56 protein-coding genes (2 of these 56 running past the window's edge) are annotated in these 55,653 nt (G+C 74.6%); 20 read left to right on the top strand and 36 right to left on the bottom strand.

Annotated elements, in window-relative coordinates; translation table 11 throughout:
* The 3 genes from ABZ452_RS23490 to ABZ452_RS23500 all read left to right on the top strand — a co-directional run.
* A protein-coding gene (locus tag ABZ452_RS23490) for a hypothetical protein (protein WP_357946597.1) crosses the window boundary here: on the top strand, positions 1-157 show its final stretch. It extends 428 nt beyond the left edge of the window; 157 of the gene's 585 nt are visible here — the last part of the coding sequence; its start codon lies beyond the left edge, outside the window; it ends in the stop codon at positions 155-157.
* Entirely contained in the window at positions 154-3,381 is a 3,228-nt protein-coding gene (locus ABZ452_RS23495; RefSeq protein WP_357946600.1) for a glycosyltransferase, read from the top strand. The genes ABZ452_RS23490 and ABZ452_RS23495 overlap by 4 nt, the downstream gene beginning before the upstream one ends.
* 255 nt (positions 3,382-3,636) lie before the next feature.
* Positions 3,637-4,116, top strand: a complete 480-nt coding sequence (locus ABZ452_RS23500; protein WP_357946603.1) for a hypothetical protein — start codon at positions 3,637-3,639, stop codon at positions 4,114-4,116.
* A gap of 75 nt (positions 4,117-4,191) precedes the next feature.
* Here ABZ452_RS23500 and ABZ452_RS23505 read toward each other — a convergent pair whose 3' ends face one another.
* On the bottom strand, positions 4,192-4,440 hold the full coding sequence (locus ABZ452_RS23505; RefSeq protein WP_357946605.1) for a hypothetical protein: 249 nt from the start codon (positions 4,438-4,440) through the stop codon (positions 4,192-4,194).
* 729 nt (positions 4,441-5,169) lie between these two features.
* Here ABZ452_RS23505 and rox (ABZ452_RS23510) point away from each other — a divergent pair.
* On the top strand, positions 5,170-6,663 hold the full coding sequence (gene rox / locus ABZ452_RS23510; RefSeq protein ID WP_357946608.1) for a rifampin monooxygenase: 1,494 nt from the start codon (positions 5,170-5,172) through the stop codon (positions 6,661-6,663).
* Positions 6,664-6,671: 8 nt separating this feature from the next.
* Here the strand turns inward: rox (ABZ452_RS23510) and ABZ452_RS23515 are convergent, their stop codons facing one another.
* Complete coding sequence (locus ABZ452_RS23515; protein ID WP_357946611.1) at positions 6,672-7,151, bottom strand: DUF1992 domain-containing protein; 480 nt, start codon at positions 7,149-7,151, stop codon at positions 6,672-6,674.
* Between the two features lie 371 nt (positions 7,152-7,522).
* Here ABZ452_RS23515 and rox (ABZ452_RS23520) point away from each other — a divergent pair, with 371 nt between their 5' ends.
* The 3 genes from rox (ABZ452_RS23520) (at position 7,523) to ABZ452_RS23530 (ending at position 10,161) form a co-directional block, all read left to right on the top strand.
* Positions 7,523-8,950 carry a rifampin monooxygenase gene (gene rox, locus ABZ452_RS23520; protein ID WP_357946614.1) on the top strand — a complete coding sequence of 476 codons (1,428 nt, stop codon included), beginning with the start codon at positions 7,523-7,525 and terminating at the stop codon, positions 8,948-8,950.
* A 72-nt stretch (positions 8,951-9,022) separates the two neighbouring features.
* Complete coding sequence (locus tag ABZ452_RS23525; protein WP_357946617.1) at positions 9,023-9,448, top strand: DUF1232 domain-containing protein; 426 nt, start codon at positions 9,023-9,025, stop codon at positions 9,446-9,448.
* Positions 9,449-9,459: 11 nt separating this feature from the next.
* Positions 9,460-10,161, top strand: coding sequence for a sulfite exporter TauE/SafE family protein (locus ABZ452_RS23530; protein WP_357946619.1), 702 nt, complete (start codon positions 9,460-9,462; stop codon positions 10,159-10,161).
* Between the two features lie 11 nt (positions 10,162-10,172).
* On the opposite strand, the gene ABZ452_RS23535 is transcribed toward ABZ452_RS23530, so the two are convergent.
* The 5 genes from ABZ452_RS23535 to ABZ452_RS23555 all read right to left on the bottom strand — a co-directional run bounded on the left by ABZ452_RS23535 (position 10,173) and on the right by ABZ452_RS23555 (position 14,196).
* Positions 10,173-10,721, bottom strand: a complete 549-nt coding sequence (locus tag ABZ452_RS23535) for a GNAT family N-acetyltransferase (protein ID WP_357946622.1) — start codon at positions 10,719-10,721, stop codon at positions 10,173-10,175.
* Positions 10,722-10,835: 114 nt separating this feature from the next.
* Entirely contained in the window at positions 10,836-11,345 is a 510-nt protein-coding gene (locus tag ABZ452_RS23540; protein WP_357946625.1) for an NUDIX domain-containing protein, read from the bottom strand.
* 9 nt (positions 11,346-11,354) lie between these two features.
* Positions 11,355-12,179 carry an SDR family oxidoreductase gene (locus ABZ452_RS23545; protein WP_357946628.1) on the bottom strand — a complete coding sequence of 275 codons (825 nt, stop codon included), beginning with the start codon at positions 12,177-12,179 and terminating at the stop codon, positions 11,355-11,357.
* Positions 12,176-13,489 carry an NAD(P)-binding domain-containing protein gene (locus tag ABZ452_RS23550; protein WP_357946631.1) on the bottom strand — a complete coding sequence of 438 codons (1,314 nt, stop codon included), beginning with the start codon at positions 13,487-13,489 and terminating at the stop codon, positions 12,176-12,178. The genes ABZ452_RS23545 and ABZ452_RS23550 overlap by 4 nt, the downstream gene beginning before the upstream one ends.
* A 56-nt stretch (positions 13,490-13,545) precedes the next feature.
* Positions 13,546-14,196, bottom strand: coding sequence for a TetR/AcrR family transcriptional regulator (locus ABZ452_RS23555; protein WP_357946634.1), 651 nt, complete (start codon positions 14,194-14,196; stop codon positions 13,546-13,548).
* Between the two features lie 71 nt (positions 14,197-14,267).
* Between ABZ452_RS23555 and ABZ452_RS23560 the strand changes: the two genes are divergently transcribed.
* On the top strand, positions 14,268-15,632 hold the full coding sequence (locus ABZ452_RS23560; RefSeq protein WP_357946637.1) for an MFS transporter: 1,365 nt from the start codon (positions 14,268-14,270) through the stop codon (positions 15,630-15,632).
* Here the strand turns inward: ABZ452_RS23560 and ABZ452_RS23565 are convergent.
* Positions 15,578-17,005, bottom strand: a complete 1,428-nt coding sequence (locus ABZ452_RS23565) for an MFS transporter (protein ID WP_357946640.1) — start codon at positions 17,003-17,005, stop codon at positions 15,578-15,580. The genes ABZ452_RS23560 and ABZ452_RS23565 overlap by 55 nt on opposite strands.
* Positions 17,006-17,101: 96 nt before the next feature.
* On the opposite strand from ABZ452_RS23565, the gene ABZ452_RS23570 reads away from it, so the two are divergent.
* The 3 genes from ABZ452_RS23570 to ABZ452_RS23580 all read left to right on the top strand — a co-directional run bounded on the left by ABZ452_RS23570 (position 17,102) and on the right by ABZ452_RS23580 (position 19,489).
* Entirely contained in the window at positions 17,102-17,680 is a 579-nt protein-coding gene (locus tag ABZ452_RS23570; RefSeq protein ID WP_357946643.1) for an XRE family transcriptional regulator, read from the top strand.
* A gap of 26 nt (positions 17,681-17,706) precedes the next feature.
* Complete coding sequence (locus ABZ452_RS23575) at positions 17,707-18,825, top strand: hypothetical protein (protein WP_357946645.1); 1,119 nt, start codon at positions 17,707-17,709, stop codon at positions 18,823-18,825.
* Between the two features lie 73 nt (positions 18,826-18,898).
* The gene (locus tag ABZ452_RS23580) at positions 18,899-19,489 is read left to right on the top strand and encodes a pyridoxamine 5'-phosphate oxidase family protein (protein ID WP_357946648.1); all 591 of its coding nucleotides are present in this window, start codon (positions 18,899-18,901) and stop codon (positions 19,487-19,489) included.
* 12 nt (positions 19,490-19,501) lie between these two features.
* Here the strand turns inward: ABZ452_RS23580 and ABZ452_RS23585 are convergent, their stop codons facing one another.
* The gene (locus tag ABZ452_RS23585; RefSeq protein WP_357946650.1) at positions 19,502-20,983 is read right to left on the bottom strand and encodes a peptide MFS transporter; all 1,482 of its coding nucleotides are present in this window, start codon (positions 20,981-20,983) and stop codon (positions 19,502-19,504) included.
* Between the two features lie 220 nt (positions 20,984-21,203).
* Between ABZ452_RS23585 and ABZ452_RS23590 the strand changes: the two genes are divergently transcribed.
* Positions 21,204-21,545 (top strand): RNA polymerase-binding protein RbpA, encoded by a 342-nt coding sequence (locus ABZ452_RS23590; protein ID WP_046564157.1) that lies wholly within the window; start codon positions 21,204-21,206, stop codon positions 21,543-21,545.
* 66 nt (positions 21,546-21,611) lie between these two features.
* On the opposite strand, the gene ABZ452_RS23595 is transcribed toward ABZ452_RS23590, so the two are convergent.
* From ABZ452_RS23595 to ABZ452_RS23645, 11 genes are all read right to left on the bottom strand, one after another.
* Complete coding sequence (locus ABZ452_RS23595) at positions 21,612-22,127, bottom strand: FxsA family protein (protein WP_357946653.1); 516 nt, start codon at positions 22,125-22,127, stop codon at positions 21,612-21,614.
* Positions 22,128-22,181: 54 nt separating this feature from the next.
* Entirely contained in the window at positions 22,182-22,946 is a 765-nt protein-coding gene (locus tag ABZ452_RS23600; protein ID WP_357946792.1) for a polyprenol monophosphomannose synthase, read from the bottom strand.
* Between the two features lie 48 nt (positions 22,947-22,994).
* Complete coding sequence (gene lnt / locus ABZ452_RS23605) at positions 22,995-24,599, bottom strand: apolipoprotein N-acyltransferase (protein ID WP_357946795.1); 1,605 nt, start codon at positions 24,597-24,599, stop codon at positions 22,995-22,997.
* 69 nt (positions 24,600-24,668) lie between these two features.
* The gene (locus tag ABZ452_RS23610) at positions 24,669-25,067 is read right to left on the bottom strand and encodes a hypothetical protein (RefSeq protein WP_357946656.1); all 399 of its coding nucleotides are present in this window, start codon (positions 25,065-25,067) and stop codon (positions 24,669-24,671) included.
* A complete protein-coding gene (locus ABZ452_RS23615) occupies positions 25,064-25,372 on the bottom strand; it encodes a hypothetical protein (RefSeq protein ID WP_357946659.1) in 309 nt (102 codons plus the stop codon). Before ABZ452_RS23615 ends, ABZ452_RS23610 begins: the two co-directional genes overlap by 4 nt.
* Positions 25,373-25,891: 519 nt before the next feature.
* A complete protein-coding gene (locus ABZ452_RS23620; protein ID WP_357946662.1) occupies positions 25,892-27,226 on the bottom strand; it encodes a glutamate mutase L in 1,335 nt (444 codons plus the stop codon).
* Between the two features lie 120 nt (positions 27,227-27,346).
* Positions 27,347-27,739 (bottom strand): hotdog domain-containing protein, encoded by a 393-nt coding sequence (locus tag ABZ452_RS23625; RefSeq protein WP_357946665.1) that lies wholly within the window; start codon positions 27,737-27,739, stop codon positions 27,347-27,349.
* Entirely contained in the window at positions 27,736-28,488 is a 753-nt protein-coding gene (locus tag ABZ452_RS23630; protein WP_357946798.1) for an OAM dimerization domain-containing protein, read from the bottom strand. The genes ABZ452_RS23625 and ABZ452_RS23630 overlap by 4 nt, the downstream gene beginning before the upstream one ends.
* Positions 28,489-28,541: 53 nt before the next feature.
* A complete protein-coding gene (locus tag ABZ452_RS23635; RefSeq protein WP_357946667.1) occupies positions 28,542-30,101 on the bottom strand; it encodes a lysine 5,6-aminomutase subunit alpha in 1,560 nt (519 codons plus the stop codon).
* Entirely contained in the window at positions 30,098-31,672 is a 1,575-nt protein-coding gene (locus tag ABZ452_RS23640; RefSeq protein ID WP_357946670.1) for an amidohydrolase family protein, read from the bottom strand. Before ABZ452_RS23640 ends, ABZ452_RS23635 begins: the two co-directional genes overlap by 4 nt.
* 5 nt (positions 31,673-31,677) lie before the next feature.
* Complete coding sequence (locus ABZ452_RS23645) at positions 31,678-32,727, bottom strand: zinc-binding alcohol dehydrogenase (RefSeq protein WP_357946800.1); 1,050 nt, start codon at positions 32,725-32,727, stop codon at positions 31,678-31,680.
* A gap of 155 nt (positions 32,728-32,882) precedes the next feature.
* On the opposite strand from ABZ452_RS23645, the gene ABZ452_RS23650 reads away from it, so the two are divergent.
* The gene (locus tag ABZ452_RS23650; RefSeq protein ID WP_357946672.1) at positions 32,883-34,289 is read left to right on the top strand and encodes a lysine 2,3-aminomutase; all 1,407 of its coding nucleotides are present in this window, start codon (positions 32,883-32,885) and stop codon (positions 34,287-34,289) included.
* A 54-nt stretch (positions 34,290-34,343) separates the two neighbouring features.
* Here the strand turns inward: ABZ452_RS23650 and ABZ452_RS23655 are convergent, their stop codons facing one another.
* Positions 34,344-35,117 (bottom strand): helix-turn-helix domain-containing protein, encoded by a 774-nt coding sequence (locus ABZ452_RS23655; RefSeq protein WP_357946675.1) that lies wholly within the window; start codon positions 35,115-35,117, stop codon positions 34,344-34,346.
* Between the two features lie 229 nt (positions 35,118-35,346).
* Here ABZ452_RS23655 and ABZ452_RS23660 point away from each other — a divergent pair, with 229 nt between their 5' ends.
* From ABZ452_RS23660 to ABZ452_RS23670, 3 genes are read left to right on the top strand one after another with little or no spacing between them, the layout of a single operon-like run.
* Complete coding sequence (locus ABZ452_RS23660; protein WP_357946678.1) at positions 35,347-36,015, top strand: DUF4097 family beta strand repeat-containing protein; 669 nt, start codon at positions 35,347-35,349, stop codon at positions 36,013-36,015.
* A 12-nt stretch (positions 36,016-36,027) separates the two neighbouring features.
* The gene (locus tag ABZ452_RS23665) at positions 36,028-36,990 is read left to right on the top strand and encodes an ATP-binding cassette domain-containing protein (protein ID WP_357946680.1); all 963 of its coding nucleotides are present in this window, start codon (positions 36,028-36,030) and stop codon (positions 36,988-36,990) included.
* The gene (locus ABZ452_RS23670) at positions 36,987-37,778 is read left to right on the top strand and encodes an ABC transporter permease (protein WP_357946683.1); all 792 of its coding nucleotides are present in this window, start codon (positions 36,987-36,989) and stop codon (positions 37,776-37,778) included. Before ABZ452_RS23665 ends, ABZ452_RS23670 begins: the two co-directional genes overlap by 4 nt.
* A 57-nt stretch (positions 37,779-37,835) precedes the next feature.
* Here the strand turns inward: ABZ452_RS23670 and ABZ452_RS23675 are convergent, their stop codons facing one another.
* The gene (locus tag ABZ452_RS23675) at positions 37,836-38,030 is read right to left on the bottom strand and encodes a CsbD family protein (protein ID WP_262284140.1); all 195 of its coding nucleotides are present in this window, start codon (positions 38,028-38,030) and stop codon (positions 37,836-37,838) included.
* Positions 38,031-38,185: 155 nt separating this feature from the next.
* Between ABZ452_RS23675 and ABZ452_RS23680 the strand changes: the two genes are divergently transcribed.
* Entirely contained in the window at positions 38,186-38,797 is a 612-nt protein-coding gene (locus ABZ452_RS23680; protein WP_357946687.1) for a histidine phosphatase family protein, read from the top strand.
* Positions 38,798-38,930: 133 nt separating this feature from the next.
* Here the strand turns inward: ABZ452_RS23680 and ABZ452_RS23685 are convergent, their stop codons facing one another.
* The 7 genes from ABZ452_RS23685 to ABZ452_RS23715 all read right to left on the bottom strand — a co-directional run bounded on the left by ABZ452_RS23685 (position 38,931) and on the right by ABZ452_RS23715 (position 46,867).
* Positions 38,931-40,640: a CDP-glycerol glycerophosphotransferase family protein gene (locus ABZ452_RS23685; protein ID WP_357946689.1), complete on the bottom strand. Its 1,710-nt coding sequence runs from the start codon at positions 40,638-40,640 to the stop codon at positions 38,931-38,933.
* A 272-nt stretch (positions 40,641-40,912) separates the two neighbouring features.
* Entirely contained in the window at positions 40,913-41,422 is a 510-nt protein-coding gene (locus ABZ452_RS23690; protein WP_357946692.1) for an Lrp/AsnC family transcriptional regulator, read from the bottom strand.
* Positions 41,423-41,512: 90 nt separating this feature from the next.
* Positions 41,513-42,655: an acyl-CoA dehydrogenase family protein gene (locus ABZ452_RS23695; RefSeq protein WP_357946695.1), complete on the bottom strand. Its 1,143-nt coding sequence runs from the start codon at positions 42,653-42,655 to the stop codon at positions 41,513-41,515.
* The gene (locus tag ABZ452_RS23700) at positions 42,652-43,767 is read right to left on the bottom strand and encodes a Xaa-Pro peptidase family protein (protein WP_357946802.1); all 1,116 of its coding nucleotides are present in this window, start codon (positions 43,765-43,767) and stop codon (positions 42,652-42,654) included. The genes ABZ452_RS23695 and ABZ452_RS23700 overlap by 4 nt, the downstream gene beginning before the upstream one ends.
* 3 nt (positions 43,768-43,770) lie before the next feature.
* Positions 43,771-44,895, bottom strand: coding sequence for an FUSC family protein (locus tag ABZ452_RS23705; RefSeq protein WP_357946698.1), 1,125 nt, complete (start codon positions 44,893-44,895; stop codon positions 43,771-43,773).
* A gap of 101 nt (positions 44,896-44,996) precedes the next feature.
* Positions 44,997-45,833, bottom strand: a complete 837-nt coding sequence (locus ABZ452_RS23710) for a siderophore-interacting protein (protein ID WP_357946701.1) — start codon at positions 45,831-45,833, stop codon at positions 44,997-44,999.
* Positions 45,830-46,867: an ABC transporter substrate-binding protein gene (locus ABZ452_RS23715; protein WP_357946704.1), complete on the bottom strand. Its 1,038-nt coding sequence runs from the start codon at positions 46,865-46,867 to the stop codon at positions 45,830-45,832. The genes ABZ452_RS23710 and ABZ452_RS23715 overlap by 4 nt, the downstream gene beginning before the upstream one ends.
* Before the next feature lie 114 nt (positions 46,868-46,981).
* Between ABZ452_RS23715 and ABZ452_RS23720 the strand changes: the two genes are divergently transcribed.
* The 3 genes from ABZ452_RS23720 to ABZ452_RS23730 are packed head-to-tail and all read left to right on the top strand — an operon-like array spanning position 46,982 to position 49,916.
* The gene (locus tag ABZ452_RS23720) at positions 46,982-48,013 is read left to right on the top strand and encodes an iron ABC transporter permease (RefSeq protein ID WP_357946805.1); all 1,032 of its coding nucleotides are present in this window, start codon (positions 46,982-46,984) and stop codon (positions 48,011-48,013) included.
* Entirely contained in the window at positions 48,010-49,035 is a 1,026-nt protein-coding gene (locus ABZ452_RS23725; RefSeq protein ID WP_357946706.1) for an iron chelate uptake ABC transporter family permease subunit, read from the top strand. The genes ABZ452_RS23720 and ABZ452_RS23725 overlap by 4 nt, the downstream gene beginning before the upstream one ends.
* Before the next feature lie 26 nt (positions 49,036-49,061).
* Positions 49,062-49,916, top strand: coding sequence for an ABC transporter ATP-binding protein (locus tag ABZ452_RS23730; RefSeq protein WP_357946808.1), 855 nt, complete (start codon positions 49,062-49,064; stop codon positions 49,914-49,916).
* A gap of 60 nt (positions 49,917-49,976) precedes the next feature.
* On the opposite strand, the gene ABZ452_RS23735 is transcribed toward ABZ452_RS23730, so the two are convergent.
* The 7 genes in view from ABZ452_RS23735 to ABZ452_RS23765 are tightly spaced (at most 3 nt apart) and all read right to left on the bottom strand, a layout consistent with a single transcriptional unit that may run on beyond the window.
* Positions 49,977-51,740: a ubiquinol-cytochrome c reductase cytochrome b subunit gene (locus ABZ452_RS23735; RefSeq protein WP_357946709.1), complete on the bottom strand. Its 1,764-nt coding sequence runs from the start codon at positions 51,738-51,740 to the stop codon at positions 49,977-49,979.
* Entirely contained in the window at positions 51,737-52,600 is an 864-nt protein-coding gene (locus ABZ452_RS23740; RefSeq protein ID WP_357946712.1) for a Rieske 2Fe-2S domain-containing protein, read from the bottom strand. Before ABZ452_RS23740 ends, ABZ452_RS23735 begins: the two co-directional genes overlap by 4 nt.
* Positions 52,597-53,382: a c-type cytochrome gene (locus ABZ452_RS23745; RefSeq protein WP_357946715.1), complete on the bottom strand. Its 786-nt coding sequence runs from the start codon at positions 53,380-53,382 to the stop codon at positions 52,597-52,599. The genes ABZ452_RS23740 and ABZ452_RS23745 overlap by 4 nt, the downstream gene beginning before the upstream one ends.
* 3 nt (positions 53,383-53,385) lie before the next feature.
* Entirely contained in the window at positions 53,386-53,772 is a 387-nt protein-coding gene (locus tag ABZ452_RS23750; protein ID WP_357946718.1) for a c-type cytochrome, read from the bottom strand.
* A complete protein-coding gene (locus ABZ452_RS23755) occupies positions 53,769-54,674 on the bottom strand; it encodes a cytochrome c oxidase assembly protein (RefSeq protein ID WP_357946721.1) in 906 nt (301 codons plus the stop codon). Before ABZ452_RS23755 ends, ABZ452_RS23750 begins: the two co-directional genes overlap by 4 nt.
* On the bottom strand, positions 54,662-55,063 hold the full coding sequence (locus ABZ452_RS23760) for a hypothetical protein (RefSeq protein ID WP_357946724.1): 402 nt from the start codon (positions 55,061-55,063) through the stop codon (positions 54,662-54,664). Before ABZ452_RS23760 ends, ABZ452_RS23755 begins: the two co-directional genes overlap by 13 nt.
* Positions 55,063-55,653, bottom strand: the 3' portion of a protein-coding gene (locus ABZ452_RS23765) for a cytochrome c oxidase subunit 3 (protein ID WP_357946726.1). Its footprint extends 36 nt past the window's final position; only the last 591 of its 627 coding nucleotides appear in the window; the start codon falls outside the window, past its right edge — the gene reads right to left on this strand; its stop codon occupies positions 55,063-55,065. The genes ABZ452_RS23760 and ABZ452_RS23765 overlap by 1 nt, the downstream gene beginning before the upstream one ends.

Here is a 55,653-nt window from a genome sequence, read left to right on the forward strand (position 1 = left end):
GGCAGACCGGCCCACCACCCCGGCCACGTCGCCGACCCCACCGCCGGAGGACCCGGCGCCGCCGGTCACCCCGACGCCGCCCGCGACCACCGAGCCCGACACCACCCCGCCGACCGTGCCCGCCCTGCCCGGGACCGGCCCGGAGGTCGTCGGATGACCCTCCCGAACCGTCGCACCGCCGGCCGCTTCGTCGTCGCCTCGCTGGCCCTGGTGGTCGGGTCCGTGCTGCTGGTCGAGGCGTACGCGAACGCCGCCTTCCGCCCCGACCACGTCCGCGACGCCGAGGACCAGGTCACCGTGCCCACGGAGATCCTGCGCGGCGGGCCGCTGCTCGATGCGCGGGGCGACGAACCCCACACCTACCGGCTGCCCGCGCGGACCATCGCCCTCACCTTCGACGACGGGCCGGACCCGACCTGGACCCCCCGGGTCCTCGACGTGCTGCGCCGGCACCACGCCCCGGCCACGTTCTTCCTCATCGGGTCCGAGGTGGCCCGCCACCCGGACCTGGCCCGCCGCGCCGTGGCCGAGGGGCACGAACTGGGCGTGCACACCTTCACCCACCCCGACGTCAGCCTGCTGCCCGCCTGGCGACAGCGGATGGAGTACGCGCAGACCCAGATGGCGATCGTGCACGCCGCCGGGGTCCGCACCAGCCTGCTGCGCTTCCCGTACTCGTCGCTGCCCAGCGCCGTCGACGACGCGAACTGGCCGGTGATCCAGCGGGCCGCCGGGCAGGGCTACCTGACCGTGGTCAACGACCTCGACGGCGAGGACTGGGCCCGGCCGGGCGTGGACGCCATCGTGCGGAACCTGACGCCCGCCGGGGACGCGGGCGCCGTGGTGCTGCTGCACGACGCCGGCGGGGACCGGTCGCAGACTCTCGCGGCCCTGGACCGGTACATCCCGCTGATGCGCGCCCGCGGCTACACCTTCACCACGATCAGCGGGGGTCTGAACCGGGCCCGACCGGAGGCGGCCGCGTACGCCGGCAACGTCCGGGCGTCCACCGGGGACCGCTGGCGGGCCGCCCCGGTCTACTGGGCGATCCGGCTGGCCGACGGGATCCTGCGCGGCCTCGCCCTGCTCTTCGTGGTCGTCGGGCTGCTCATGCTGACCCGTACGCTGCTGCTGCTCCTGCTGGCCCGCCGGTTGGCCCGGAGCCGGCGGGTGCACCGCTGGCCCTGGGGGGTGACCCACGCGCCGGTCTCGGTCATCGTGCCGGCCTACAACGAGCGGGCCGGCATCGTCGCCACCGTCCGGTCCCTGGTCGCCAACGACCACCGCGGGATCGAGGTGATCGTGGTCGACGACGGGTCGACCGACGGCACCGCCGACCTCGTCGACTCCCTCGGCCTGCCCGACGTCCGCGTGATCCGCAAACCCAACGGCGGCAAGGCGACCGCCCTCAACACCGGACTCCTGTACGCCTCGCACGACATCATCGTCACCGTCGACGCGGACACCGTCTTCGAGCCGGACGCGATCCGGCGGCTCGTCGAGCCGTTCACCGACCCGCGCATCGGCGCGGTGGCCGGGAACGTCAAGGTCGCCAACCGGCACCGGCTGCTCGGCCAGTGGCAGCACATCGAGTACGTCATCGGCTTCAGCCTGGACCGCCGGTTCTACGAGAAGCTGGGCTGCATCCCCACCGTGCCCGGGGCGATCGGCGCCTTCCGCCGTCGCGCGCTGACCGAGGTCGGCGGGATGAGCGGCGACACCCTGGCCGAGGACACCGACGTCACCATGGCGGTCCTGCGCGCCGGCTGGCGCGTGGTGTACCAGGACCGGGCCCGGGCCTGGACCGAGGCGCCCGCCTCGGTGGGCGACCTGTGGCGGCAGCGCTACCGCTGGAGCTACGGCACCCTCCAGTCGATGTGGAAGCACCGCGGCGCCGTGCGCGACCAGGGCACGGGTCGCCGGTTCGGCCGCTTCGGGCTGCCCATGCTCGCCCTGTTCGGCGTGCTGCTCCCCCTGCTCGGGCCCGTGCTCGACCTGCTCGCCGTCTACGGACTGTTCTTCCTGGACACCACGAAGACGGCCGTGGCCTGGCTGGTCATGCTGGGCGTGCAGCTGCTCACCGCGGCGGTGGCCTTCAAGCTGGACCGGGAGCCGCTGCGCCCGCTGCTCACCCTGCCCATCCAGCAGTTCGCCTACCGCCAGCTGATGTACCTGGTGCTGGCCCGGTCCATGGTCACCGCGCTGACCGGGGCGCGGCTGGGCTGGCGCCGCGTCAAGCGGGCCGGCGAGGCGGTCGAGCCGGCGCCCGTGCCGTCGGACGCCGGGGCACGGCCGGGCCGGGACCGCTGGTTCGACACCCTGCGGGCCCTCGCGCTGGGCCGGGTCATCGCGTACCACATGTTCGGGGCCGCCTGGCTGAGCTTCGTCTTCCCCGCCATGGGGGTGATGTTCGCCCTCGGTGGCTCCCTGATGGCCCGCTCGCTGGACCGTACGCCGGAGCGGGCGGTCAGCGGCCGGCTGCGTCGCCTGCTGCCGGGGCTGTGGGCCCTGGCCCTGGTGCTCCTGCCACTGATGCTCTGGCACGGCTGGTCCGACCGGCCGGCCTGGCCGGCGCTGCTGAGCTGGGCGGTGCCGCTGGTGCAGCCGCCGGGCAGCGAGTGGGCGGCGGACGTGACCGGGGTGCTCTGGTACCTGGTGACGTACCTGTGGCTGGTGCTGCTCTCCCCCGCGATGCTGGCGCTGCACCGGCGGTGGCCGCTGGTGTCGGTGGCCGTGCCGCTGGCCGGCGTGGTGCTGCTCCAGACCGCGGCGCCGGGGTTCGACGGGCCGGTGGAGTCGGTGCTGACCGACCTGGTCACGTTCGCCGCCTGCTGGCTGGTCGGCTTCGCACACCAGGATCGCCGGCTGCGGCGGCTCCCGCTGCCGGCGCTGCTCGGTTTCGCGGCCCTCTGCCTGGGCGTGGGCGCCGGCTGGCTGGCCACGCATCCGGAGGCGGGACGCGACCTCAACGACATCCCGGTGGCGCAGGCGTTCTGGTCGCTCGGATTCGTGCTGGTGCTGCTGCGCGCCGCGCCGCCGATGGGCTGGCTGTCCCGGCTCCGGCCGCTGGACCGGCTGGTGACCGCGCTGAACAGCCGCGCGCTGACCATCTACCTCTGGCACAACGCCGCCATCGCGGTCTGCTTCGCCGTGGGCGACCTGATCGGCGTCTGGCGGGTCGGCCAGGTGGGCTACCTGGCCGTGGCCCTGGTGCTGATCATCGGCCTGGTGCTGGCCCTCGGCTGGATCGAGGACCTCAGCGCCCGGCGGCCACCCCGGCTGCTGCCGTGGCCCCGCCGCACGACCGGTCGGCGGACGGCGGCACCGCCCGTCTCGCGTCCCACCACGGTGGAACGCGAACCAACCCCGGTGAGGATGTGAAGCCGTGCAACACGCACATTCAAATCGTCATAACCAGTTAAAAATGTCGCATACTTGACTCACGTTGGCGGGCGGCCACCGGGCCCGCCGCCACCGGAGACGGCGTCACCGCGGGCCGGCAGGCCACGGCGGCGCGAAGGCGGTGATTGGGGTGATCACCGCGGCCGGCACGGGTCTCGCCCTCCTACGGGCCCGTGCCGGCCACCCCCGAACTCACGACGCCTGACCCCTCGCAGAATCAGAAGCGGAGCGAAGATGGCGATGCGGCACCCGCCGACCCCGGCGGAACAGGAGCTGTGGAACGCGGTGGTGGCCGGGGTGCGGGCGGCCGACGAGTCGGACCTGGCCGGCGTCGACGCCGCGGTCGACCGGCTGGCGCGACTGCCCCACCCGTGGGCGTACCACGTGCTCGGCGACACCGCCGCGCTGCTCGTCGAGGAGCTCGACCCGGACGGCCAGGACGTCTGGCCACTGCTCGCGGCGCAACTCGACGACGACGCTCCCGCCTCGACGGCCCGGCGCCGGATGTTGCCGTACCCCGGCGGCCGGCGGCCCACCCAGGCCGGGGTCCGCGAGCCGGAGGCGCTGCGCCGGCGACTGCTGCTCATCGCCCGGCTCGCCGACGCCACCGAGGTCGGGGTCGGCGCGTTCCTCGACGTCGCGATCGCCGACAATGCCGCCCGGGCGCGCCGGGCGCCGGCCCACTCACTCCCGCACTGCCGCCTGGGCCAGTGAGGCGACCTGCGCGCGGAATTCCTCGTCCCCGGCTCGCCCGGGGCCCTCGCGTCGGCCAGCGGGATGCACACGACGTCACCGCTGGCGGTACGCCGTCCAGACCGCGAGGCAGAGGCCGGCGGTGCCGGCGAAGGCCACACCGGACCGCAGGACGGCGTCGGCCAGCTGGTCGGTGCTGACCCAGACGATGAATCCCGTCCAGCTGGCCACCAGCAGCGCGGTGACGAACACGAGCGCGAGGAACAGGGCCTTGTGGCTCGGGAGGAGCCGCCCGCCCGGGTCGCCGGGCGGCTGCGGCGCGGGCGCCGAAGCGGGTACGGCCATGGTGACGAGGTCCTTTCGATCGACGGCGGTTCGGGCGGACTCGTTGCTGACGGCGAACCCGGCTGCACCGGGGTGGGCTCGCTCAGTCCCCTCTGGACCCGCCACTGGTGAGTCGCTCCTGCTGCGGACCCTAGGTCCGGCCGACGCGCGGCCCTGGGCGACCGACCACGGGACGGAGAACCTGCGGCTTCTCGTGCGCCTCCGGCGTCCCCGACGACGGCGCCACGGGTCCGCTGGCGCATCTTCGGCCAGTCCTCGACCGTCTCCCGCACGTCGGTCAGCACCCGCTGCGGCTCCCGGCGTGGGCTCCTCCCGCTCGCCGGGGTCCCGGTGCGGGCCGATTTCGATCGGCATCCAGCTCTCGACCAGATCCCCGGCGATCGTCCGGCGGCGCGGGCTGTGGACTGCCGGGCACTCGGCCGCGATCCGGGATACACCAAAAGCGTCATTATGGTGTGCGCAAGTTTTTGCCCGGATTGTCCGGACGCTTTAACGGATTGGTGTTACCGGTAATCCGCTAATTGGCGGGCGGGCTCGTGGCGAGGAAAAGGGGTGGACGGGTTGGTGCGCGGCTTGTAGCTTGCAGTTGCCCGTGACTCGGCCCGAGGAGGTGAGACCCATGAACGCTGTAGCGATGTGGGTGCTCCCCCGTCCCGTCACGGTCGGGCGACTGACGTAGGTGTCGCCGGGAGCGCCTCCCCACCAAGGCACTCCCGGAAGGCAACACCTATGGACTCTGTTCGGTTCACCCCCCAGCCGTCGTCGCCGTCGCCGGCCTCCGGCGCCGATCGTCCGCCCGTCGCGTTCGACGTGATCATTGCCGGATGCGGGCCGACCGGCGCGATGCTGGCCGCCGAACTGCGGCTGCACGACGTGCGGGTACTCGTCCTGGAGAAGGAAACCGAGCCCGTGTCGTTCGCCCGCATAGTCGGTCTGCACATCCGCAGCATCGAGCTGATGGCCATGCGCGGGCTGCTGGAACGCATGCTCGAACGCGGACGGCGGCGTCCGGCCGGCGCCTACTTCGCCGCCATCGACAAGCCCGCACCCGAGGGCCTGGATTCCGCGCACGCCTATCTGCTGGGCATCCCGCAGCCGGTCATCGTGCACCTGCTCGAGGAACACGCGATCGAACGGGGCGCGCAGGTCCGGCGCGGTTGCCCGGTGGCCGGTCTCCAGCAGGACGACGACGGGGTGACCGTCGAGCTGGCCGGCGGGGAACAGCTGCGTTCGCGCTATCTCGTCGGCTGTGACGGCGGGCGCAGTACGGTGCGCAAGCTGCTCGGCGTCGGCTTCCCCGGCGAGCCCTCGCGGACCGCGACGCTGATGGGCGAGATGGAAGTGGGTGTGCCGCAGGAGGAGATCGGCGCCAGGGTGGCCGCGGTCCGCGAGAGCGACAGGCGATTCAGTATCGGGCCCGCGGGCGTCGGGGTCTACCGCGTCATCGTCCCCGGCGCGGCGGTCGGCGATCGTGGACAACCGCCCACCATCGAGGATTTCCAGCAGCAGTTGCGCACCATCGCCGGAACCGATTTCGGCGTGCACTCGCCGCGCTGGTTGTCCCGCTTCGGCGATGCCACACGGCTGGCCGAACGTTACCGGGTCGGGCGGGTGCTGCTGGCCGGCGACGCGGCGCACATCCATCCGCCCATCGGCGGCCAGGGCCTCAACCTGGGCGTCCAGGATGCGGTCAACCTCGGCTGGAAACTGGCCGCACAGGTCCGCGGCTGGGCGCCGGAAACACTGCTGGACACCTACCAGGCCGAACGTCATCCGGTGGCCGAGGACGTGCTGGACAACACCCGCGCCCAGTTGGAACTGCTGTCCACCGAACCTGGCCCGCGGGCCGTGCGCAGGCTGCTCACCGAACTGATGGACTTCGACGAGGTGAACCGCTATCTGCTCGAGAAGATCACCGCGATCGGCATCCGTTACGACTTCGGCGCGGGCCCCGACCTGCTGGGCCGCCGCCTGCCCGACATCGGCGTGAAGCAGGGCCGCCTCTACGGTCTGCTGCACCGTGGTCGCGGCCTGCTGCTGGACCGCACCGAACGCCTGACCGTCGGCGGCTGGGCGGACCGGGTCGACTACCTCGGGGACCCCACCGCGGTGCTGGATGTTCCGTGCCTGCTGCTACGCCCCGACGGCCACGTCGCCTGGATCGGCGACGATCAGCAGGGCCTGGACGAGCACCTCTCCCGCTGGTTCGGCAATCCCAACTGAGTTGAAGCTCAGCGGCGTCGCCAGGGCCACCATGGGCGACGCCTCGGCGCGGGCGGGACGGCCGCCGGGTCGGTGGCCGCGGCCACCCGCTCGGCGGCGGCCCGCTCCCGGGCGGCCCGCCAGTCGCGGACCACGTCGTTGGCGTCGACCGGGCGCACCACGACGCGCGGTCCGGTGGGCGTGCGCAGCCAGGCCACCACCTCGGTGTTGAGGGCGGCCACGTACGCCCGCACCGACTCCTCGGTGGGCAGGTCGCGGACCTCGTCGGGGAGCTGCTCGATGCGGCGGCGCAGTTGCAGCGGGGTGGGCAGGAGGAGATCGCCCGGAAGCTGTTCGCGCTCCAGGAAGCTCCGGATCCACCAGCCCTCGTCGTAGGGCAGGTCGCGGCCCGGGATCGGCTTGCCGGCCCCGGGCAGGTTGTCGAACTCGCCGCGCTCCTGGGCCGAGCGGATCTGCGCCTCGACCGCGGCCTCCCAGCCTGCCGTCACCGCCGTCACCTCCCGTTCCCACCGTATCCGCCGGTCACTGACCTGGTGGTACAGCGCGGACCCGGACTCGGGTGTTCCCGCCCGGTGACACCGGGCGGGAGTGCGGCACAGGGCACGGTCATCCGCGCGGAGGGATCGCGCCGGTGCGGGCGGTGCGGTCGCCGCCGGAAGGGACGGCGGAGACGAGAGACGACAAAGGCAAGGAGGTCACTCACTCCTTGCCACTCTCAACATATAGCGCACCGGGGGTCTTGCGGCAAGACCGGGGTCGTGCCGCAGAATCGTCCGCCGAGGCCAGAACCTGCGGAAATCGGTGATTTCGTGAAGTACGCGGGACTCTGTTGACATTCCACGTCCGGAACAGGGGTTTCATGATCGACGTGATCATTGCCGGCGGTGGCCCGACCGGCCTGATGCTGGCCAGCGAGTTGCGGCTGCACGGCGTGCACGTGGTCGTGCTGGAGAAGGAGGCCGAACCCACCCCGTACGTCCGCGCGCTCGGCCTGCACGTGCGCAGCATCGAGGTGCTGGACCAGCGCGGCCTGCTGGAGCGGTTTCTCGCGCTCGGCCGGCAGCACCCGCTCGGCGGCTTCTTCGCCGGGATCGACAAACCCTCCCCCGACCGGCTGGACACCGCGCACGGCTACGTGCTCGGCATCCCGCAGACCACCACCGACCGCCTGCTGGCCGAGCGCGCCGCCGAGCTGGGCGCCGACCTCCGCCGCGGCTGCGAGCTGGTCGGGCTGAGCCAGGACAACGACGGCGTGACCGTCGAACTGGCCGACGGCACGCGACTGCGTTCCCGGTACCTCGTCGGCTGCGACGGCGGCCGCAGTACGGTGCGCAAGCTGCTCGGCGTCGGCTTCACCGGCGAGCCCAGCAGGGTGGAGACGCTGCTGGGCGAGATGGAGGTGGCGGTGCCTCCGGAGACCGTGGCCACGGTGGTCGCCGAGGTTCGCAAGACCCACAAGCGGTTCGGCGTCGGGCCCTTCGGAGAAGGCGTGTACCGGGTTGTCGTGCCCGCCGAGGGGCTGGCCGAGGACCGCTCCGTCCCACCGACCCTCGATGAGGTCAAGCGGCAGCTGAGGGTCTTCGCGGGCACCGACTTCGGTGTGCACTCACCGCGTTGGCTGTCCCGTTTCGGCGACGCCACCCGGCAGGCCGAGCGCTACCGGGTCGGCCGCGTGCTGCTGGCCGGCGACGCGGCGCACATCCATCCGCCCATCGGCGGCCAGGGCCTCAACCTGGGCGTCCAGGACGCGTTCAACCTGGGCTGGAAGCTGGCCGCCGAGGTCAACGGATGGGCGCCGGAGGGGCTGCTCGACAGCTACCACACCGAGCGCCACCCGGTGGCCGACGACGTGCTGAACAACACCCGCGCGCAGATGGAGCTGTTGTCTCCCGAGCCGGGCATCCGGGCGGTGCGCCGGCTGCTGTCGGAACTCATGGACTTCGAGGACGTCAACCGGTACCTGATCGAGAAGATCACCGCGATCGGGGTCCGCTATGACTTCGGCGAGGGGCATGAGCTGCTCGGCAGGCGGATGCGGGACGTCGGCCTGAAGCGGGGCCGCCTCTACGAGCTGACGCGTGGCGGACGTGGACTGCTGCTCGACCAGACCGGTCGACTCTCGGTCGCCGGGTGGGCCGACCGGATCGACCACGTCGTCGACGTCAGCGAGGATCTGGGCGTGCCCGCCGTGCTGCTGCGACCGGACGGTCACGTGGCCTGGGCCGGCGAGGACCAGGCTGGTCTGCTCGCCCAGATCCCGAGGTGGTTCGGCGCGGCCACCGGCTGAGCGGCAGGCGCGGCGTACAGTCCTGGTGGGCCGGCGGGCGGCCCGTACTCCCGGGCGGGAGGGACCACCGGCGTGCGCGACTGGCTCATCGGCCTCGGGGTCGCCGTGGCCTGCCTGCTGGCCAGTTGGGCCCTGCTGGTGCTGCTGGCCCGGCGGCTGCCGCCGGGCATCCTGCGCGACCTGGCCGCCTTCATCCCGGACTGCCTGACCACCGTGCGCCGGTTGCGCCGCGACCCCCGGGTGCCGCGCCGGGCGCGGGTCGCGATCGTGTTCGCCGGGCTCTGGCTGGCCAGCCCCATCGACCTGATTCCGGAGTTCCTGCCGGTCATCGGCCCGCTGGACGACATCGTGGTGGTGGCGCTCGCGCTGCGCTACGCGGGCCGGCAGGTGCCCCGGCAGGTGTTGCTCGACGCCTGGCCGGGCGAGCCCCGGCTGCTGCTTCGCCTGCTGGGCCCGGCGCCGGCGGCCGAAGCGGGCACCGAGGGGCACGAGCGCTGACCGGCCTGCTGGTGGCCTCGGCGGCGGCGTTCCTGCTGGCCGTGCTCTCTGCGGTGACCGGGTTCGGCGGCGCGGTGTTGTTGCTGCCGGTCTTCACCGCGCTGTTCGGGCTGCGCGTGGCGGTGCCCGTGCTCACCCTCACCCAGCTGGCCAGCAACGGCGCGCGGGTCTGGCTCAACCGGCGCGAGCTGCATCCCGAGCTCGCCGGCCGGTTCGCGCTCGGCGCGGTGCCGTTCGCCCTGGCCGGGGCGCTGCTGTTGGCGCACGCGCCGCTGGCCGCGCTGAAGCGGCTGCTCGGGGTGTTTCTGCTGGGCGTGGTGGCGTGGCGTCGTCTCGGCCGGCCACCCGAACGGCCCGGCGTGCGGACCTTCGTGGCGGTCGGCGCGGCCTCCGGGCTCGGATCGGCGCTGCTCGGGTCGGTCGGTCCGCTGACCGCGCCGTTCTTCCTGGCGTACGGGCTGACCCGGGCCACGTACGTGGGCACCGAGGCGGCCGCCGCGCTCACCCTGCACCTGGCCAAGACCGTCGGGTACGCCGGGGCGGGGCTGCTCGGCCAGGAGGTGCTGCTGCTCGGCGCGGCGCTGACCCCGGCCACCCTGGCCGGGGCGTGGGTGGGGCGGCGGATCGTCGGCCGGATCAACGACCGCACGTTCGTCGCCCTGGTGGAGGCGGGGCTGGTCACGGCCGCCCTGCTCTTCCTGGCCGGCCGCTGACAGCGCCCGGCTCAGGGTCGCAGGCGGACGTGGCGGTGACCGTCGCGCGGGAACGGCGGCCGGGCCGGCAGCACCTCCGCGAAGACGTAGCCGCTCTTCTCGGCCACCCGGCAGGAGGCCGGGTTGTCCACCTGGTGCAGCAGTTCCAGCCGGGTCAGGCCGCCCGCGGCGAACCGGGAGAATGCCCACCCGGTGACCGCCTCCACGGCCCGTGGCGCGACCCCACGGCCCCGGGCCGGCGCCGCCGTCCAGTAGCCCACCTCGGCGGCCGGTTGTCCGGGCGCGACCTCCTTGAGCACCACGTTGGCCACCAGCCGCTCCCCCTCGGCCGTGGTTTCCAGCACCGCGAAGCTGAACCGCCGGTCGGCCGCCCAGCCCTGCCGGCTGCGGCGCAGGAAGGCCCGGGCCTCGGCGGGGGTCGTCACCGGGTACCGGGTCCAGCTGCGCAGCACCGGATCCCGGTACGCGGCCAGCAACGCCTCGGCGTCGTCGTCGCGCCAGGGTCGCAGCAACAGTCCGGGGGCGGAGAGGGTGGCGGCGGCGTGGAGCACGATCGGCATCCCGGTAGTGTGGCCCGTCACGCCGCCACCCGGCGAGCCCGCTCCCATGGCGTCGCGTCGACCCGACGCACGGGCACGTGGCGGTGCAGAGCCTGCTGCCAGGGCTGACAGGGGTCAGAGGTTGTCCGGCTGGTGCAGGGCGGGGTGGTGCTCGCCGGGCGCGGCGTACCAGGGGTGCGGGTCCTCCCGCAGCGCGGTGGCGATCCGCAGGCGCGACCACTCGTCCAGCTCGGGCAGCTCGTCGGGGGCGAACCAGCCGACCGCGAGGGACTCGTCGCCGTCGGCCGTGGGCACCCCGCCGACCGGCCGGCAGCGGAACCAGACGTTGAGATATTCGCAGGCGTCCCCGTTGGGGTAGACGACCGGATGGGTGGCCACCCCGCCGATCCGCTCGATCTCGACCTGGATGCCGGTCTCCTCGCGGACCTCGCGGACCAGCGCGTCGGCGGGCTGCTCGCCCGGGTCGACGGTGCCGGCCGGCACGGACCAGCGGCCGTTGTCGCCGCGGCGGGCGAGCAGCACCCGCCCGGCCTCGTCGGTCACCACGGCGCTGACCCCGTAGAGCATGAGCAGGTCGCGGCCGATGTGCCGGCGCATCCGTGCGATGTAGGGCGAGACAGGCATGGCGGCACCCTACCGGCGGCCCTCCCGATGCCGCCGCACCATGCCGGCGGCCAGCGGGGCGGCGTCCAGGTCCCCGGCGGCGATCCGCCCGGCGACGGTACGGCGCACCACCCGGTCGGCAAGCGCGGGCGCGTGCCGGGCCAGGGCCAGCTCCAGCCGGCCCCGGGTGGTGGTGGCCACGTCCCGGGGCGCCCGGCGGGCGGTGGCGGCGCGCAGGATCGCGGCGACCACCCCCTCGACGGGTTCCATCCGGGACACCCCGCTCAGCGACAGCCCGGCCTCGGCGGTGCTGTCGTGGATCGGCGAGGACACCATGCTCGGGTAGACGACGCTGACCCCGACATGGGTGCCGACCTCGTGGCGCAGCGCGTCGGCGTACGCGACGAGGGCCCGCTTGCTCACCCCGTACGCGGCCGCGAGGGGCAGGGGCAGCACGGCCATCCGGCTGGCCACGAAGACCACCCGGCCGCGGGCCGCCTCCAGGGCGGGCAGCGCCGCCGCCGTGGTGCGCCAGGCGGCGAGCAGGTTGACCTCCAACTGCCGGCGGACCACCTCGTCGGGCGGCAGCTCGGCCGGGGCCGGTCCGCCCACGCCCGCGTTGTTGACCAGCAGGTCCAGCCCGCCGAGCCGGTCCACGGCGGCGGCCACCGCGGCCGGCACGGCGGCCGGGTCGGTCAGGTCGCAGCCGAGCACCGGCACCTCGCCGCTCTCGTCGGGATGCAGGTCCAGCCCGACGACGCGGGCGCCCGCGCCGGTCAACGTGGCGCACAGGTGCCGCCCGAAGGTGCCGCTCGCGCCGGTGACCAGCACCCGCCGTCCGGCCAGCCCGCTCACCGCCGTGCCCCCGTCCGGCGGCGCCCGGCGGCCAGCTCCCGCTCCAGCTCGCTCAGGTACGCGTCGAAGTCGACCCGCATGTGCGGCCGGCGCTGCCCCCACCGGGCGGTGGCGGAGCGCAGCTCGGCCCGGCAGGCGGCGGCCTGCCGGGCCGGGTCCGGTGGCGCCCAGGTGCCGGCGAGCCGCCCGGCGACCAGCCGGGCCTGGGCCTCCACCAGCGGGAACGCCGCCCCGGTGGACTGCATCAGCCCGACGAAGGCCAACCCTGGGGCGTCCAGGTGGAACACGTGCCGGTACAGCGGCAGCCGGTCGGCGCCGTCGCCGAGCAGTTCGGGGTCGAGGAAGGGGACCTCCACCCGGTAGCCGGTGCACCAGACCACCAGGTCCACCTCGTCGGCGCGGCCGTCGGTGAACTCGACCCGGTCGCCGGCGAACCGGGCGATGCCGGGGCGGGCCTGGATGTCGCCGTGGGTGAGCCGGGACAGCAGCCCGTCGGAGAGCGTGGGGTGGTCCTGGAGGAAGCCGTGGGCGGGGGCGGGCAGCCCGTACCGGGCGGGTGGGCCGACGGTGGCGGTGAGCATGGTCTGGCTGATCCGCTGCCGCAGCCGCCAGGGCAGCCGGCGGGCGAGCGCCCCGTTGAGGGTGTCGGAGGGGCGGCCGAGCAGGTACTTGGGCACCACCCAGACTCCGCGGCGCAGCGACAGCAGGGTCCGCGCGGCGGCGTACGAGGCGTCGACGGCGATGTCCATGGCGGAGTTGCCGCCGCCGACGACCAGCACCCGCCGGCCGGTCAGCTGCTCCGGGCCCCGGTAGTCGTGGCTGTGCAGCTGCTCCGCGGTGCATCCGCCCGGGTACGGGTCGGGCCACTTCGGCACCCGGTTGTGCCCGTTGGCCACCACCACGGCCTCGACGTCGACGCGGACCGGCCCGTCGGGTCCGGTGGCCTGCACGGTCCAGCCACCGCCGGCCGCCGGGGTGACCCGCTCGACGGTGTGCCGCAGCCGCACGGCGTCGCGCAGTCCGAACCGGTCGGCGTAGTCGGCGAGGTAGCCGGCGATGTGGCTGTGGTCCGGGTAGTCGGGCCAGTGCGCCGGCATCGGGTGGTCGGCGAACTGGGTGCGCCCCTTGCTGGTGTTCAGGTGCAGCGTCCGGTACGCGGGCGAGCCGGGTGACCCGTACACCCAGAGGCCGCCGACGGTGTCGGTGGCCTCGAACGCGACCGCCGGCACGCCGGCGTCCGCGAGGGCCTTGAGGGTGGCCAGTCCGGCCGCGCCGGCGCCGATGACCGCCACCCGGGGTGGTGCCGCCATGCCCCCGCCTCCTTAATCCAACGACCGCTGGATAATCCCCGGCGGGCGCCGGCCCGTCAAGGGCTGGCCGGCGGGTACAGCCCATCGAGGAAGCGATGCACGAAGGCTCGGAACTCGCGCCGCTCCCGGGCGTCCGAGCCGTGCTCCGCGGCGAGGGCCACCACGTGGCCGTGCACCGCCCAGACCAGGCTGCGCACGGTGACGTGGGGGGTCGGCTCGACCAGCGCGCCGCCCGCGGCGGCGGCGGCGAGCAGCTCCTCGACCAGCGCGTAGAGCGGGGCCGAGTAGCGCTGGTCGAGGTCGGCGTGCCGGTGCGGCTCCAGCCAGCGCCGCAGCCACAGCGCGGTCGTCTCCGGCCGGTCCTCCAGGAAGTCGACGAACACGTCGACCAGCTCGTGCAGCGTCCGCAGCGCGTCGGCGGGCCCCGCTGCCAGGGCCGATCGGGCGCGCTCCCCGGCCGCCTCGAGGACCTCCCGCTCGGCGGCGAAGACCCGGGCGAAGCAGGCGTCGTAGAGCTCCGCCTTCGTGCCCGTGTGGTGGGCGACGGTGGCCACGTCGACGCCGGCCGCGGCGGCCACGTCGCGCAGGCCGACCGCGTCGAAGCCACGTTCGGCGAAGAGCGCCGTGGCGGCCGCGAGCACCAGCTCCCGGGTGGGCCGTTCGTCGCCGCGGCGGGGCCGGCCCGGTCGCCGGCGGGGCATGGTCATCCCGCCATTGTTCCCCCTACAATCCAGCAACCGTTGGATTGGGGGCGGCGTGCCCCGAGGAGGAGGCGGCGATGACCGGGCTCGACCAGCGGCGGCAGGCCGCCGCCGCCCTGCCGCGCGGCCCGCTGGCCGGCTTCGCCGCCGGCTCGCTCGGCATGGGCGTCTGGGTCACCGTGCCCGGGCTGCTGCTGCTCTCCTTCCTCACCGACGTCCTCGCCGTGGCACCGTGGCTGGCGGGGCTCACCCTGCTCGTGCCGAAGATCGCCGACGTGCTGCTGCACCCCTGGATCGGGCACCGCTGCGACGTCGAGCAGGCCCGCCGCGGCCACCGGCGGCGGCTGCTGCTGGCCGGTTGCGCCCTGCCGCTGGCCTTCGCCGCGCTGTTCGCCGTGCCCGGCGAGCTGGACGGCGCCCCGGCCGCGGCCTGGGTGGCGGTGTTCTTCGTCGCCGGGAACCTGCTCTTCGCCGCGTACCAGGTGCCCTACCTGGCCACCCCGGCGGACCTGCGGATCGGCTACCACGAGCGCACCCGGCTGATGGCCTTCCGGATGGTGGTCCTCACCCTCGGCATCCTGATCTCCGGGCTGCTCGCGCCGCTGCTGGCCGGCGGTGACACCGCCACCCGCGCCGGCTACCTGCGGATGGCTGCCCTGCTCGCGGTGGGGATGCTCGCGGCCATGGTGGTCGGCGTCGCCGGAATCGACCGGCTGCGCCGCACCGCCGCCGTGCCGTCACCGCCGCACCGGGCCGGCGGGTGGGCGACCCTGGCGGCGAGCCTGCGCGACCGGCAGTTCCGCTGGCTGGTCGGCGCCTACCTGGCCATGTCGACCACCACCCACCTCGTGCTGGCCGGCGTGCCCTACTACGCCGAGTACGAGCTGGGCCGCCCGAAACTGACCACCGTGCTGGTCGCCGCGTTCGTCGCGCCGGCGCTGCTGGTCACCCCGGCCTGGCTGGCGGTGGCCCGGCGGGTCGGCAAGCAGCCGGCGCTGCTCGCCGGCCAGCTGGCCTTCGCCGTCGGCGCGCTGGTGCTGGCCGTCGGCCGGCCGGCCGGGCTGCCGGTGCTGGTCGGCGCGGTGGCGGTGCTCGGGGTGGCGTTCGCCGGGATGCAGCTGCTGCCCTTCTCGATGCTGCCCGACGTGATCCGGGCCGCCGACACCGACCGGGCCGGCACCTACACCGGGGTGTGGACCGCCACCGAGGCCACCGGCGCGGCGCTGGGCCCCTACGCCTATGCGCTCTGCCTGGCCGCCGGGGGCTTCGTGGCCTCCGCCGCCGGGCAGACGGTCACCCAGTCGGCGGGCGCGCTGACGGCGATCCGGTACGGCTTCGGGCTGCTGCCGGCCGCCCTCATGGTGGTCGCCGTGCTGCTGCAACGCCGCTACACCCTCGACCGCGCGGCCCGCGCCGACGCCGGCCGCGACGGCGCCGCCTGACGGGCCGCGCCGGCGACGACGAAGAGGAACAGGCCACAGGCCGCGACCAGGAGCCAGCCCGGGCGGGACGCGCGGGCCAGGCCCGCCGGGCCGACCCCGGCGACGAGGCCCCCGGCGACGGCGATGCCGACGGCCGAGCCGAGCTGCCGGGCGGTGGAGGTGATCGCCCCGGCGACGCCTGCCCGCGCCGGCGGCAGGCCGCTCACCGCGGTGTTGGTGATCGGGGCGTTGGCGAAGCCGAAGCCGATGCCGATGAGCAGGTAGGCCGGCAGGAGCTGCCGGAGATCCGGGTCGGGGCGCAGGTCGACCAGGATGAGCCCGCCGGCCGTGAGGAACGTGCCGGCGAGCAGGAGCGGCCGCCGCGCCCCGTAGCGCCCGGCCAGCCGGCCGGACAGCGGCGCGCAGACGGTCGCCCCCAGCGCCAGGGGCAGGGTCGCGGCCCCCGCGGCGAGCGGGGTCCAGCCGTGGCCGTGCTGCAGGTACAGCGTGGTGAGCAGCAGGCTCACGGTCAGCGCGACGAACACGGCCACCGCGCCCAGCACCGCCGTGGCGAAGGCCGGCCGCCGGAACAGTCCCAGTTCCATCAGGGGTTCGCGGCGACGCCGCTCGACCACCACGAAACCCCCGGCGGCCGCGGCGGCGACCAGGTACGCGGCCCAGGCCGGCGGCGACGCCCAGCCGATGCGCGGGCCCTCGATGAGCACGGCGACGCAGAGGCACACCACGACGGTGAGGAGCACCTGGCCGGGCAGGTCGGGCCGCCGGGCCCGCGGCGCGCGGGACTCCGGGACGAACCGCGCGCTCAGCACGAGCGCGGCGACGATGACCGGGGCGTTGATCCAGAACACCGACCGCCAGCCCAGCGCCGCGATGAGCGCGCCGCCGGCGACCGGTCCGGCCGCCATGCTGAGCCCGAAGACCGAGGCCCAGATCCCGATGGCCTGTGCCCGTTCCCGCGGGTCGGGCATCGCGTTCACCACGATGGCCAGGGCCACGGGGCTGAGCATCGACGCGCCGACCCCCTGGACGGCCCGCGCCGCGACGAGCGCGCCGAGCGACGGGGCCACCGCGCACGCCACGGACGCGACGCCGAAGACGACCAGCCCCCACCGGAAGACCCGGCGGCGGCCCAGCCGGTCGGCCAGCGCGCCCGCGGAGATCAGCAGGCTGGCCAGGATCACGGTGTAGGCGTCCACGACCCATTCCAGGCTCCGGGTGCCCACCCCCAGCCCGCGCCCGATGGCGGGCAGGCCCACGTTGACGATGGTGGTGTCCAGCCCAACGAGCAACATGCTCAGCGCGCAGATCGCCAGCACCGCCCACCGCCGGCGCGCAGTCAGCTCGGATCGCACGGTCAGGGATGTCGCGGCCACGCGCTCACCTCCAGGTCGGGGAACATGCCCCGTCATGCTCGAACCGGGCGGGCCCCCGGGCCCAGCCTTCTTGCGGAAACCGCAAAGATGGCGGGTGTGGAAACCGATCTCGCGGAACTCCTCGACGGCATCGGGCCGCGGCTGCGCGCGCTGCGCCGCGACCGCGGACTGACGCTGGAGACCCTCGCGGCGCAGACCGGCATCTCGGTGAGCAAGCTGTCCCGGCTCGAGTCGGGCAAGCGGCGCCCCACCCTGGAGCTGCTGATCCCGCTGGCCCTCGCCCATCGCGTCGCGCTGGACCAGCTGGTGGCGGCGCCGGCCACTGGCGACCCCCGCGTCCACCTGCGGCCGCACCGGCGACGGCGCGGCGGTGCGGTGGTGCCCCTGACCCAGTACCCGGGGCGGGTCCAGGTCTTCAAGCAGGTCCTCGCGCCCCGGGAGCCGACGCTCGTCACCCACGCCGGCTACGAATGGCTCTACGTCCTCGCCGGCCGGCTCCGCCTCGTCCTCGGTGACCGCGAGTTCATCCTCCGTCCCGGCGAGGTGGCCGAGTTCGACACTGGCGAACCGCACTGGTTCGGCCCCGCCGGCACGGCCACCGTCGAGATCCTGCACCTGTTCGGACCACACGGCGACCAGGCCGTCGTCCGCACCGGGCCGTCGACACCGTCGTGACCCGCGGCAACTAGACTTCGCCGCCGATGGACGCCCAGACCGCCCCCGAGACCCGCCCCTGCGCCCACTGTGGACGTGACGTGCCGCAGCGCGCCGGCGCGGGCCGGCCCTTCCGGTACTGCCGGGACAACGACGGCGCCTGCCAGCGGGCGTCGCGCAACTCCCGGATGCGCCACCGCAACGCGCCCGGCCTGCCCGGACAGGTGGCCCGTACCTGGGAGGCGGTGGACCGGCTCGACCAGATCGTGGAGACCCTCACCGAGGCGCTGCACGCCGAGCTGTCCCCGGCCGGGGTGGAGCGGCAGCTCGCCGAGGTCCGCGCCGAGACGGCCGCCCAGGTGGCCGCGGCGCACACGGCACGCGACGAGGCCCGGCGGGACGCCGAGGACGCCGCCGCGGCCGCCGCCCGCGCCCGCCACGAGGCGCAGGCGGCGCTGGCCGAACGCGACGCAGACCGGGAGCGGGCCGACCGCGCCGAGGCGGCGTCGGCCGCGGCCGCCGACCGGGCCCGGCATGCCGAGGCGGCCCGGGACGAGGCCCGCGGCGAGGCCGGGGCCGCGCAGGCGCTGCGGGTGCAGGCCGAGCGGGACCGCGACGCGGCCCGCCACGAGCTGCGTACCGTGCGGTCCGAACGCGACGGTGAGCGCCGCCGGGTCAGCGACCTGACCGCCGAACGGGACGCCGGCCGCATCGACGCCGAGCGGGCCACCCGCTCGGCGGGTGAGGCCCTGGAGCGGGCCGAGCGGCTGCGCGCCGAGGCCGACCGGGCCCGTGGCGACGCCGAGGCGGCCCGTGCCGCGACGGACCGGGCCCGCGCGGAGGCCGAGGCGGCGCGGCAGGCCGGGCAGGAGGCGGCCGAGCGGGCCCGCGCGGAGGCCGCCGAGGCGCAGTCCGCCCGGGCGGCGGCTGCGGCCGCTCGGGAGGAGCTGGCGGCCCGGACCGCCGAGCGGGACGCCCTGGCCGCCGACCTGGCGGCCGCGCGGCAGGCGGCCGCCGCCGTCGAGGCCCGGCTGGCGGAGCTGACCGTACGGGTGGCCGCCGCCGAGACCGACCGCGACGCCGCCCAGCGGCGTGCCGCACAGCTCGCCGACCAGGTCAGCGACCTGGCCGGTGCGCTGGCCAGGCTGGGCTCCCGCACGAGCTGAGGGCGACGGCGCCCGCCGGCCACGGGCTGGGACGGGTCAGCGGGAGGTGCGCCGCGGCGGGGATGATCAGGACGTGGGAAAGACGTACGAGCGCATCGACGGGCGGCTGCGGACCTTCATCGAGGCGCAGCCGATGTTCTTCACAGCCACCGCACCGCTGGCCGGCGACGGCACCATCAACCTCTCCCCCAAGGGCCTGCGCGGCTCCTTCGCCGTCCTCGACGAGTTGACGGTCGCCTACCTGGACTTCGCCGGCAGCAACGCCGAGACCGTCGCGCACCTGCGGGAGAACGGCCGCATCACCCTGATGTGGTGCGCCTTCACCGGCCCGCCGAACATCGTCCGGGTGCACGGGCGGGGCGAGCCGGTGTTCCGCGACGACCCCCGCTGGCCGGAGCTGCTGGGCCACTTTCCCGACATCGACCCGGGCCTGCACGGCCTGCGGGCCGTCGTCGTGGTCCGCGCCGAGCTGATCCGCGACACGTGCGGCTACGCGGTCCCGCTGATGACCTACGAGGCCGACCGCGACCTGCACGGGCGGCGGTTCGCCCGGGAGGACGACGCGTCGCTGAGCGCGTACTTCGCCGGCAAGGAGCACGTGGCGACAAGCATCGACGGGCTGCCGGGCCTGCCGCTGCCCCTGCCGCCGACCCCGGCCCGGTGACATCCGGGCCGGTCAGTGGATGCCGGCCATCAGCTGCCGGATCTGCCGGGTGAACATCACGGCGGCGAGCCCGAGCACCACCGAGGCCAGGCCGAAGGTCAGGAAGTACGTCGGCTCGGACCAGCTCTCGGCGAGCCGGGCGACCTGACCGCCGATCGCGTCGCCCACGGCGGTGGCGAGGAACCACAGGCCCAGCATCTGGCTGGCGTACTTGACCGGGGCCAGCTTCGTGGTGGCCGACAGGCCCACCGGGCTCAGCGCCAGCTCGCCGGCGACCTGGATGGCGTACACCGCGACCAGCCACCACGGGGAGACCAGATCGCCGCCGACGGCGGCCTGCGCGGCGGCGGCCATCAGCACGAACGACAGGCCGTTGAGCACCAGGCCGACGGCGAACTTCGTCGGCGTGGACACCCGGTGCCCGAGTTTCAGCCACAGCGCGGCAGCCAGCGGCGCCCCGATGATGATCAGGATCGGGTTCACCGACTGCAGCCAGGACGCCGGGAAGGTGAAGCCGCCCACGTTCCGGTCGGTCTGGTCCTCGGCGAAGATGTTCAGCACCGACCCGGCCTGGTCGTAGATCAGCCAGAACGCCGCGGCGAAGACGAACAGCCACACGTACGCCTTCATCCGGCTGCGTTCGGTGCCGCTGATCTCCCGGTCGGTCAGGATGCGGACGAAGTAGGCGATGGTGACCAGCACGGTGACGAGGGTGAGCAGGTTGACCACCGTGTCGACGGTGAACAGCCCGATCAGGGCGAGCACGGCCAGCACCACGAGCACCACCACGGCGACGACGGCGATGCGGGTCAGCGCCCGCCGCCGGTCCGCGCCGAGCAGCGGGTCGGCGGGCCGGGCGCCGGCGTCACCGAGGTTGCGCCGGCCGAGCACGTACTGGATCACCCCGAAGGTCATGCCGATGGCGGCCGCGCCGAAGCCCAGATGCCAGTTGATCTTCTCGCCGAGGAAGCCGGTGATCAGCGGGGCGATGAACGCGCCCAGGTTGATGCCCATGTAGAAGATCGAGAAGCCGGCGTCGCGGCGCGGGGAGTCCCGGTCGTAGAGGTCGCCGACCATGGTGGAGATGTTGGGTTTGAGCAGGCCGGTGCCGAGCACGATCAGCGTCATGCCGGCGAACACGCTCCACCGCGCCGGGACGGCCATCACGTAGTGCCCGGCCGCGATCACCACGCCGCCCCAGAGCACGCTGCGCCGCGCGCCGATCAGCCGGTCGGCCACCCACCCGCCCGGCAGCGCCATGAGGTAGACCATGGCGTTGTAGGTGCCGTAGACGGCGTTGGCCGTGGACTCCCCGATGCCCAGCCCCTCGTCGGCGACCGACGCGGTCAGGTAGAGCACGAGGATGGCCCGCATGCCGTAGAAGCTGAACCGCTCCCACATCTCGGTGAGGAACAGCGTGGACAACGCCCGCGGGTGGCCGAAGAAGGTCTTCCCGCCGGGCGCCCGGGCCCCGGCCGGCGCGTCACCGGTCATCGTCACCTCCGCACGCGTGGAGGCGGCTAACATCCCCGTTGACAGTCGAAACACTCCACCGATTCGGCCCGGCCGGGGACGACCCCGCCGGGCAGCTGTCATGACCGGCTACTCTTGAGGATCCCGACCCCGCGCCGGGCCCTCGGCGTGCCGGGAATGGGGCGGCGGTGACGGGCCGTTACACCTGAAGACCAGCACCACGAACGAGGGGAAGTCGATCATGGGCGAGCGTATGCTGCGCGGTAGCCGACTGGGCGCAGTCAGCTACGAATCCGACCGCAACACGGAGCTCGCGCCGCGTCAGACCCGCGAGTACCTCTGCGCGAAGGGGCACCAGTTCGAGGTGCCGTTCGCCGTCGACGCCGAGGTCCCGACGACCTGGGAGTGCAAGTTCGACGGCAGCGTCGCCCGCCTGGTCGACGGCAGCGAGCCTGAGCAGAAGAAGGCGAAGCCGCCGCGCACCCACTGGGACATGCTGCTGGAGCGGCGTTCGATCGCCGAGCTGGAGGACATCCTCGCCGAGCGGCTGCAGGAGGTCCGCACCCGCCGCGGTCGCGCCTGAGCACCCGTAACGACGCAAGCGCCCCCGGGGACAACCCCGGGGGCGCTTCGTCATGTCTGTCCGGTTTCACCGGCCGGGTTCGACGATCTCCCCCTCGATGGCGCGGCCCGGCTCGGTCACCGGCGACGGTTGCGGCGCCGGGGTGGGCTGCGGCGCGCCCCGGCGCACCCGCACGCGGCGGGGCCCGAACAGGTCACCGGCGACCATCGACGACACCCGGCGCTCGGTGGCCCGGCGCACCCCGCCGCCGGCGAGCCGCCGTACCGGCGGCACCAGCAACAGCAGCCCGACCACGCCGCTGACCAGGCCGGGCAGCGCCAGCAGCAGCGCACCCAGCAGACCCACCAGGCCGTCGGTGACCTGCTGGCCCGGCGGCTGGCCGGACTCCACGGCGGCCCGGAAGCCGCGCCAGGCCCGCATGCCCTCCCGGCGCAGCAGCACCAGGCCCAGCAGCGAGGCCGCGAACACCAGCAGCACCGCGAACCCGAACCCGACGCCCCGGCCGACCAGGACGAAAACGGTCAGCTCCAGCAGCGCGAGCAGCAGCAGGGCCGGTGGTACGTACTTCAGTCCTCGGCGCATCTCACCTCATCCGCCCGGGGGTCATCACGCCCTTCCAGCATGACACGCCCGCGCTCACGGCCAGCGGGCCAACGCGTCGGGGCGGCGTGCCGCCGCCCGCCGGTCCCGCAATCCCCAGGTGGTGATCCGCCACAGCGCCTCGGCCACGATCAGCGGGCTCATCTTGCTGTCGCCGTGCTCCCGCTCGGCGAACGTGATCGGCACCTCGACCATGCGTACCCCGGCGCGGTGCGCCAGCCGGGAGAGCTCCACCTGGAACGCGTACCCCTGGGAGCGCACCGAGGCCAGGTCGATGGCGTCCAGCGCGGCCGCCCGGTACACCCGGTAGCCGCCGGTGGCGTCGGACACGGGCACGCCCAGCGCGAGGCGCGCGTACAGGTTGCCGGCGCGGGACAGCAGCAGCCGCCGCAGCGGCCAGTTCAGCACCCGCGCGCCGCGGGTCCACCGGGAGCCGATCACCATGTCGGCGTCGCGGGCGGCGTCCAGCAGCGCCGGCAGGTCCTCCGGGGCGTGGGAGCCGTCGGCGTCCATCTCCACCACGGCGTCGTAGCCGCGCTCCCGGGCCCAGGCGAAACCGGCCAGGTAGGCGGCCCCGAGGCCTTCCTTGCCGGGGCGGTGCAGCACCTGCACGTGCGGGTCGGCGCCGGCCAGGCCGTCGGCGATCGCGCCGGTGCCGTCGGGGCTGTTGTCGTCGGCGACGAGGACGTCCACCGCCGGCGCCGCCTCGCGTACCCGCGCGACGATCCGGTCGACGTTGTCGGCCTCGTTGTAGGTGGGAATGACCACGAGGACCCGTCCCACCCCGGGATGGCCGACCATCCGCCTGTCGGCTGCCACGCCCACCGTGTACCGCCTCCCGCCCGTCGTCTACCCCGGGTCGACCTCCCGGCGGCGGCGCAGCACCGTCGCGCCGGCCAGGGCCGCGACGGCGAGCGCCGCGAGGGCCACCTCCGGCCACACCCCCGCCGTGGTGGCCGGGGTACGCCCGTCGCCGAGCCGCATCTGCCGCACCACCACCGCGGCGGTGTTGAACCCGGTCGCACCGTCTACCCGCCCGTCCGGGGAAACGAACCCGGACACCCCGACCGTGGAGGCCATCAGGGCGGCACGACCGTGCTCGACGGCGCGCAGCCGGACCATGGCCAGCTGCTGGCGGGCCTCGGCCGCGTCGAACGTGGCGTTGTTGGTCTGCACCACCAGCAACTGTGCACCGCCGGTGACGGTGTCCCGGACGATGCCGTCGTAGGCGACCTCGAAGCAGATCACGTCGCCGAGGGTGGCCACGCCGGTGTCCAGCACACCGGGGGCGCTGCCGGGGACGAAGTCGGAGCGGACCCGGTCGACCTCGGAGCTGACCATCCGGGCGATCTCGCGCAACGGCACGTACTCGGCAAACGGCACGGGGTGCCGTTTGGTGTAGAGCTGCTGCAGGTCGGCTCCGCTGCCGGGGCGCCACAGCAGGCCGGCGTTGCGGACCTGGCCCTCGCCGGGGCCGAGGAGCACGGCGCCGACCAGGATCGGCGCGCCGATGGTGTCCGCGGCCTGGGAGATCCGGTCGCCGGCCCCGGGGTAGCGCAGCGGGTCGATGTCGCTGGAGTTCTCCGGCCACACCACCAGGTCGGGGCGGCGTTGTGTGCCCGCGGCGACCTGTTCGGCCAGTTTCAGGGTGGCGTCGACGTGGTTGTTCAGCACGGCCTGCCGTTGGGCGTTGAAGTCCAGCCCGAGGCGGGGCACGTTGCCCTGGACGATGGCCACGGTGACGGTGTCGCCGCCGCCGCGTACCCCGGCCGGCACGGCGGGGCCGGCGGCGAGCACCGCGGCCAGGGCGGCGGTGAGCCCCGCCACGGGGCGCCACAGCCCGGCGGGCTGGCGCCAGTTGCGCCAGGCGAGGGCGAGCAGGATCCCGCCGGCGAGGGCGACGGCGAAGGTGACCAGCGGGGCGCCGCCGAGCGCGGCCAGCCGCAGCAGCGGGGAGGTGTCCTGGCTGAACGCCAGCCGCCCCCACGGGAACCCGCCGAACGGGGTGCGGTCGCGCAGCGCCTCCTGCCCCACCCACAGCACCCCGGTGACCAGCGGCCACGCCGCGCGGTGCCGGTCGACCAGCGGGGACACCCAGGCGGTGGCGGCGCCGAGCAGCGCCAGGTAGGCGGCCTGCAGCAGGGACAGCAGCAGCCACGGCACGTAGCCGGTGTGCAGGTTGGTCCATTCCAGCAGCGGCGCGAACAGCGCCACCCCGGCGAGGAAACCCAGCCCGGCGCCGGCGCGCAACCGCCGCCGGTGCGCCGCGGCGGCGAGCAGCGCCACACCGGCCGGGGCCAGGGGCCACAGCCCGTACGGGGGGAAGGCGGCGAGCAGCGCCAGACCGGCCAGCAGGGCCGCCGGGACGGCCAGTTTCAGGGGCAGCGGTCGCCCGCCGGCGCCCGGGCGTGCCCCGCCGGTGGCACGCGTCTCTTCCCGGTCCAGCGTCGTCACCGGCACCTCACCACGATCACGCGCCGAAGGCTACCCGGCGGACCGGCCCGTCGGCCCGTCCGGGCCGGCTCACTCCGGCAGCCGGATGACCGGCAGGTCGTCGTCGCCGTAGCGGACCTCGCCGGTGAGGATCGGGGCGTCGTGGTCGAGGCAGGCCAGCACGGTGGCGGCCAGGTCGACCCGCCCGGTGAAGCCCCGCCAGTACGCCAGTTCCTGCCACGAACCACCCTCGGTGGCCAGCACGGCGCAGGCGTCCAGGGCGAGCAGCCGCCGCAGCGCCGCCCGGTCCTTCGAGTCGTCGACGGCCGCGTACGCCTCGGCGGCGGCGAGCACGGGCACCCCGAAGCGCACGCCGTCGGCGATCACCTCGTGCAGGGTCTCCCCCACGTGCACCGACCCGGCCAGGTACGCCAGCAGCGCCGACCGGTCGAGCACCAGCCGCACGGGCGGCGCGTCGGCGTCGCTCACGCGGCGCTGGCCCGGCCCGCGTGGTCCTCGTCGCCGGTTGCGGTGTGCCGCACCCGTTCCCGGATCGCCTGGTAGCGCTCGGCCGGCCAGGCGACGTCGACGGCGGCGCGCGCCGCCCGCGCCCGGGCGATTCCCTCCTCGGTGACCGCGATGCCCTGGTGGGCGAGCTCGGCGCCGAGGGCTTCCCGGCGCATCAGCGCCCGCGCGGCGTGCACCAGGAAGGCGCTGGCGTTGGGTTCGCGTTCGAGGCGTTCCGCGACGTCCGGCGGGACCGAGATCGACAGTTTCCGCACCGCTCCGGTCATACCGCGCAGCATAGCCGGTAGCACCGTGCTGGTGGAGGCGCGGAAACGAAAATCGGGGCGCGGCTGATGCCGCGCCCCGATGCTCCCAGGCCCTTCCCGGCCGGTGGGGCGAGGGCGATCGGCGCCGACCTTCGGACCGACCCGACGTGGACTGGCTGCCCCCGCCTGGCCGTTGTCTACTGGCCGTGCCTCTCACCCTGCCCGTACACCGGTAACCGCGGCCGGTTCGCGCCGCCCCGCCGACCCCCGCCCGCTGGACCTGGCCGCCGCAACCTTCCGGTCGCTCGGCCAGCGGACGAAGGGACGAAGCGAACAACAGCCGCTTCCCGTGGTAGGACTCAAAGACGGTACGGCGTGCACCCCCGCCGCTGTCAACCCACCCGGGCCTGTCGTGTGTTGCGACACGGCGTGTCGCGTCGGCGCGTCTCGATGTCGCCCATGCCCGGGCGGGGTGCCGGGCCGGCGCGCTCAGCCGGAGAGCTGCCCCGGCGCTGTCAGCCGGAGAGGCGCCCGGCGCGGTCAGCCGGCGAGGTGTCGGCGCAGCAGGGCGGCGGCCGCGCCCGGGTGGTCGGCGGCGAGCAGCCCGCCGGCGGCCAGGACGTAGTCGACGTCGACCACGGGACGGGCGGCCCGGGGCAGCGGCCACCCGCCGGCGTGGTCGCCGAGGACGGCGGCGAGGACCCCGGCGGCGTCGGCGGGCGCCGCGTGCCGCAGCACCCCGCCGGAGCCGACCATCAGCTTGACGTCGCGCAGGTCCCGCCCGGCGCGCTCCCCCGTGGCGGCGCCGCGGGCGTGGCGGCGCAGCGCCACCGTCGCGGCGAGCGCGGCGATGCGCCGGTCGGCGGCCCGGTCGGCGTCGTCGGCGGGCAGGAAACCGGGGTCGGCGGCCCGCACGGCCGCCGCGGCGGCCAGGTCGTCGTCCTCGCCGGGGGCGAGGAGCCGTTCCTCGGCGGCGGCGCGGACCACGCCGGGGGCGCTCCACCGCATGCCGAGGTCCCCCTCGACGGTGCGCGCCCGCCACAGGGCCCCGGCGACCTCCTGGCTGGGGCCGCTGTCGCGCTCGTCGGGGGTGAGCACCGAGTACACGTCGGTGGTGGCGCCGCCGACGTCGACGACGGCCAGGTCCCCGCCGAGGGCGTCGGCGAGGACCTCCACGCCGGTGAGCACCGCGTCGGGGGTGGCGGCCCGCACCAGGCGGGCGAACCGGCTGCCGCGGGACAGCTTCTTGCCGCCGATGACGTGCCGCAGGAACACCTCCCGGATCGCGGCGCGGGCCGGCGCGGGGGCGAGCACCCCGATGCGGGGCAGCACGTTGTCGGCGGCGGTGACCGGCACCTTCGCCGCGGCGAGCAGGGCGTGCAGGTCGTCGCGGACGTCGGCGTTGCCGGCGAGCACCACGGGCACCCGCCAGCGCGCCCGCGCCAGCCGGGTGGCGTTGTGGGTGAGGGTGTCGGCGTCGCCGCCGTCGGTGCCGCCGACGAGCAGCACCACGTCGGGGCGGGCGGCGCGCAGCGCGGTCAGCTCGGCCGCGCCGAGCCGCCCGGCGGCCACGTGCACCACGTTCGCCCCGGCGGACAGCCCGACCCGCCGGCCGGCCTGCGCGGTGACGAGGGGCTCGTAGCCGATGACGGCCAGCCGCAGGCCGCCGCCGGCCGACGAGCACACGTACCAGGGCAGGTCCCGCGCGGCGAGCCCGGCGGTGGCGGTGCCGACGGCGGCGTCCAGGCCGTGCAGCACGTCGGTGCCGACGGTGGTCGGCGCGGCCGCCGCCGCGACGAGCCGGCCGCCGTCGAGGTCGACCACCGCGGCCTTGGTGTACGTCGACCCGACGTCGGCGCAGACGGCGAGGTTCACGCGGACCCGTCCCTCATTCGTGGCTGCGGGGCTCGCAAACCCGGCTCACTCCTCGCGCTCACGCCGAGCCGTCCTTCGTTCGCGACTGCGGGGCTCGCAAACCCGGCTCACTCCTCGCGCTCACGCCGCTGGGGGTACGACCACCGTGCCGGTGGCGGTGACCGCCACGATCGGCTCGGCAAGGACCTCGGCGGCCGATTCGCCCTTGTCGGGGCGGCCCCGGCACACCACGTGCGCGGCGAAGTCGATGGTGCGGCTGCGGGTGCCGACCCGGGTGACCGTGGCGATCACCTCCAGCACGTCGCCGGCCTTCATGGGGGCCTTGAACTGCACGTCGGAGTAGGAGGCGAACAGCCCCTCGTCGCCGTCGGTGCGGATGCACACCTCGGTGGCGACGTCCCCGAACAGGCCCAGCGCGTACGCCCCGTCGACGAGGTTGCCCGCGTAGTGGGCGTGGGAGTACGGCACGTACCGGCGGTGGGTGACGGTCAGGCCGACCCGGGGATCACTCATGCTCTCGCCTTCTTGTCGCTGATCAGGGCGTGGACCAGGTAGCTGGCGACCTCGCCGGGGGTGGTGCCGCGGCCGAAGATTCGGTCGACGCCCAGCTCCCCGGTCATGGTCTCGTCGAAGCGGGGACCGCCGACGATCAGCAGGGGTCGCTTGCCGGCGGGCAGGGCCTCCCGGAACGCGGCGGACATCTCCCGGGTGTTGTGCAGGTGCGCGTCGCGTTGGGTGACGACCTGGGAGACGAGCACGGCGTCGGCTTTCTCCCGGCGGGCCGCCTCGACCAGCTCGGGGACGCTGACCTGCGCGCCCAGGTTGGTGACCTTGAGTTCGCGGTAGTACTCCAGGCCCTTCTCCCCGGCGATGCCCTTGACGTTGAGGATGGCGTCGATGCCGACGGTGTGCGCGTCGGTGCCGATGCAGGCGCCCACGACGGACAGCTTGCGCCGCAGGCGCTGCTTCACCACCGTGTTGACCTCCTTGGCCGACAGCAGCGGGTAGTCCCGTTCCACCACCTGCACCTTGTCGAGGTCCACGAGGTGGTTCACCCGGCCGTAGACGACGAAGAAGGTGAACCCGTCGCCCATCTGCTTGGCGTGCACCAGCATCGCCGGGTCCATGCCCATCTTGTTGGCCAGCTGCACGGCGGCGCCCTCGGCGCGCTTGTCGTGCGGCACCGGCAGCGTGAACGACACTTGCACCATGCCGTCGCCGGTGGTGTCCCCGTACGGCCGGACGATCTTCTTCTCCGTCATGCCGTGCTGGCCGGGCATGCCCTCACGGCCCTCGCTTCGCTCGGTGCGTTCGCTCATGCCGCCTGCTCCAGGATGTCCGTGGCCGGGTTGTAGTAGTCGGCCTCGTGCTTCGCGACGCCGTCGAGGCCCTTGCCCCGGTCCGCGGGCCGCTTCATGATCCCGAAGGTGCCCTCGGCGATGGCGGTGAGCAGCGACTGGTCACCGATGCGGTCGAGCAGGTCGACGGCCTCACCGAGCACCCGGTGGGCGCGCTGCTGGATGAACCCGCCCGGCGCGGGCACGAAGTCCTCGTGCAGCCCGCCGGCGGCGCCCAGCACGTAGCGGACGTTCTGCAGGGCGATGTCCCGGTCCGACAGCCAGGGGGTGACCACCGCCTCGGTCATCATCCCGACCAGCAGGATGCCCTGCCCGGTCATGGTGCCGACCAGGTTGAAGAACCCGTCGAGCAGGTTGCCGCGGAACACGTCCCCGGTCATGTGCTTGGTCGGCGGCATCCACTTCAGCGGCGCGTCGGGGAACAGCTCCCGGGCCAGCAGCGCGTGCGCCAGCTCCAGGCGGAACGACTCCGGCACGTCCGGGTTGATCTCGAAGGCGTGGCCCAGGCCGAGCTGCCAGTCGGCCAGCCCCGCCTCGTGCGCGAAGTACTCGTTGAGCAGCTGCGACACGGTCACCGTGTGCGCCTCGTCGACCGCGTCGGCGGTGGTGAGGTAGTTGTCCTCGCCGGTGTTGATGATGATGCCGGCGCGGGCGTGCACCTGCCGGGAGAACCGCTGGTCGACGAACGTGCGGATCGGGTTGATGTCGCGGAACAGGATCCCGTACATCGAGTCGTTGAGCATCATGTCGAGCCGTTCCAGGCCGGCCAGGGCGGCCATCTCCGGCATGCACAGGCCCGACGCGTAGTTCGTCAGCCGCACGTACCGGCCCAGCTCCCGCGACGAGGAGTCCAGCGCGGCCCGCATGAGCCGGAAGTTCTCCTGGGTGGCGTACGTGCCGGCGAAGCCCTCCCGGGTGGCGCCCTCGGGCACGTAGTCCAGCAGCGACTGCCCGGTGGAGCGGATCACCGCGATGATGTCCGCGCCGGCGCGGGCGGCGGCCTGCGCCTGCGGGATGTCCTCGTAGATGTCGCCGGTGGCCACGATCAGGTAGATCCACGGCCGCTGCTTCGGGTCCCCGTACCGCTTCACGAGCCGGTCTCGCTCGGCGCGGCGCCGGTCGATCTGCCGCACGCCCGCGGCGACCGCCTTGCGGGCGGCCCGGCGGGCGGCCGTGGCGGCCTTGCCGGTCGGCTGGGTGAACCGCACCGACCCGGCGGCGGCCTTCTGCGCCAGCAGCGTCACGTCGGCGATCTGCTCCCGCTCGAGCGCGTCGAACACCGGCGCGGCGACACCGTGGCCGAGACCGACGTCGGCGACGACCGCGTCGACGAGGCGGTTCACCCACGGGATGCCGTCGGGGTCGGCGCCGGTCACCCCGGCCAGCCGCAGCACCGCCCGCTCCACCGACACGGTGGTGTGGCTGCGCGCCAGATCCACCACCGGCTGCCCGGCGCGGCGCGCCAACTCCCGCGCCCGCGCCACCAGCGCCGGATCCAACCCAAGCTTGCCTGTCACCTGAGAGAGCCTTCCTGATAGATCACGTCACCGCGCAGGACCGTGGCCCGGCACACCGGCAGCGGCGTCGGGTCGTCCGCGCCGCGCGCCTCCGGGTCCTCGGCCTGCAGCACCGGCAGCCCCCGCTCCACCCCGGCCGGGGTGTCCCACACCGCGAACGTCGCCGGCGCGCCGAGCGCGAGGACCCCCTCGTTGTCCAGGTGCACGGCCCGCCACCCGCCGCGGGTGTGCGCGGCGAACGCCGCCCGCACGCTCATCCGCTGGGCCGGGTTGTGGTGCGCGGCCGCGGCCCGCACCGACCCCCACGGGTCCAGCGGCGTCACCGGCGAGTCCGACCCGAACGCCAACGCCACCCCGACCCCGTGCATGGCGCCCATCGGGTTGGACTCCAAGGACCGGGACAGGCCCAGCCGCGACTCGTACATCCGGCCGGCGCCGCCCCACAGCCGGTCGAACGCCGGCTGCATCGACGCCACGATGCCGTACTCCACGAACCCGGCGATCAGCCGCTTGCTCATGATCTCGGCGTGCTCGACCCGGTGCCGGGCGGCCCGCAACCGGTCCACGCCCACCTTCTGCGCGGCCTGCGCGAACCCCTCCAGCACCGTGCCGATCGCCGCGTCCCCGATCGCGTGGAAGCCGCCCTGCAGCCCGTGGGCCGCGCAGTCCAGCAGGTGGTCGCGCACCTGCTCGACGGTCACGTACCCGTGCCCGCACGCCCCCGGCTCCCCGTCGAGGTACGCCGTCGACACGTGCGCGGTGCGCGACCCGAGCGCCCCGTCGGCGAACAGGTCACCGCCGGCGCCGACCGCGCCCAGTTCCCGGGCCCGCGCCGCGCCCAGTAGCTCACCCCAGTACCCGTACACCTCGGGAACGCCGGCCCCGGAGATCGCCAGCAGCCCGGTGAAGTCCTCCTCGTCGGAGATGTCCGGACCGCCGCACTCGTGCACCGCGGCGATGCCCAGCGACGCCGCGTGTTCCAGGGCCCGCCGTTGCGCCGCCACCCGCTGCGCGCGCGTGACCGACGCGAACGCGGCGGCGCGCACCACGTGGTGGGCGTCGCGGCGCAGCCAGCCCGACGGGTCGTACCCGGCGGCGGCCGCCGCGTCCGGACAGGCCGCCAGCAGCGCCGCCGACACCAGCGCCGAGTGGATCGACGCCTGCGACAGGTAGACCTTGCGGCCCCCGGCCGCCCGGTCCAGCGCCGCCGCGTCGGGCAGGGCCGGCTCCGCCCAGGACGACTCGTCCCAGCCGTGCCCCAGCACCACGGCGTCGGGCGGCAGCGCGGCGGCGAACGCCGCCACGGCCTCCAGCAGCCCGGCCGCCGACCGCACCGCCGACAGGTCCAGCCCCGACAGGGCCAGCCCGGTGTCCGTGGCGTGCACGTGCGCGTCCACGAACGCCGGCGTGACCAGCGCCCCGCCCAGCTCCACCACCCGGTCGGCGGCCGGCACGTCCGCGTCGGCGCCCAGCCAGGCGATCCGCCCGTCACGCACCAGCAGCGCGGTCGCGCTCGGGTCGGCCGGACAGTGCAGCACTCCGCCGCGGTACAAGGTCGAGGGGTTCGTCATGATGCTCAGTCTGCCGCCAGGCGGGCCTCGAACAGACGACGCACCCCCGGCTCGGCGCGCAGCAGGTCCAGCGCCAGCGCGGCGTGCCCCGGCACGTACCCGTTGCCGACCAGCATGGTCACGTCCGCGGCCAGGCCCTCCGCGCCCAGCGCGGCCGCCGCGAAGCTCGTCGCCATCGAGAAGAAGATCACCGTGCCGCCGTCAGAGGTGGCGAGGACCGCCCCGTGCTCGCAGCCCGGCACGTCCACGCAGACCACCGTGACGTCCGCGGGGGCGCCCAGCGCCGTGGTCACCGCCGTGGACAGGCCGACCGGGTCGCGGGCGTCGGCCAGCGCGACCACGCCGGCCAGGCCGGCCGCTTCGAGCGCGTCGCGCTCCGCGGCCACCGGCACCACCCCGACGGTACGTCCGGCGCCGGCCCGCCGCGCCGCGGCCAGGGACAGCGAACCGCTCTTGCCGGCGCCGCCGATCACCGCCACGGTCACCGGGCGCGGGTCCCCCTCGCGGTGGCGCCGCGCCACCTGCTCGGCCACCACCCGCGCGGTCAGCGCCGGCGCCCCGCACACGTCGAGCACCGCCAGGGACAGCTCCGGGTGCAGGTCGGCGGGCAGCACCGCGGCGATCGACCGGGCGAACAGGATGGCGTAGCCGTCGCAGGGCACCTGCTCGCTGCGCCCGTCCCAGCGGGCCAGCCCGTCGAGGATCGTCAGCGGGGTCAGCGTCAGCGACACCAGGGTCGCCACGCGGTCGCCCGGGCGCAGCCCGAGCGGGGACCGCTTCCCGGTCTCCTCCACCGTGCCGATCAGCATGCCGCCGGAGCCGGTGACCGGGTTCTGCATCTTCCCCCGGGTCGAGATGATCTCCAGCACCTCGGCGCGGACCTTCTCCCCGTCGCCGCCGTGCTTCTCCGACAGCTGCCGGAAGCTCGCCGCGTCCAGGTTCAGCCGCTCGACGCGGATCCGCACCTCGTTGGCGCCGATCCGCGGGTCGGCGTCCAGCCGCCACGCCGCCTGCGGCAGCACCCCCGCCGGTTCCACGACTCGGTGCAGACCCACCGGTGACGTCACGCCGACCCCCTATGTCCAGCCGCCCGAAACCCCGGCCAGGGCTCGCGTCGCGGGAAAACTTACGGCAGACTAATTTCTTCACCGGATATTTTCCAGTAGCCTTCGGGATCGCTGATCACCCGCACCACATGTCAGGAGGGGCCGTGACCCAGACCCAACCGGTTGAGACCATCCCTCAACCCCGTCACGCCCCGGTCGCCGTTCCGACCGCCGGGCAGCCGTACGAGTACCGCCGCAGCCCCCTGGTCGAACCCGACTGGACCCGCTTCCCCGGCTGGCGCCACGTCACCCGGGAGCAGTGGGAGAACGCCCAGTGGCAGCGGGTCAACTGCGTCAAGAACATCAAGCAGCTGCGCACCGTCCTGGGCGACCTCGTCGACGAGACCTTCTACGCCGACCTCGAGGCCGACCAGAAGGCCCTGGCCACCATGTCGATGCTGGTGCCCCCGCAGATGCTCAACACCATGGTGCCGTTCGAGCCCATGAGCACCGAGGCGTTCCTCGCCGACCCGATCCGCCGCTACATGATCCCCGTCGCCTCCGACCGGCGCACCGACTGGCCATCCCACCCCTACGCCAGCCGCGACAGCCTCCACGAGCACGACATGTGGGTCGCCGAGGGCCTCACCCACCGCTACCCCACCAAGGTCCTCGCCGAGCTGCTCTCCACCTGCCCGCAGTACTGCGGGCACTGCACCCGGATGGACCTGGTCGGCAACTCCACCCCCGCCGTCGACAAGCTCAAGCTCAGCCTCAAGCCCGTCGACCGCTACGACGCCCACATCGCCTACCTCAAGGCCCACCCCGGCGTCCGCGACGTCGTCGTCTCCGGCGGCGACGTGGCCAACGTGCCGTGGAAGAACCTCGAGTCCTACCTCATGCGGCTGCTCGAGATCGAAACCATCCGCGACATCCGCCTCGCCACCAAGGCCCTCATGGGTCTGCCGCAGCACTGGCTGCAGGGCGACGTCGTCGAAGGTCTCGAACGGGTCGCCCGCACCGCGTCCCGGCGCGGCGTCAACCTCGCCATCCACACCCACGTCAACCACCGGCAGTCGATCACCCCGCTGGTCGCCCGGGCCGCCCAGACCGCCCTCGACGTGGGCGTCCGCGACGTCCGCAACCAGGGCGTGCTCATGCGCGGCGTCAACGCCACCAGCGCCGACCTGCTCGACCTCTGCTTCGCCCTCCAGGGCGAGGCCGGCATCCTGCCGTACTACTTCTACATGTGCGACATGATCCCCAACGCCGAGCACTGGCGGGTCCCCGTCTGGCACGCCCAGCAGCTCCAGCACGACATCATGGGCTACCTGCCCGGCTACGCCACCCCGCGCATCGTCTGCGACGTCCCCTTCGTCGGCAAGCGGTGGGTGCACATGCTCACCGAGTACGACCGCGAACGTGGCATCTCCTACTGGACCAAGAACTACCGCACCTCGATCGAGTCCGCCGACCTCGAAGCGCTCAACAAGCGCTACGCCTACTACGACCCGATCGACACCCTGCCCGAGACCGGCCAGGCCTGGTGGAGCGCCCACCGCGACGACTGACCCGCACCACCCCGCCGCCCCCGTGAGCCACCCGGCCGCGGGGGCGGCGGCCGTCTACCCGCGGCCACCGCCCTCTCCACGATCGGAACCGGGGCCCGCGGCGCTGCCCGAGATCGCCTCCGGCTTCGTGTAGAGGATCTCCCGGGCCTGCTCCGCGGCGCGGCTGATGCTCTCGGCGATGAACTCGACGAACCGGGCGATGCTCTCGAGGCGAACGGCGGCCGGGGTCCCGGGGCCGAGGATGCTCACGCCCTGCCGGGCCGTCTCCGCGAGCTGCGCGTTGGCCCGGGCGCCGGCGATCGTGCCCTGGTAGAAGACGTCGTCGTCGACCACGTAGCGCTCGCGGCGGCGTTCGTCGCGTTCCCGGCGGATGAGGCCCTGGCTCTCCAGAAACGTGACCGCCTTGGACACCGACGCCGGGCTTACCTGCAGCCGCTGCACGAGTTCGGACGCGGTGAGGCTGCCCGCGTCGGCGGTGTAGAGGCAGGTCAGCACCCGGGACATCATCTTCGGCAGACCCTGCTGCATGAGCAGGGTCGTGAACATCTCCTCGTACTCGCGCACGGCCCCGGCGTCGCGGCCCTGCGTCTGCGACGGCGCCTGCGGCCCTCGCGCGGGCGTCGGCCTGCGCCGGTGGGAGCGGCGCTCGGTGGCACGGTGGGCCAGGTCGGCACGGTAGGCGGTCGGACCGCCGTTGCGCATCACCTCGCGGGTGACCGTCGAGGTGGGGCGGTCGAGACGCCTGGCGATCTCCGCGTAGGCGAGCCCGTCGGCCAGCCCCAGCGCGATCTGCTGGCGTTCCTGCTGGGTGAGCCTGCCTCCCGGCATCGCGATGTCCCCTTCCACGGTCGCTCGATGCCGCCAGTATAGCGTTCACCGTTCACCCAATGCAACGATCAGCATCGTAACCGTTGCGTTAGTTCTACATCCGTTGCAACGAAATACGGCTGTTCACCTGCGATGATGCTGCTTTGGCGCAACAAGCTCGTTGCCTGATCTGTGAACGCAACGTAGCGTTTCCGGTGTCAGAAACAGCAGGCGCAGGAGGAGAACAACCGTGCACACCTTCGACACCCCCACCCCGATCACCGCCACCCTCGACATCCCCGCCGGCCGCATCCAGCTCATCGCCGCCGACCGGGCCGACACCACCGTCGACGTCCGCCCCGCCGACCCCTCGAAGAGCCGCGACGTCAAGGTGGCCGAGCAGACCAAGATCCGATACGACGGCGGCGTCCTGCACATCGAGGCCTCCGCCAAGAACCAGATCCTCGGAAGCTCCGGATCCATCGAGGTCACCGTCCAGCTGCCCGCCGGCTCCCGCGTCGAGGCGAAGGCGGCCAGCGCCGACCTCCGGGCCGTCGGCCGGTTCGGCGACGTCGCCTTCCAGGGCGCACACGGCGCCATCAAGCTCGACGAGGCCGCGAGCCTCCGCCTCACCACCGCCGCCGGTGACGTCACGGTCGGCCGCCTCAACGGACCCGCCGAGATCAGCACCGCGAAGGGCGACATCCGCATCACCGAGGCCGTCCGCGGCGCCGTCGTGCTGCGCACCCAGGCCGGCGACATCGCCGTCGGCGCCGCCCACGGCGTCTCCGCCACCCTCGACGCCGGCACCACCTACGGCCGGATCCACAACTCCCTCACCAACACCGAAGGCGCCGCGGCCGGCCTGACCATCCACGCCACCACCGCCCTCGGCGACATCGTCGCCCGCAGCCTCTGAGGAGCACCCACCATGACCAACCTGGCCATCGCGGCGAACGGACTGCGCAAGTCCTACGGCGACAAGGTCGTCCTCGACGGCGTCGACCTCACCGTCCCGCAAGGAACCATCTTCGCCCTGCTCGGCCCCAACGGCGCCGGCAAGACCACCGCCGTCAAGATCCTCTCCACCCTCATCTCCCCCGACCCCGCCTCCGGCCCCACCCACGTCGGCGGCCACGACCTCGCCACCGACCCCCAGGCCGTCCGCACCGCCATCGGCGTCACCGGCCAGTTCTCCGCCGTCGACGGCCTGATCACCGGCGAGGAGAACATGCTCCTCATGGCCGACCTGCACCACCTGTCCAAGCGCGACGGCCAGCGCACCGCCACCGAACTGCTGGAACGCTTCGACCTCACCGACGCCGCGAAGAAGCCCGCCTCCACCTACTCCGGCGGCATGAAGCGCCGCCTCGACCTCGCCATGACCCTGGTCGGCAACCCGCGGATCATCTTCCTCGACGAACCGACCACCGGCCTCGACCCCCGCAGCCGCCACAACATGTGGCAGATCATCCGCGAACTCGTCGCCGACGGCGTCACCGTCTTCCTCACCACCCAGTACCTGGAGGAGGCCGACCAGCTCGCCGACCGCATCGCCGTGCTCAACGACGGGAAGATCGCCGCCGAGGGCACCGCCGCGGAACTCAAGCGCCTCATCCCCGGCGGGCACGTCCAACTGCGTTTCGAGGACCCCGCGGCGTACGAGCGGGCCGCCGGCGCGCTGCGCGACAGCGTCCGCGACGACCAGGCCCTCACCCTGCAGATCCCCAGCGGCGGCACCCAACGCGAGCTGCGCGCCATCCTCGACCGGCTCGACGACGCCGACGTGCACGCCGACACCCTCACCGTCCACACCCCCGACCTCGACGACGTGTTCTTCGCCCTGACCGGCGGCGCCCGCATCCCCACCCAGCCCAAGGAGGCCCTCCGATGAGCTCCCTCTCCCTCGCCGTACGCGACTCGTCCACGATGCTGCGCCGCAACCTCCTGCACGCCCGGCGCTACCCGTCCCTCACCCTCAACCTGCTGCTCACCCCGATCATGCTGCTGCTGCTCTTCGTCTACGTCTTCGGTGACACGATGAGCGCGGGCATCGGCGGCGGCGGCCCGGACCGCTCCCGGTACATCGCGTACCTCGTCCCGGGCCTCCTGCTGATGACCATCGGCAGCACCGTGATCGGCACCGCGGTGTCCGTCTCCACCGACATGACCGAGGGCATCATCGCCCGCTTCCGCACGATGGCCATCCACCGCGGCTCGGTCCTCGTCGGACACGTCGTCGGCAGCGTGCTGCAGTCGATCCTGAGCGTGGTCCTCGTGGGCGCCGTCGCCGTGGCCATCGGCTTCCGGTCCACCGGCGCCGGCGTCCTGGAGTGGCTCGCGGCGCTCGGGCTGCTCGCCCTCTTCGCCACGGCGCTCACCTGGATCGCGGTCGGCATGGGCCTGGTCAGCCCGAACGCCGAGGCCGCCAGCAACAACGCCATGCCGCTGATCCTGCTGCCCCTGCTGTCCAGCGCCTTCGTCCCGGTCGAGGCCATGCCCGGCTGGCTCCGGCCGATCGCCGAGTACCAGCCGTTCACGCCCGCCATCGAAACCCTGCGCGGTCTGCTGCTCGGCAGCGGGATCGGCCACAACGGGTGGCTCGCGGTCGCCTGGTGCCTGGGACTCGCGGTGCTGGGCTACTTCTGGTCGACGTCGAAGTTCAACCGCGACCCGAGGTAATCCCCGTAGCGCACGGCGGCGGGCCCCCGGTCATCCGGGGGCCCGCCGCCGTACGTGTCACTTGTCGAAGGCGTCGCGGACGTTGCGTCCGGCCTCCTTGACGTTCTGCCCGGCCTGCCGCGCCCGGGCGGCGCTCTGCTCGTTGGCGCCCTCGGCCCGCAACCGCTCGTTGTCGGTGGCGTCGCCGATCCGCTCCTTGGCCGCGCCGGCCATCTCCTGGGCCCGGCTCTTGGCCTTGTCGGTGAAGCTCATCCCGCCTCCTCGGCTCGTTCGGGCTTCCGCCGGTTGCGTCCCCGGTGCCGGTCCCCCCAAACGTCGTGCGCGAGCGCGCACCCCGTAAGGCATCCTAGGAAGATAGGTTCCAGCGCCGGCCGGTCCCGGCAGCGGGTCCGTGGTTGACTGGGCGGGTGAGCGAGATCCTGCTGATCCGGCACGGCGAGACCACCTGGAGCGCCAGCCGCCGGCACACCTCGTACACGGACCTGGAGCTGACCCCCGACGGCGAACGCCAGTCCCGCGCGCTCGCCGTGGCTCTCGCCGGCCGGCGTTTCGTCCGGGTGCTGTCCAGCCCCCGGCAGCGCGCGACCAGCACCGCGCACCTGGCCGGGCTCACCGTCGACGCCACCGACCCCGACCTGGCCGAATGGAACTACGGCGCCTACGAGGGGCGCACCACCGTGGACATCCACGAGGAGAACCCCCGCTGGAACATCTGGACCGACGGCTGCCCCGACGGGGAGTCACCGGCCGAGGTCGGCGCCCGGCTCGACCGGGTGCTCGACCGGGTGGCCCCGCTGCTGGAGCACGGCAGCGTCGCGCTGGTCGGCCACGCGCACAGCCTGCGGGTGCTCGGCGCGCGCTGGATCGGCCTCCCCCCGTCCGCCGGCGGGCTGCTGCGGCTGGACACCGCCACCCTCAGCGTCCTCGGCCACGAGCACGGGCGGCGCGTCATCCTGCGCTGGAACCAGCCCGTTCCGCAGACCGGCCCGGCCGGTACCGACCGGGTGGCACGGCACTGATCTCCGGCTCGGGTCGGGCGTGGACGGCCGTGCGGGCGTACCGGGCCTGCGGGAGCGGCCGCACAAACGACCGGCTCCGGTCCAGCGTCCATGCCGAACCGGAGCCGATCGTGGGCGGCCACGCCGCGCGCCGTCAGAGGTAGCGCGAGGCCTCGTCGAGGAAGCGCTGCGCGTACCGGTCCGCCGGGATGTCCCCGAGGTAGTACTTCTTGAGGTCGCGGCGGGCGGCGGCGAGCGGGTCGGCGCCGAGGAAGTCGTCGAGGACGGCGTCGAGCCCCTGCAACCGGTCGCCGTGGGCGTCGATCACGTAGGCCGCCCGCGCGAGCGGGAACGCCTCCGGGAACCTGGCCGCCGGCACCGAGACGGCGACCATCACGAACGGCTTCTCCGAGTACAGGTAGTCGGCCACCACGCTCGACACGTCCGACACCATCGCGTCCGAGGCGTTGAAGCAGTCCGCGACCGACATGGTCACCTCGGCCTCGGTGCCGAAGACGTGCGGCCGTCCGTTCGTCCGGCGGTCGTCGGCCAGCAGCGTCCGGATCCGCTCGCACTCCCGGCTCAACTCCGCGGACCGCCGGCTGTACGGATGCGGCCGGAAGACGACGCTGCACCCGCGGGCGACGAGCGCCTTCACGATGTCGTACCCGACGAGCAGCGACGAATAATTGGAGTCGGCGTAGAAGCCGGCCCACGTCGGGGCGTACAGGACCCGAGGGCTGGCGATCGAGGCGATCGGCTCGGTGGCGATCGCGACGTTCTCCACCTGCGGGCGCCCGACGATGGTGAACATCTCCGCGGGCATGCTCACGCCGTTGGCCGCGAACCGGTCGATCGCGGCCTGGCCGGCGACGAAGTTCTTGTCGTAGATCCGGAAGATCGGGTTGTAGCTCGGCACCTTGTCGCTGTCGCCGTGGTTGAGCTGGATGTGCTTCAGGTTCGTGTACCGCAGGACGTGGTTGTTCATCGTCGCGGTGTTGACGTAGAAGGCCGCCCGCAGCGACGGGGCGATGGCGTCGTCGATCTGGTTCAGCCCCATCCGCAGCACCACCGGAGCCTTGGTGAGACCCACCACCTCGTTGAAGTTGGTCTGGTTGCGCACCAGCACGAAGAACTTGCGGCCGAGGCGTTCCAGATAGGGCAACCACATCGCGAGCTGGTAGGCGGTGCCGGCGGGCGCGTTCCAGTGCACGAGGAAGACCGGCTCGTAGGCGGTCAGCGCGGCGAGCAGCTTCGTCTCACGGCTGCGCCGTGCCCGCACTCGCTTCACCGCCTGCAGCCCGGTGAACAGGGTCAACCCGAGCGCCGCGGTCGCCACCACCAGCGCGATCCACCCGGAGACGTCGGTGAACGCGCAGACCAGCGCCGCGAGGACCGCGACGCCGTTGCCCAGCGCCACCCGGCCTGTGTTGGGGCTGCGGTCCGGCCGCGAGCCGTTGCCGGGCAGGTTGGCGGAGACGGGGTAGACCGCCTCGGACACGGAGGCCAGGAGCGGCTCGCTGAGGATCGCCAGGCCGGCGACGGCGACACCGACGGCCAGGGCCGGATCGAGGCTGCCGTGTACGGCGCCGAGCAGGTACGCGCAGGCGAGCAGGAGGACGCGCCCCACGACGGCCGTCCCGGCGGCCGCCGAACCGCCACGCCACGTCCAGGCCAGCAGCGCGAGCGCCAGAGCGGCCGGGGGAAGCGCCCAGAGGCGGGAGTCCCCCACCGCCGCGAGCAGCAGGGCGGCCAGGGCCGCCACCTCGACCGCCGACGTGGGCAGTCGCGTCCCGGCCGCCGACGTCCGGGCCTCCGCGAGCCATCCGCTGAACCGGGACCGGCCCGGCTTCGACGCCGTCATCGCCCGATCCCCGCCGACCGGGGGCTGATCCACTGCTGCCGCCTCGCCCGACCCCGGCAATCCGCCAGGTAGTTCTGTCGCAACGCCAACTCCTTCTCCAACTGACTCACCCGCTCATCGAGCCCCCACGGCCCGGTGAACGTTGGTTCAAAGCGTAGGCGGATGGTCGCGGATCGCCCCGATCCGCCCACCGGCACACGCGCGCCGCCGCCTGCCGTCGCCCGATGACAGGCGTGCGGCCGGCGGAGGTGATCATCGCTCCCGGAGCGGGGTCAACCCCCCTGCGGACCCGCCGAACCGGCCGAGACCCCACGGAGCCGGTGCTGGTCCACCGGATCCGGGCCGACCTTCGGCGGGCGATGCTCGTACGGGGTGGAGAGCACGACGGTCGTCCGGGTGGTGACGTTCGCGGACGTCCGGATCTCCTGCAGCACCCGCTCCAGGTCCGCCGGGCTGGCCACCCGCACCAGCAGGAGGTAGAAGTCCTCGCCGGCCACCGAGTAGCACGAGTCGATCTCGGGAAGGTGGGCCAGCCGCTCCGGGGCGTCGTCCGGCTGCGAGGGGTCGAACGGCCGGATCGCCACGAACGCGGTCAGCGGCAGCTCCAGCGCCTCGAACGACACGCGGGCGGCGTACCCCTTGATGACGCCGCGCTGCTCCAGCCGGCGGACCCGCTGGTGCACGGCCGACACCGACAGCCCCACCTTCTCGGCCAGGTCCGTGTACGACAGCCGACCGTCTCCGGTCAGCGCGGCGACGATGGCGCGGTCGATCTCCTCCACGCGGTGCAACCTACCTGGAAAAGCGCTCCCACGGTGCACCCGGCCCGCCGCCGTGACGCTGCGCGTGCCGGGTGTCGCGCACCGGTGCGATCAGCCCTTCGCCAGGGCCCGCGAGATGACCAGCCGCTGGATCTGGTTGGTGCCCTCGACGATCTGCAACACCTTCGCCTCGCGCATGTACCGCTCGACCGGGTGGTCGGCGACGTAGCCGGCGCCACCGAGCACCTGCACCGCGTCGGTGGTCACCCGCATGGCCATGTCCGTGGCGAACAGCTTCGCCTTCGCCGCCTCGATCGAGTACGGCCGGCCGGCGTCGCGCAGCCGGGCGGCGGCCAGCGTCAGGGCGCGGGCGGCGGAGATCTGGGTGGCGTGGTCGGCCAGGGCGAAGCCGAGCCCCTGGAAGTCGATGATCGACCGGCCGAACTGCTGGCGCTCCCGGGCGTAGCCGACGGCGTAGTCCAGGGCGGCCTGGGCCAGGCCGACCGCGCAGGCGGCGATGCCGAGGCGGCCCGAGTCCAGCGCCGACATGGCGATGGTGAAGCCCGCCCCCTCCCCGCCGATGAGCCGCTCGGCCGGCACCCGGGCCTCGTCGAAGGCGATCTGGGCGACCGGGGAGGCGTGCAGGCCCATGGTCCGCTCGGCGGCCTGCGGGTGGATGCCGGGGGTGTTCCGGTCGGCCAGCAGGCAGGAGATGCCCTTCGGGCCGGGGCCGCCGGTGCGGCAGAAGATGTTGTAGAAGTCGGCGACCCGGGCATGGGTGATCCACGCCTTGGTGCCGGAGACCACGTAGTCGTCGCCGTCACGGACCGCCTTCGTGGTGAGCGCCGCCGCGTCGGAGCCGCCCTGCGGCTCGGAGAGGCAGTAGGCCCCCAGCAGCTCGCCGCCGATCATGTCGGGCAGCAGCTTGCGCTGCGCGTCGGTGCCGAACTGGGCGAGCGGGTAGCAGGACAGCGTGTGCACGCTGACCGCCTCGGCGACCGCGAGCCAGCGGCTGGCCAGGATCTCCAGCACCTGGAGGTACACCTCGTACGGCTGGGCGGCGCCGCCGTGCTCCTCGGCGTACGGCAGGCCGAGCAGGCCGGCCCGGCCCAGGGTGCGCAGCACCTCGCGGGGGAACTCGGCGCGCTCCTCGAAGCCGGCGGCCCTGGGGGCGAGCTCCCGGTCGGCGAGTTCGGTGGCGAGGTCCAGCAGATCGTGGGCCTCGTCGGTGGGGAGGATCCGGTCGACAGTCATAGCGCGATGAGCTCCGTGGGGGTGGTGTTGAGCCGCTGCCCGCCGTCCGTCGTGCAGACGACGATGTCCTCGATCCGGGCGCCGTGCCGCCCGGCGAGGTAGATCCCGGGTTCGACCGAGAACGCCATGCCGGCCTCGAGGGGCCGGGGGTTGCCGGTCACGACGTACGGCTCCTCGTGGGTGTCGAGGCCGATGCCGTGGCCGGTGCGGTGCAGGAACGCGCCGCCGTGACCGGCGGCCGTGATGATGTCCCGGGCGACCGCGTCGAGCGCCTCGGCGGTGACCCCCGGGCGGACGGCCGCCACGGCGGCGCGCTGCGCCTCGTGCAGGACGGCGTAGTAGTCGGTGAACTCGGCCGGGGCGGGACCGCCGGCGACGTAGGTGCGGGTGCAGTCGGAGCGGTAGCCGGACGGCATGGTGCCGCCGATGTCGACCACCACCGGCTCGCCCGCGCCGATCGGCCGGTCGCCGGTCTGGTGGTGCGGGCTGGCGCCGTTCGGGCCGGCGGCCACGATGACGAAATCGACCCGGACGTGCCCGGCGGCGCGGATGGCGGCGGCGATGTCGGCGGCCACCTCGGCCTCGGTCCGGCCGGGGCGCAGCCACTCCCCCATCCGCCGGTGCACCGCGTCGATCGCGGCGCCCGCCTCGGCCAGGGCGGCCACCTCGGCGGGCGACTTGCGGATCCGCAGCTCGCGCAGCACCTCGGAGGCGAGCCGCTGGGCCGCGTCGGGCAGCGCGGCGCGCAGGGCGAGCACCTGCTCGGCCCACATCCGGTCGGCCAGCCCGACGGCGGCGGCCGGACCGGGCAGCGCGGCCCGCACCAGCGGCCACGGGTCGGTGCCGTCGGCGTGGTCGACGATCCGGTAGCCGGCGCCGGGCGCGGCCTCGGCGCCGGGGCGTTCCAGCACCGGCACGATCAGGGTGGGCTCGCCGTCGGCCGGGAGCACCAGGCAGGTGAGCCGCTCCCCCTCGTGCGCGTCGTAGCCGGTCAGGTAGCGCAGGTCGGAGCCGGGCGTGAGCAGCAGCGCGTCCAGGCCGGCGGCGGCCGTGGCGCGCTGGGCGGCGGCCAGCCGCTCGGCCGGGTACAGCTCGTCGGTTCCCACCCCCAGAGCTTAACGGTCGTTTGGGCGGCTGCGGGACCCCGGTCGCCGCTCGAACCCGCTCATCCGGTCCGCCTCGGCCTTGGTCAGGCCGGACGCCTGGAGCAGCTCGCTGACCACGATGAAGACCTGCGAGGCGACGATGGTGCCGGAGAAGCCGAGCCCGGTGGCCCGGGCCCGGCGGGCCGCCTCGGCGGCGCGCAACGCCTGGGACCGGGCGATCTCGGGGGTCCGGCCGGCCAGGAAGTCGCGGTGCAGCAGCCGCAGGGCCTGCCCGAACGTCTCGATGGCGACCGGCAGGTCGGCCGGGACCGGCTCCCGCGCGTCGAGCAGCGACACCACCCGGCGGACCATGTTGCGGCTGTTGGTGAAGGCCAGCTCCAGGTGCGTGGCGGCGTGCCCGTAGCGGCGCAGCTGGGAGCGGCGCCGCCACCGCCACGGGGACAGCGACGCGACCTCGGCGGCCGCGGCGACGATCTCGGTGGTCTCCTTCCGCTCCGCCTCGGCGGTCTGGAGGCGCTGCAACGCCGCGTCGGCCCGCCCCGGGTCGCCGGCGGAGAGGGCCTCGGCGGTGACGGTCAGCTGGTGGGCGAAGATGTCGAAGCTGGCGCCGGCGGCGCGGTGCACCACCCGGACCGGGTTCAGCGGCAGCAGGAGCAGCGCCACCACCACGGCCACCCCGCCGCCGACCAGCGCGTTGGCGGTCCGCGGCACGGCGAGGTCCGGCGCGCTGGGCTCGACGGTGCCCAGCAGGACGGCGGTGCTGCCGGCCTGCACCATCACCGCCCCGCTGCTGCGGAACACCACCGCCGCCGAGATGGCCAGCGCGACGACCAGCCCGGTCTGCACGGGCCCGTTCCCGATCACCTGGATGATCAGGTCACCGACGAGCACCCCGAGGATCACCCCGCCGAGCAGCTCGGCGGTGCGGCGTACCCGGTTGCCGATCGCCGCCGCGATGGTGCCGACCGCGGCGGCGGGCGCGAACAGCGGCTGCGGGTTGTGCAGCAGAGTGTTGGCGACGTACCAGGACAGCCCGGCCGCCAGCCCGGCCTGCAGGGCGACGATGAAGTACCGGCGCAGCCGCTCGAACGCCTCCTGCGCGTGCCGCCGGGCGGCGGCCACCACCGCGGTCACGGCGCGTCCCGCGGGGCGGGGCGCCGCCGGCGGTGCGGCGCGGGCGCGATCACGCTCCCCTCTACCCCGACGGCGCTCCGGTAGTCCCGCCGCCGGGCCGCTCAGGCGCCGGCGGCCTCGGCCCGGAGGTCCTCCTCCGACGCGCCGCGCCGCCAGTAGCCGGCGAAGGTGACCCGACGGCGGTCCAGGCCGCGCTCGCCGACCAGGTGCCGGCGGACCGCCCGGACCATGCCGGCCTCGCCGGCGATCCACGCGTACGGGGCGGCGCCGGGCAGCCGCGCGGCGCGCACCGTGTCGGCCAGCAGGCTGCCGGCCGGCGTGGTGGCGCCCCGGACCAGCCAGGTCACCTCGGCGCGGGCGGCGCCGGGCAGCGCCTGGATGTCGCCGGCCGCGGGCACCTCGACGAAGGCCCGGACCGGGGTGCCGGCGGGCAGCCAGTCGAGGATCCCGCCGACGGCCGGCAGGGCGGTCTCGTCGGCGACCAGCAGCACCGAGTCGGCGCCGGTGGGCGGCTGGAAGCGCACGGTGCGCTCGTCGGGCACGGCCGGACCGAGCAGCAGCACCCGGTCACCGGGGCGGGCCCGGCCGGCCCAGCGGGTGGCCGGGCCGGTGTCGCCGTGCCGGACGAAGTCGATGTCCAGCTCGCCGGCCTCGGGGCGCTGCGCGCGGATCGTGTAGGAGCGCATCACGGCCCGCACGTCCGGGTCCAGGGCCCGCCACGCCGCGTACCAGTCCTCGCCGGCCTCGACCGGGACGACCGGGGTGTCCTGGCCGGGGTGCGGCAGGAAGAGCGAGACGCTCTGGTCCCGGCCGCCGCCGGCGAACCCGCCGAGGTCCTCGCCGCCGAAGGTGACCCGGACCAGGCAGTCGCCCACCGCCCGGGTGACGAGCACCCGGGCGGTGTAGAACCGGTACCGCAGGGCGACGGCGGTGGTCACGCCGTGACCTTCTTCGCGCCCCGGATGGCGGTGGCCAGGTTCTCCAGCAGCGGGGCGGCGCCGGCGTACGAGAAGCGGGGCACCGCGTCCCACGGGGTGACCTGGTTGGCCTTGACCGCGGGCAGCTGCGCCCAGGTGGGCTTGGCGGCGAGGTCCTTCGGCTGCAGGGCAGTGGGTCGGTTGTCGAGCAGGATCAGGTCGGCCGGGAACTTGCCGGTGTTCTCCCAGCTCAGCGCCTCGAAGTAGTCACCCTGTTCGAGCTTGGTCGGCACCACGATGTCGACGCCGAGTTCGACGAAGTACATGAGGTCGGTGCTGATCTTCGGGTTGGAGACGTAGAACAGGTCGGGGCTGCCGGAGGCGGCCATCACCTTGATCCCCGGGTTCGCCTTGACCGCCTGGCGCACCGCGTCGGCGGCGGCGGTGAACCGGGCCTTCGCGTCGGTGACCTTCTTCGCGGTGAGGTCGGCGCCGAGGGAGCCGGCGAGTTCGGCGTACCGCTCGATCGGGCGGGTCATCGGCACGCGGGCCGTGGTGACGGCGACGCTCGGTGCGAGGGGGAGGATCTTCGCCTTGCTCTCGTCCGGGACGTACCAGAGCGCGCCCGGGTCGTACATGTGGGTGACCAGCAGGTCGGGGCGGAGCCCGGCGTACTTCTCCAGGTTGAACTCGCCCCAGGCGTTGCCCAGGATCTCGACCTGCTCGACGTTCAGGTCGCCGGCCTGCGGCTCCTTGCTGCCGTCGGCCTTCTTCGTCTCGCCGAACACGCCGACGATCTGCTTGTCGAGTCCGAAGTCGACCAGGGCGGCGGCCACCCCGGTGAAGGCGACGATCCGGGACGGTCGGGCGGCGGCGTCGACCTTCTGCTGCCGGTCGTCGGTGAACGACCAGGGGCCGCCGGTCGGGCCGGTGCTGGTGGCGGCGTCGCCGCCGTCCTTGCCGCAGCCGGCGAGGAGGGCGCCGAGGCCGGCGGCGCCGGCGGCGGCGAGGAGGCCGCGGCGGGAGAGCCGGCGGTGGGACAGGGCATCGGGCATGGCGAAGTCTTTCGGTACGGGTCTGCGAACGACCATGGACAGCGAGGTTAGGCTAACCTAACCCACGTTCTCGTCAAGGCCCTTCCTGCCCCCTCGGAGCCCACGCTGTCCGTCATCACCCCACCCCGAAGCGGCGCCGTCACCGCCCCGGCACCCGGCCGCCGCCGGCTCCGGGCCGGCGGGCTCGCCCTCGGCGTGCTGCTGCTCGCCGCGGTGGCCGTGCTCAGCCTCGCCCTCGGCGCGAAGCCGCTCTCCCTCGCCGACGTGTGGCACGGCCTCACCGACCCGGCCTCCCCCGAGTACGCCGTGGTGCACCAGGGACGGCTGCCCCGTACCCTGCTCGGCCTCGCCGCCGGCGCGGCGCTCGGCGTCGCCGGCGCGGCCATGCAGACGCTGACCCGCAACCCGCTCGCCGACCCCGGCCTGCTCGGCATCAACGCGGGCGCGTCGGCCGCGGTGGCCACCGCCACCGTGCTGCTCGGCGTCGGCGACCTCGACCACCAGGTCTGGTACGCGCTGCTCGGCGCCGCCGCGGTCACCGTCGCCGTGCACACGATCGCCGGCGGCCGGCAGGCCACCCCGGCCCGGCTGGCCCTGGCCGGGGCGGCGCTCAACGCGGCCCTCTACTCCTACGTCAGCGCCGTCATGCTGGTCGACAGCACGTCGCTGGAGCGGATGCGGTTCTGGACCGTCGGCTCCCTCGCCGGCGCGCGCACCGACACCGTGCCGAGCCTGCTGCCGTTCGTCCTGGCCGGACTGCTGATCGCCCTGCTGGTGACCCGCCCGCTGGCCGCCCTGGCCCTCGGCGACGACTCCGCCCGGGCACTCGGCGCCCGGCCCGGCCTGGTCCGGGGCGCGGTCATCGTCGCCGTCACGCTGCTCTGCGGGGCGGCCACCGCCGCCTGCGGGCCGATCGTCTTCGTGGGGCTGCTCGCCCCGCACCTGGTGCGCGCCCTCACCGGGCCCGACCCGCGCCGGCTGCTGCCCTGGTGCGCGGTGCTCGCGCCGGTGCTGCTGCTCACCGCCGACGTGGCCGGCCGGCTGCTGGGCCGCCCCGGCGAGCTCCAGGTGGGCCTGGTCACCGCCGTGCTCGGCGGGCCGCTCTTCCTGCACCTGGTGCGGCGCGGGCGGGTGGGCCGGCTGTGATCGTGCTGCGCCTTCCCGGCGGGCTGTCGCTGCGCCTGCACCCCCGCGCCCTCGTCGTCGGCCTGGCCGGCGCGATCCTCGCCCTCGCCCTCGCCGTGCTGGCCGTCGGCGCCGGCGACTATCCGATCGCACCGGCCGACGTGCTGCGGGTGCTGGCCGGTGGGGGCAGCCCCGCCGACCGGTTCATCGTCACCGAGCTGCGGCTGCCCCGGCTCGTCACGGCCCTCGCGGTCGGGGCCGCCCTCGGCCTGGCCGGCGCGGTGTTCCAGTCGCTGACCCGCAACCCGCTGGGCAGCCCGGACGTTCTCGGGGTCACCTCCGGCGCGGCCACCGGCGCGCTGACCGTGGTCGTGGTCGGCGGCGGCAGCGCCGCGCTGGCCGGGGCGGCCGCCGCCGGCGGACTGGCCACCGGCCTGCTGCTCTACGCCCTCGCCGGCCGGCACGGCGTCGGCGGGCACCGGCTCGTGCTGGTGGGCATCGGGCTCACCGCCGTCCTCACCGGCGTCAACGGCTGGCTGCTCACCCGCGCCCCGCTGATGGACGCCGCCCGCGCCGCCCTCTGGATCACCGGCAGCCTGGACGGGCGGGGCTGGGCGAACGCCCTGCCGGTGCTCGCGGCGCTGGCGGTGCTGCTGCCCGCCGTGCTGCTCGCCCGCGCCCCCGCGCTGCGGCTGCTGGAGATGGGCGACGACTCCGCGGCCGGGCTCGGCGTGCCGGTGCGCCGGGTCCGGGGCGCCGCGCTCGGCTCGGCCGTGCTGCTGGTCTCGGTCGCCGCGGCGGCCGCCGGGCCGGTGTCGTTCCTGGCGCTGACCGCCCCGCACCTGGCCCGCCGGCTCACCCGCGCGCCCGGGCCGAACCTGCTGCCGTCGGCGGTCGTCGGCGCGGCCCTGCTGCTGGCCGCCGACCAGCTCGCCCAGCACGCGGTCGCCGGCCGGCAACTGCCCGTCGGCGTGGTGACCGGCGTGCTCGGCGGCGGCTACCTGGCCTGGCTCCTCGCCGGCGAACGCGGGAGCCGGCGATGACCGGCTCCGACGAGAAGGGAACCCTGATGCGGCCCGACACCCCCCGGCTGATCGGCGAGGCGCTGACACTCGGCTACGACCGGCGCACCGTCGCCGAGGACCTCACGGTCGCCGTCCCCGACGGGTCCTTCACAGTGATCATCGGGCCGAACGCGTGCGGCAAGTCGACGCTGCTGCGCGCCCTGGCCCGGCTGCTGCGCCCGGCCCGGGGCACGGTGCTGCTCGACGGCGCCGACATCCACCGCCGGCCGGCCCGCCAGGTGGCCCGTACCCTCGGGCTGCTCCCGCAGTCGGCGGTGGCCCCGGACGGGCTCACGGTGGCCGAGCTGGTGTCCCGGGGCCGCTACCCGCACCAGGGCCTGCTGCGGCAGTGGTCCCGCGAGGACGAGCGGGTGGTCGACCGGGCGATGGCCGACACCGGGGTCGCGGAGCTGGCCGACCGGCCGGTCGACGAGCTGTCCGGCGGGCAGCGGCAGCGGGTCTGGATCGCCATGGCGCTGGCCCAGCAGACGCCGCTGCTGCTGCTCGACGAGCCCACCACCTACCTGGACATCGCCCACCAGGTCGAGGTGCTGGACCTCTGCGCCCGGCTGCACGAGGAGCAGGGCCGCACGCTGGTGGCGGTGCTGCACGACCTGCACCAGGCCGCCCGGTACGCCACCCACCTGGTGGCCATGCGCGACGGGCGGGTGGTCGCCGCCGGGGACCCGCGCCGGATCGTCACCACCGAGCTGGTCGAGGAGGTGTTCGGCCTGCCCTGCCGGATCATCGAGGACCCGGAGACCGGCACCCCGCTGGTCCTCCCGGCGGCCCGTCGATCCGGTACCGCCGGCGCCGACGCCGGCAGGGCCCCGGCCGGCACCGGACCGGGCGGCGGTTGACCCGGACCGGTGCGAGAGGGAATTGCGGGACGTGCCCAGACCCTGAGCGTCAGCCCCGCCTCACGTCGGCTCGCCACCGCGCGGCGCCGCGTCCGCCTTCTCCGCCGCACCGGCGTCGTCGCCGTCGCGCTGCCGGCGGCGGTCACGCCTGCGCTCGACCAGCGCCGCGGCGAGCAACGAACCGGCGGCCGCCGCCCGTCCCCAGCGGCGCAGGGCGGCCCGGACCGGTCCGGGCGGGGGCGGTGGGGGCGGCCCCGGCACCACGACCCGGTCCACGCCCGGGTACGCCAGCCGGGCGGCCTCGACCGCCTCCTCCTCCGACACCGCGACCCGGTTGGCGGTGAGCACCAGCCGCCGGGCCTCGTCGCGGTAGCGCCACCGCCACACCTCCCCCTCCGGCCACAGCTCGATCCGCTCCCCCGGCCGGTCCGGCGCGGGCGTCTCGGGTTCGTCGTCGCGCGGGGCGGGTCGGCGGGAGGGACGGCCGGCACGCCGCAGGTCCGCCCGGGTGAGGTCCCCGAGCGAGGTCGCGTCGCCGCGGCGCAGCGCCCGCGCGGTCAGGAACGCGACCGCGCCGGTCAGGAGCGGCAGGGCGAGCACCAGGACCCGGAAGAGGTACAGCAGGTCGTAGACCGGCACCCCGAGCAGCCGGGCCAGGAGGTCGTCGCCTGCGGCCACCACGAGCACCGCGAAGAAGGTCAGGGCGGCCACCCCGACACCGATCCGCACGGGGTGGTCGCGGGGCCGGTCGAGCAGGTGGTGCGGGCGGCGGTCGCGCGTGCGCAGGCGCTCGGCGAACGGCCAGAGGTAGAGGGCCATGAACGTCAGCCCGCCGAGCACGACGCCGGGGAAGAACGGCGCCGGCACCAGGTAGCCGCCGACGCGGAACTCCCAGGGCGGGAACAGGCGCAGCGCGCCGTCGCCCCAGGCGACGTACCAGTCCGGCTGCGCCGGCGAGGTGGACTGGGCCGGCTCGAACGGCCCGTAGAGCCACACCGGGTTGATCTGGGCCAGGCCGCCGAGGGCGAACAGGACCGCCAGGACCCAGGCGAAGAGGGCGAGCGAGCGCAGGGTGTAGCTCGGCCAGAGCCGGGACCCGACCACGTTGTGCTCCGTCCGGCCCGGGCCCGGGAACTGGGTGTGCTTCTGCCGCACCAGGATGCCCAGGTGCAGGGAGATGAGGGCGACGAGGACGGCCGGCACGAGCAGCACGTGGGTGACGAACATGCGCGGGATCATCGCGTCGGAGGGGAACTCGCCGCCCAGGGCCAGGGCGGCCAGCCAGGTCCCGACCAGGGGGATCGACTCCACGACCGAGGTGATGATCCGCAGGCCCAGTCCGGAGAGGAGGTCGTCGGGCATGGAGTAGCCGGTGAAGCCGTTGGCCAGGGCGAGGGTCAGCATGGTGACGCCGATCAGCCAGTTGAGTTCGCGCGGCTTCCGGAACGCCCCGGTGAAGAAGATCCGGGCCAGGTGCAGGACGATCGCGGCGACGAAGACCAGGGAGGCCCAGTGGTGGGTCTGCCGGATGAGCAGACCGGCGCGCACGTCCCAGCTCAGCCGCACCACCGAGGCGTACGCGGCCGAGGTGGTGCTGCCGTCGAGGGGGGCGTACGACCCGTGGTAGACGCGGTCGGCGGAGCTGGCGTCGAAGAAGAAGGTGAGGTAGACGCCGGTGAGGATCAGCGCCACGAACGAGTAGAGCGCGAGCTCGCCGAGCATGAAGGACCAGTGGTCGGGGAAGACCTTCGCCAGCGCCCGGCGGGTGATCGGTGAGAGCCGGAGCCGGTCGTCCAGCGCGCGGGCCAGCCGATTCATGATCATGGCCGGCTCCAGAAGCCGGCGCCGGGCGGCGCGGTGAAGTCGCCGGTGGCCCGGAGGAAGCCGTCCGGGCCGACCTCGATCGGCAGTCCCGGCAGCGGCCGCGCCGCGGGACCGGCGACCGCCCGGGCCCCGGCCAGCAGGTCGAACGACGACTGGTGGCAGGGGCAGAGCACCCGGCCGGTGCCCTTGAGGTAGAGCCGCACCGGGCAGCCGGCGTGGGTGCAGAGCATCGACCAGACGACCAGGCCGCCCAGGTGGCCGCCGGCGGGCGGGTGGGCGAAGCGCTCGGGGTCGAGGCGGACCGCGAAGGCGGGGGCGTCGCCGGCGTCGGGGTCCCCCTCGGGGAAGACCGCCACCAGCGTCTCGGCGGGCACGTCGTCCGGCCGCAGGGGCCGTCCCGTGTCGTCGACCAGCCGTACGCCGGGCCCCCACGGGGTGTCCCTGAGGGCCCGGGGCGGGCGCGCCCGGTCCCCGGGGAGCAGGGAGCGCAGCGGGAACAGCGCCGCGACGCCGAGGGCGGTCAGCGCGAACCCGAGTGCCGCGAGCAGGCCGTACCGGCGCGTCGGGCTGTCCGGCGCGGCGAACTCCGCCGCGGTCATCGCCTGCTCGGCCGGTGGCGAGGGGAAGCCCTCGTGCTCCTCGACGTACCCGCCGACGGGGACCAGCCGCCGGGCCCAGACCGCGAGCCCCACCGCCAGGCCGGCGAACGCGACCGCCAGGCTCACCCCCTCCCACCGGGTGTCGCCGCCCAGCCCGTAGGCCACCGCGAAGCCGACCGCTCCGGCGGCGCTCACCAGGAACGCGCCGACGATCCGGCGGCTCGCGGACTCCTCGGCGGGCGACGGGGGCGGGCGCCTCACTCCGCCGCCCTCCGGCCCAGCCAGCGCACGCCGGCCACCAGGAGGACGAGCACCGCCAGCCAGGCGAGCAGCCCCTCGGCCAGCGGGCCGAGCCGGCCGAGCGGGTTGCCGCCCGGGTCCAGCCGCTCGGTGCGCAGCCGCCGCACGTAGCTGGTCAGGTCGTCGACCTGCTGATCGGTGAGCACCTGGCCGGGGAAGGCCGGCATCAGCCCGGGCCCGACCCGGACCGCCTCGGCGACCTGGGTGGCCGAGGCGTCGTACAGCGGTGGGGCGCTCCAGCCGTTCGTGAGCACGGCCCCCGAGCCGGTAGCCCCGTGGCAGGGCGCGCAGTTGGCGGCGAAGAGGTCCCGGCCGGAGACCACGTCGCCGGGGGCGACCCGGGGGATCCGCGGGCCGTCGCCGCCGAAGCTGGCGACGTGGTCGACCAGCGCGGAGATGTCGCCGGCGGAGAGGACGGGCTCGCGGCGCCGCGCCTGGGAGACCTCGCTCCACACGGGCATCCGGCCGGTGGAGAGCTGGAAGTCCACCGCGGCCGGCCCGACGCCGACCAGGGACGGCCCCTGCTGCGACCCCTGCCCGCGCACGCCGTGGCAGCTCGCGCACTGCTGCAGGTAGAGCTGGGTGCCGCGGTCACCGGCGGGGGTGGTGGTGGCCGGGGTCGGCGTGGGGTCGGGTGCGGGCGCGAGGGCCACCGGGCCCGCGGCGAGCGCCAGCACGGACCCGACCACGAGGGCCCGGCGCGGGTGCGGGGCGGGCAGGGTCATCGCTCGTGGTCGCCGCATCCGTCAGTCCAGCGTGTAGAGGTACGCGGCGATGTCCTGCGCGTCGATCGCGCTGACGCCGAGGTTCGGCATGGCGGTGCCCGGCTCGACGGCCTGCGGGTCGGTGATCCACCGCCGCAGGTTGTCCGCGTTGTTCGGCAGCTCACCGGCGATGTACGACCGGGCGCCGAAGCGGGTCAACGGCGGGCCGACCAGCCCACCGGCCCGGTCGACGCCCGGGACGGTGTGGCAGGAGCCGCACCCGTACTGGGCGATCAGCTTCGCGCCCCGGTCCGGCCGCCCGGCGTGGGACTCGGGCGGTGGTGGTGGCGACGTCGACGCGCAGCCGGACACGGCGACGACCGGGAGTGCCGCCAGCACGGTTGCCAGCATCCAGAGTCGACGGCTCATCGCACCATCCCTTCGGTTGCGGCGCCCGTCGCCGGCGGCGCGCCGGGCCGGGCCGTGGCCAGGCGGCCGGGCCGCTCCCGCTCCAGGCGCAGCAGCCAGCCGAGGAAGACCGCCAGCGCCGCCACCAGGACCACCAGGTCCATGGGCGCCCACATGAGCAGGCCGGCGAGCTGCTGGTCGGCGAGCGGGTCGGGGCCGAGGACACGCAGGGGGTAGACCGGCTCGGGGGCGAAGGTGAGGACCGCGCCGAGCGCGGAGGCGGGCAGCATGGTGCCGACCAGCAGCAGCAGCGAGACCGGCGGGGGCGTCCGGTGCCGGGCCGGGCCGAGCACCGGCGCCCAGAGCAGCCAGGCCGCCGCCACCAGGCTCAGGTGCTCGGCGGCGTGCAGGACCGGGCGGTCCACCGCGGCGACGTACGGGCCCGGCAGGTGCCACAGCCACAGGGCCAGGGTCTGCGCCGCCGCGGCCAGCAGGGCGTACCCGGTCGGGCGGCGCAGCCGGCGCACCGGCGCCGCGGCCCGGAGGCGGGCCAGCAGCCGGCGCAGCGGCCGGGGCGCGGCCATGGTCAGCGGCAGTCCCGCCGCACCGGCCGCGAGCAGCGGGCCCGCCACCAGCAGGAGCAGCATGTGCTGAGCCATGTGCCCGGCGTAGGAGGACTCCGCCAGCCGGTGCACCGGCCCCTGGTCGGCCGCCAGCACCACCAGCAGCCCGGCGCCGAACGCCGTCACCCGCCGGCCCGCCACCACCCGGCCGCGACCCCGCCGCGCCCACAGCTCCTGCACACCCCGGCCGTAGCCGGCCGCGAGCAGGCAGACCACGACCACGGACAGCATCGCCAGCAGCCCGTCGGTCACGTCGCCCGCGCCGGACCCGTGGGCCCGGTAGACGGTCAGCCCTGACATGGCGGGAACACCAGCACGGCGACCCCGCCGAGCACGATGATCGTCAGGAACAGCAGGTTCGCCCAGACCCCGACCACGGCGAGCATCCGGGAGCGGTCGACGGCCCGGTCCCCGGCGCCGGCCGACGACGCCCGGGCGGTGCGCCGCCACACCAGCGTGGCCACCAGCAGCGAGCCCACGGTGACCAGGCCCGGGATCACCACCGCGAGCCACACGGCCAGCCAGAGCGGCACGGCGGAGATGCGCTCGCGGCCCGCGGCGCAGGTCAGCTCGTCCAGCGGCCAGGCCACGAGCAGGTGCGCGGCCCAGGCCACGGCCCCGCCGAGCACGCCGTACCAGAGCAGCAGCCCGCCGGCCAGGCGGGTGTGCGGACCGGGCCCGGTGGTCATCACAGCCGCGGGGACAGGTAGATGGTGAACAGGATGGCGACCCACACCGCGTCGACGAAGTGCCAGTAGATCGCGGCGTTGCGGACGCGTTCGTGGCGGTGGGACCCGAAGCTGCCACCGCGCAGGGAGGCGGCGAGCAGCCACCCGATCATCGTCAACCCGACCAGCACGTGCAGCCCGTGGAAGCCGGTGATCAGGTAGAACAGCGAGCCGTAGACGTCGGTGGTCATGGTGAAGTGTTTGAGGTCCTCGGCGTACTCGACGGCCAGCAGGGCCAGGAAGGTCAGCCCGAGCACCAGGGTGGCGGCCAGCCCGGCGCGCAGCCGCCCGCGCCGGCCGCGCCGGATGCCGTGCTCGGCCCAGACCACGGGCAGGCTGCTGGGCACCAGCACGGCGGTCATCAGCAGCGGGAGGAGCAGTTTCGGCTTGTCGCCGCCGGGCGGCCACTGCGGACCGAACTGGAAGCGGAGATAGAAGTAGCTGCCGAGCAGGCAGGCGAAGAGGGTGGCCTCGGTGGCCACGAACAGCACCATGCCCCACCAGCCGGTCGGCCGGCCGACCGGCTCCTCCGTGGTCAGCGCCGTGAGGCC

Source organism: Micromonospora sp. NPDC005707, from assembly GCF_040631005.1.
Classification (GTDB): domain Bacteria; phylum Actinomycetota; class Actinomycetes; order Mycobacteriales; family Micromonosporaceae; genus Micromonospora.

Bases quoted from the DNA above. Each gene is read 5' to 3' on its own strand.
- ABZ452_RS23755 (WP_357946721.1), bottom strand. From the start codon at position 54,674: ATGTCAGGGCTGACCGTCTACCGGGCCCACGGGTCCGGCGCGGGCGAC.
- rox (WP_357946608.1), top strand. From the start codon at position 5,170: ATGGACTCTGTTCGGTTCACCCCCCAGCCGTCGTCGCCGTCGCCGGCC.
- ABZ452_RS23575 (WP_357946645.1), top strand. From the start codon at position 17,707: ATGGACGCCCAGACCGCCCCCGAGACCCGCCCCTGCGCCCACTGTGGA.
- ABZ452_RS23735 (WP_357946709.1), bottom strand. From the start codon at position 51,740: ATGATCATGAATCGGCTGGCCCGCGCGCTGGACGACCGGCTCCGGCTC.
- ABZ452_RS23495 (WP_357946600.1), top strand. From the start codon at position 154: ATGACCCTCCCGAACCGTCGCACCGCCGGCCGCTTCGTCGTCGCCTCG.
- ABZ452_RS23625 (WP_357946665.1), bottom strand. From the start codon at position 27,739: ATGAGTGATCCCCGGGTCGGCCTGACCGTCACCCACCGCCGGTACGTG.
- ABZ452_RS23655 (WP_357946675.1), bottom strand. From the start codon at position 35,117: ATGCCGGGAGGCAGGCTCACCCAGCAGGAACGCCAGCAGATCGCGCTG.
- ABZ452_RS23600 (WP_357946792.1), bottom strand. From the start codon at position 22,946: ATGGTCGGCCATCCCGGGGTGGGACGGGTCCTCGTGGTCATTCCCACC.
- ABZ452_RS23695 (WP_357946695.1), bottom strand. From the start codon at position 42,655: ATGACTGTCGACCGGATCCTCCCCACCGACGAGGCCCACGATCTGCTG.
- ABZ452_RS23730 (WP_357946808.1), top strand. From the start codon at position 49,062: ATGCGGCCCGACACCCCCCGGCTGATCGGCGAGGCGCTGACACTCGGC.
- rox (WP_357946614.1), top strand. From the start codon at position 7,523: ATGATCGACGTGATCATTGCCGGCGGTGGCCCGACCGGCCTGATGCTG.
- ABZ452_RS23685 (WP_357946689.1), bottom strand. From the start codon at position 40,640: ATGACGGCGTCGAAGCCGGGCCGGTCCCGGTTCAGCGGATGGCTCGCG.
- ABZ452_RS23715 (WP_357946704.1), bottom strand. From the start codon at position 46,867: ATGCCCGATGCCCTGTCCCACCGCCGGCTCTCCCGCCGCGGCCTCCTC.
- ABZ452_RS23540 (WP_357946625.1), bottom strand. From the start codon at position 11,345: ATGCCTGTCTCGCCCTACATCGCACGGATGCGCCGGCACATCGGCCGC.
- ABZ452_RS23535 (WP_357946622.1), bottom strand. From the start codon at position 10,721: ATGCCGATCGTGCTCCACGCCGCCGCCACCCTCTCCGCCCCCGGACTG.
- ABZ452_RS23550 (WP_357946631.1), bottom strand. From the start codon at position 13,489: ATGGCGGCACCACCCCGGGTGGCGGTCATCGGCGCCGGCGCGGCCGGA.
- ABZ452_RS23555 (WP_357946634.1), bottom strand. From the start codon at position 14,196: ATGACCATGCCCCGCCGGCGACCGGGCCGGCCCCGCCGCGGCGACGAA.
- ABZ452_RS23615 (WP_357946659.1), bottom strand. From the start codon at position 25,372: ATGACCGGAGCGGTGCGGAAACTGTCGATCTCGGTCCCGCCGGACGTC.
- ABZ452_RS23760 (WP_357946724.1), bottom strand. From the start codon at position 55,063: ATGACCACCGGGCCCGGTCCGCACACCCGCCTGGCCGGCGGGCTGCTG.
- ABZ452_RS23630 (WP_357946798.1), bottom strand. From the start codon at position 28,488: ATGACGGAGAAGAAGATCGTCCGGCCGTACGGGGACACCACCGGCGAC.
- ABZ452_RS23670 (WP_357946683.1), top strand. From the start codon at position 36,987: ATGAGCTCCCTCTCCCTCGCCGTACGCGACTCGTCCACGATGCTGCGC.
- ABZ452_RS23500 (WP_357946603.1), top strand. From the start codon at position 3,637: ATGGCGATGCGGCACCCGCCGACCCCGGCGGAACAGGAGCTGTGGAAC.
- ABZ452_RS23505 (WP_357946605.1), bottom strand. From the start codon at position 4,440: ATGGCCGTACCCGCTTCGGCGCCCGCGCCGCAGCCGCCCGGCGACCCG.
- ABZ452_RS23675 (WP_262284140.1), bottom strand. From the start codon at position 38,030: ATGAGCTTCACCGACAAGGCCAAGAGCCGGGCCCAGGAGATGGCCGGC.
- ABZ452_RS23585 (WP_357946650.1), bottom strand. From the start codon at position 20,983: ATGACCGGTGACGCGCCGGCCGGGGCCCGGGCGCCCGGCGGGAAGACC.
- ABZ452_RS23665 (WP_357946680.1), top strand. From the start codon at position 36,028: ATGACCAACCTGGCCATCGCGGCGAACGGACTGCGCAAGTCCTACGGC.
- ABZ452_RS23595 (WP_357946653.1), bottom strand. From the start codon at position 22,127: ATGCGCCGAGGACTGAAGTACGTACCACCGGCCCTGCTGCTGCTCGCG.
- ABZ452_RS23640 (WP_357946670.1), bottom strand. From the start codon at position 31,672: ATGACGAACCCCTCGACCTTGTACCGCGGCGGAGTGCTGCACTGTCCG.
- ABZ452_RS23745 (WP_357946715.1), bottom strand. From the start codon at position 53,382: ATGCGGCGACCACGAGCGATGACCCTGCCCGCCCCGCACCCGCGCCGG.
- ABZ452_RS23560 (WP_357946637.1), top strand. From the start codon at position 14,268: ATGACCGGGCTCGACCAGCGGCGGCAGGCCGCCGCCGCCCTGCCGCGC.
- ABZ452_RS23590 (WP_046564157.1), top strand. From the start codon at position 21,204: ATGGGCGAGCGTATGCTGCGCGGTAGCCGACTGGGCGCAGTCAGCTAC.
- ABZ452_RS23750 (WP_357946718.1), bottom strand. From the start codon at position 53,772: ATGAGCCGTCGACTCTGGATGCTGGCAACCGTGCTGGCGGCACTCCCG.